Below are 57,671 nucleotides of genomic sequence, written 5' to 3'. Positions count from 1 at the left end.
TCTGTTCTCGAAGATACCACGATTCATGTGCCGGCGGATAGCCGCTATGAAATTTCGGGCAACAATATGGATGGTGTTATTGTGACAGTATATTCCGGGCAGGGCGATGCACCAGCGAACGGTGTTCTGAGCGGCGATACTCCAACAAACAATAGACCGGAAAACGACTCCTCGACAAGCGATACGCCGACAAACGAGGGGGCTCCAACCGGCAATCGTCCGAACGATAAACCGCAGATTGATACGCCGACGACCCATGCGCCGACTAGCGATACGCCAGCGGACACCGATCCGCCGGCGCTTGAGAAGCCGGCGGGTGCGGTTCCGGAGGACGGGATGCAGGAAGTTAAGAAGCCGGAGGTTTCGATACCAAAGGAGGGGAACAGATGAGAGCAGGAAACCGGTTGAAACATTGGAGCGTTCGGCTATTGTTTGCTTTCTACATGTACGCGCTGCTCAAAATAATTTTATTCAAGTTCGGCCGGGTGGATGTTGCGTTTCTATGGGAGCAGCTTCTGCGAACCGTGACTTATCCGGAATATATCGTTGCCAGACTGCAAGCTGGGAATCTGGTTCCCTTGAAGGAAATTGCCAGAGCGCTTGATGCGTTGACCGTACACAGCCTGACGAACCTGTTCGGGAATATTGCGATCTTTGTCCCGTTCGGCATGTACCTTAATGTCCTTGCGAATGCCGGAAAGCTGACATTGGCGGGGACGCTATGGCGCTCCTTGGCGGTAAGTTTCGGGCTGGAAAGCGCCCAAGTGTTATTTTCGCTCGGTACGTTCGACGTGGACGACCTTATTTTAAATTCCGTTGGAGGCATGCTCGGCTTCGTCGCCTACAGACTGGGATGCTGGCTGACGACGCCGGCAGCCGCCGTTCCGGGCGCTCCGCGCGCCGTTGTTCTGGCGAAGAAGTTCTGATACGATGTAGTTCAATCAACATATTTACTTGAGGTGGATTATGAAATCGATCACTATATTAATTGCGGATGACGAACCGGAAATTGCCGATTTGATAGAACTGCATCTGGTCAAAGAGGGCTATCGCTGTATTAAAGTTTCTGACGGGCTGGCAGCCGTACAGATCATTCGGACGCAGTCTGTCGATTTGGCGATTCTCGATATCATGATGCCGAATCTGAACGGCTACGAAGCGACGCAGCTAATCCGGGAAAGTCACCATTTGCCCATTATTTTTTTAAGCGCCAAAGCAACTGATCTTGATAAAATTACAGGACTGGTCAGAGGAGCGGACGATTATGTGACCAAACCGTTCAACCCGATGGAGCTGGTCGCTCGGGTAAATGCGCATTTGCGCCGTGCGCTGCAATTCAATCCATCGGCAGCTTCGAACACAGCCGTTCTGGAGGCGCGCGGTCTGGTCATCCATCCTGAACAACGAACCGTTTTTTTGTATAACAACCCGATTGAGCTAACCCCGAAGGAATTTGACATCTTGTACCTGTTGGCCAGCCATCCGAAGAAGGTCTTCAGCACAGAAAATATTTTCGAACATGTATGGGGGGAGGCCTACTACGAAGGCAGCAATACAGTTATGGTGCATATACGAACATTGCGGAAGAAGCTCGAAGAAGACAAGCATAAGAACAAATGGATCAAGACCGTCTGGGGAGTGGGATATACGTTCAATGGCTAATAAGATCCGAAGTTTCCGGTTTAAAATGATTCAGCTGTTTGCTTTAAGCACACTTTGTTCTGGTGCGATCACCTTTCTGATCTTTAAAGTGTTTCAGCTCTATTATCATACGACGAAGTATGAAGACCCGACGACTAAAATCCGTTATTTCATGAGAGAAATCGGGGACCTCAATTTTTTCTTGATTATTTTTATTCCTCTCTCCTTTTATTTTTTCTTTCTCCTCACGAAACGGTATTCCCTTTATTTTCACGAAATATCGCGTGGAATCAATCAACTGGCAAACGGCGACTTCAACAGCAAAATAAACATCCGGTCTAATGATGAGTTCGAAAATATTGCGCGGGATATCAATCTGGCTAGTGAAAAATTGAAGCAAGCGCTGGAGAGGGGAGACTTTGCAGAGAACAGTAAAGAACAATTGGTGTTGAATCTGGCACACGATTTGCGAACGCCGCTCACTTCCGTATTGGGCTACCTGGACTTTATTCTTCAGGACGATAATTTGACGAATGAACAGGTCAAGCACTATACAGGCATTGCTTTTTCCAAGTCGCAACGGCTGGAGAAGCTGATTGACGAGCTTTTCGAAATCGCCCGCATGAATTACGGCCAGCTAAAGATGAACAAACAACCGATCGATCTTAGCGAGCTTCTCATCCAATTAAACGAGGAATTATATCCTGCTTTAGAAAGAAGTAACCTGACAACCCGTTTGCATGTAACTCCGCATGTGACGATTTGGGGCGACGGTGAATTATTGGCGCGCGTATTTGAGAATCTCCTTACGAACGCTATCCGTTATGGCAAGGATGGCCAGTATATAGATATTCATTGCACAGTAGAAGCGGAGAATGCAGCAGTTCAAGTGATTAATTACGGTCATAGCATTCCCCCGGAGGAGCTGCCGTATATCTTCGATATGTTTTACACAGTCGATAAAGCGCGCACTGGGCGTGAAGGCAGCTCCGGCATTGGCCTGTTTATTGCCAAAAATATTGTGGAACAGCATCAGGGTACGATCTCGGCGCAAAGCGACCCCGTTCGTACGCTATTTGAAGTCCGTCTTCCGCAGGTCAGCGCACCAGAAGCACAAGGATAATTAGAATGCCGATTATTTAATAAAAATTTTATTTTTACCCCACTTATTCTTTAAACAGTCCTCCTTATTCTTAAGATGTCGATAGATGGAGGAATCTGAAAATGAATAAGTGGGTTTTTGTGTATTGCTGCCGGTACGGCAGAGGGGGTTGTTCTTTGCCAGGTTCGCGAATGGAGCATGTTGGAGGAAGCCGAAAATGATGAAAAGGCTCTTGAGTTATGGCGTAAGGTTTGACATTGCAATGAAGGTAAAGAAATGGATGCGCAGGGATGCGGCGGCTGCCTGGCTATTTCTCGCGCCGAGCGCTGCCGGATTCGCGCTGTTCTACCTGATTCCGTTTGCCATGGGAGTGTTCTATTCTTTTGTGAACAGTGCGATAGATCGGCATTTTGTTGGATTAGACAATTACCATGAATTGCTTGCGAGCGGATCCTTCCGTAAGGCGGCCTTTAATACGTTTTATTTTAGTGCAGTTAGCGTTCCGCTCAATCTCGCACTATCGTTAGGTCTTGCTTTGCTGCTGAATTCGAATCTCATGTTGCGCAAATGGCTGCGGACTGCTTATGTGCTGCCGCTTGTCGTTCCCGTCGCCTCCATTGTGTTCGTCTGGCAGATGATGTTCGATTGGAACGGATCTGTAAACGCTTGGCTGAACGGCTTCGGAGTCGAACGCATGGACTGGATGAATACCGAAATGGCCCGATATGTCATCATTGTCGTTTATTTATGGAAGAACATCGGCTATAACGTCATTTTATTCCTGGCGGGATTGCAGCAAATCCCGAAGGACTATTATGAAACCGCCCAAATGGAAGGGGCAGGCCGTTTGCAGCAGTTTACCGGCATCACCCTTGTTTATCTCCTGCCCACGATGTTTTTTGTCATCATTTTGTCGATCATGAACTCGTTTAAAGTATTCCGGGAAACGTATTTGATCGCAGGCGATTATCCTCATGACAGCATATACATGCTGCAGCACTATATGAACAACATGTTTACATCGTTGGATATTCAGAAGCTGACAGCAGCGGCAGTCTTGATGGTCGGCTGTATTCTTCTAATCGTCATAGGATTGTTTGCGCTTGAGCGCTGGTATCGGCAGTTCATGGAATAGAGGTGAAAACTATTGCGAATTTCCGAATTGTTACAAAAAATGGCGCTCACGGCCGTCATGGGCATGATTGCACTTATATTCTTATTTCCGATTGTGATTACGTTCACTAATTCGTTCACGACAGCACAGGAAATCGATATAAACTATGGCCCTCTCGGGCAGATGAATGAGCCGGCTGCCGGGAGAAAAAACCTGTTTGCGAATGTAAAATTGCTGCCGGATCAAGTAACCCTGGAGCAGTATGGCAAAGTGCTGGTGGGCAGCCCTAGATATTTGATGATGTTCTGGAATTCAGTATTCCTGGTCGTACCGATCATCGTTGGACAAACCTTAGTATCGGCATTTGCTGCGTACGCCTTCTCCAAGCTGCAATTTCGCGGCCGGGATCGTTGGTTTCTCGTCTATGTCATTACGATGCTTATGCCGTTTCAGGTCACACTCGTGCCGAATTACATTATGGCAGATCAGCTGGGACTGCTGAATAGTCCGCATGCCATTATATGGCCCGGCATTTTCTCGGCCTTCGGTGTATTTATGCTTCGACAGTTCATGCTGCATATTCCGTATGCCTACATAGAAGCGGCAAAGATGGATGGGGCCGGTCAATTGCGGATTTTCTTTACGATCATATTTCCCATGGTGAAGGCAGGTCTTGCTTCGCTTATTGTTCTTTTGTTTGTCGATTATTGGAATATGGTGGAGCAGCCGCTGATTTTTCTGAATGATCCGTTCAAACAGCCGCTTTCCGTGTATTTATCCAGGATAAATGATGAGCCGGGGATAGCTTTCGCTGCATCCGTGCTCTATATGACTCCCATGGTACTGTTATTCCTGTATGCAGAAACCTATTTCATTAAAGGCGTTCAATTGTCCGGCATCAAGGGATAATTTTTGAGAAAGTGTTGAGGAGGAGAAAGAGCTGCTATGGAGTTAGGAAACGAACCGGTTGATCGCAAACGTACCATTCAAATCGTCTTTATTGTTTTTATGAGCTTGTTGCTGTTTCTTACGTTTTTTAGCAATACCTTCCGATCCCTGACCTTGCCAAAAGTGAGAACGGAACCGCTAGTTAGCGGAAGTCTTTTATTTACGATCGAAGGCAGCGGCATGCTGCAGCCAGTTGCCGAAACGAGATTACTGAACCCTGCTGGCTGGGAGGTTACCAACATTCTCGTAAACGAAGGAGATCGTGTGGAAAAAGGGCAGAAGCTAATCGAGTATGACAGCACAACGGCCGAACGGGAATTGGAGAATGAGATCACCAGCTTGAAAAAGATGAACATTGAGCTGCAAAATCTTCAGGATCAGTTCATCCAGTCAGAAAAGGCAGGGGACGAGTTCGATATTCGGAGTGCACGGCGCGCGATTGAATCGCTAAAGCTTGACCTGGACACACAGGAGCGAAATATTGACGAGCTGAGAGACCGTCTGACAAGCGGAAAGGAACTGATCGCTCCGTTCGACGGCATCATAAAAAAACTGAGTGCGATTGAAGGGTTAGTGTCACTGGGAGAACCGGATGTTTGGATCGCCAACGACAGCCTCGGATACAGCTTGGATATTCCCGTGGATTCTGCACGGTTGACCCAGTTGGGTATAGCCATCGGAGCGGTAGTTGAGGTCGAGGTCAAGACGGGTCAGGAACAGCAGACCCGCATTATCGAAGGCACCATTACCGAAATGACGGATGCCGAGCCGAGAACCGGGAGCTCTTCCGATGCTGGAGAAGCAGCGGGCCAAGCTCAAATGATTTCTCAGAAGGTGATTCGCATCAAGGTCGTTGATTCTGAACTGAAAGGAGGTGAGCAAGCATCGATCAGTATCGAGAGTCGCTCCCGCCAGGAAGGACTGGTTGTTTCGAATGAGGCGATTCATCGCGACCAGGGCGGTCTGTTCGTCTATATGATGGAAGAACAGAGAGGAGCGCTGGGCAATGTTTTCGTCGCCCGTAAAGTACGCATTCAGCCCATTGAAAGGAATGACAACGAAATACTGATTCAGGCCGACAGCCTCTATGAGGGCGATCTTTTGATTGTGGAGAGCGGTGAGCCTTTGCAGGATGGCAACCACGTACGCCTGCAATAAGGCAGCAAGGATTTGAAAAATGACAGGAGGGATTCATTTCATGAAAAAGTGGCAGTCTATGTTGACTATGGGGATTTTCATCATGTTTATGACAGCATGTAATTCCGGGGACGGTAAGCAACCGGAAAACGCGGAACGTCCGGTGAATCAAGAGGGGAAAACGGTCGTTACATTGTCTGTCCAGCAAGAGAGCCCCTTTTACGACACAGTAGAAAGAAAGTTTGAGGACAAGTATCCGGACATTGATTTGCAAATTAGGGTTATTGAAGATTATGAACAATATCAAAATACGATAAATACAGAAATTTTATCGGGCAAAGGCCCGGATATCTTTGAAATAAGCGGTTTGCCTATCAAAGATTATGTGAATAAAAACCTTCTCCTGGATATGAAAGAGCTCATGGAACAAGACGAGACGCTAAATCATAGCGATTTGCAAACGAACATATTGGATGCGATAAAGTCAAATGGCAGTCTGCATGCCATGCCTTTCGGATTCAACCTGCGGGCGTTTGTCGGTGATGGAGATCTCCTTGAGAACACGAGTATCGATGACCAGAATTGGACTTGGAAGGAGTTCGAGCATATTGCTAAGGAGCTGGGAGCAAGCGGCGCGGAACGCCGATATGCGATGGCGGGGGAAGCGCCTGATTTTCGCATACAGGAAATGATAGTGGACCGGTACGCTGAGTTTGTTGATACCGCGGCGAAAAAGGCAATGTTCGACACGCCCCTTTTCGTAGATGCGATGCAGCAAATAAAAGACATGTACGATAATCAAGTCATGACTTCCGAAGCGGCGGATCTAGGCAAGCAAATGTTCTATTCTACCGTTCTGAGATCGCCGGCAGACTTTATCAATGATCTGCATTTATACTTTTCCAATCCGAAGCTGCTGCAAAAACCGGAACAAAACGGCGGAACGAGGATTGTTCTTTCATCCCAATTCGCTATTCAAGCCAAATCCCCAGTGAAGGAGGAGGCATGGAAGTTTATTTCTTTCATGCTATCCGAAGAAGGGCAATCTATTCAAGAGAGACAAGGATTCTCACTGCTGAAATCTGTGAATAAGAAGCAGCTGACCGACATTCAAGAACAAATAGGAAGCGGAACGTACAAAACGCCAGACGGGAAAGCGCCTAAAGTGTCAGATGAGGAATTCTCCATGTTCGAAGAGTTCATTCATACAGCGGATAATTATTCGGAAGCGGATGGTAAGGTAATTTTTATTGTTGGAGAAGAATCGATGGCCTTCTTTAGTGAACAAAAAACTGCTGAAGAAGCAGCTAAGCTGATCCAAAACAAAGTGACCACCTATTTAAACGAGTAGAGCTGACAGGCATTTTGGCATTTACATAGCAGACAAGAACAAGTATGCCTGGATTACGATAAAAACCAGCCCGGATGCTCTCTTCCATGGACAGAAATTGCAAGGAAGAAGAGCAGCCGGGGTTTTACTATTTGCAGCTTGATGAGATAGAATGATTAAACGATAGTAAAGAAATTCATTTCCAATATAAGTTGGAGGTATAGAAAATCAATGGACGCATCTTTGAAAGGAACACGAATGGCAGTTGTATGGCTCATTTTGCTAGTAATCATTACAGGGTGCAATACAAAAATGCCTGTATCTCCAAATGAAGATCATTCTATATCCAATCAGCCTCAACATACTGACTCCATCAAAGACGCTGTTAATGAAGAATCAGCAGCCGAAGCGGCGAACATACCAACAAACCCGCCGGTTGAAAACCCGCCAGTCGAGTATGATCCTGCCTGGCCGGATAGCACGGTGAAGTCTTCTCACGGGCATCTTGTGAATAGCTGTGTTCCTGATGAGCTGCACGATAAAGCAACTACATTGACAACCAGTGATGGGGTGTATCTGTCGGCGCTTGTGCTTGGCAGCGGAGATCAAGGAGTCCTGCTTGCACACGAGCAAGGCTATAGCATTTGCTCCTTTCTTGACATGGGAATTGAACTGGCTGACAGCGGATATCTGGTCGTTATTCCTGAATATCGTAATCACGGGGCCTCGCAAGATTTTCCAGAGGATAATCAGAATATCGATCGTGATGCAGATGCAGCCTTAAGCGAACTCAAACGGTTGGGTGCGCAAAGATTGTTTTTGGCGGGAGCATCATGCGGCGGCAGCACAGCAATTATTGCAGGCGTTCGTCAAGACCTGCCTATTGAGGGGCTCATTATTCTTTCTTCTCCTGCACAATGCGGGCCCCTGGATGCCATTCCAAGTGTCGAAAAGATTGAAGCGCCATCCTTGTTTGTTTTTTCGCCTGGTGATTATGGTGGCTCCATTGAAAAAGAAGTGCGCAAATTATATCAAGCATCCGGGGCAGCGGATAAAGAGCTAATTGTGGATGAGAGCGGTTATCACGGAACAGATATGTACCATAGGGGAGAGCAGGGGGACGCATTAAGATCCCGACTTATTGATTTTGTTAAAATGGTGTTTAATTAAAGTGAAATCCGAAATATGATTGTTATAGGAACTATGACTAGACCAAATGTATGAACGAAAGGAGCGGGCTATTTATTGACGAACCCCCCACCCTGAAAGGAAGTTTCATCATCCTTGATTGGGATTTGCTCCCTACGGGCTTTCTCCAATAGATCATTAGCGTCGTCTAAAGGCTTGTAGCCGATCAGTTCTTCCAAATACCCGATATCGTAATAATTATCCGTATTCGCTGATGTCCCATACAAGCTCAGGAAACTCAAAGAGTCGTCTGCTTCAATGCAGCAAACCGCCAATTGAACCATGTCCCTGCACGATATCCAAATATGTCCCGCCCTTTCGGAATGGGGGCGGTCGTCTTTTGGAAAGTTGCCGATGCGGATATTGAAGGAAGAAACTTTGTGTTTATCGGCATATAAACGCCCCAACAGTTCAATGTAGCATTTGCTTAACCCATAGAAACTGTCCGGACGATAAGGCTCTTCCGGGGAAACTTCCTCGCCGACTCTGTAAAAGCCGGTCGCGTGGTTGGAGCTGGCGAAGATGACTCTTCTCACCTTATTTTTTCGGGCTGCTTCATAAATATGGTACGCTGCCGCAACGTTGATGGGCAGCACTTTGCCGAGGAAGTCTTCTTCATCTTTGGCCCAGCCGAAGTGAAGGATCGTATCCACTCCGCGGGTTGCCTCCAGAACCTGGTCCGCATCCGTAACGTCCAATCTGATTATGCCCAGCCCCTGGTCTTCCTTGACATCTGTAGCCGTTACTTCATAATGTCCCTGGCTTCTCAGTCCTTCTGTCAAACAGCGGCCGATCGTTCCGTTAGCTCCGGTGATCAATAGTTTTTTGTTCATTTTCTTCACCTCATTCATTGGAGTGCTGCTTTGGCTATTATTACCCAGATTTTACTCATCTTGCCCGGTTTTTGCTTTTTTTTATCAACTAGGGGTGCTCACGTGCATCCAATAGGTGGAAGGAGAAATACATGATTGCATAAGCTGCATTCGACCTTTAAAGCGCTGTATAAAAGCCAAGGCCACCATAAGGTGGCCTCTTGAATGATATGATGTCGTTACAGAGTATCCTCTACAGCAGCTATGGAAATCGTTGACCGCCCTCACTCATGGTCATGGATTTGGCAGCAAATTGTTCTATCCTTCCCACCTGTTACACCGGACTTACGGCAACCTCCTCGTCATCCTCATCACTGTTGAACTTCTCGCGGTCGAATTCGCCTTCGGAATTCGCTACGAGCAGCGAGGTGACGGTCGTTCCCGTAGCATTGACAGCGGTGCGGCCCATATCAATGAGTGCTTCTACACCAGCTACGATGGCAATGCCTTCTAGTGGCAGGCCCATTGCGGTAAGCACGACTGTTGTCGAAATGACGGCAGGTCCGGGAACGCCGGCAACGCCGATGGATGAGATGATACTAACGAGTACGAGAATAATATAATCGGTTATGGTCAGATTAATATTGAAAATTTCGGCTGTGAACACAGCTACAATTGCCGGCCATACGCCGCCGCAGCCGTTAAAGTTGACAGAGGCGCCCAAAGGAGCAACGAAGCTTGCAATTCGTGGAGAGACATGAAGCCGTTTCGTAATCACCTCCAGGTTAACGGGCAGTGTGGCATAGCTGCTGCGGGTTGTGAATGCTACGACGAGCATCGGGTAAATTTTCTTGAAGAAGCGGATCGGATTCACCTTCGCCACCAAAAGCAAGAGTGCCCCGAATACAAGCACAAAGTGTAAAATGAGCGCGACATAGGAAGTGACGATTACACTGCCCAGTTCCTGCAGCGTATCCCAGCCGTAGCGTGCTGTGATGCCGGCGATTAGAGCGAACACCCCGTACGGTGTGAGCCGAATAACGTATTTCACAACCTGGTGCAGCACTTGGGTCAACGAATGGATCAAGTCTCGCACAGGCTTGACGGCATCAGCGTTTTTGGAGCCGACCTTAATAATGGCAACGGCCAGGAATAGCGCGAATATAAGCAGGGGCACGACCTTGCCATTCGCCGCTTCATTAATCGGATTGGAAGGAACCAGGTCCAGAATGACTTGCGAGAAGGTCGGTATTTCACGTGCTTGAAAGTTCTCCGGCGTTTCCTGCTGAATACCGGTTCCCGGGTTGAACAGCAGGGCGACAAGCAGGCCGATTATAGATGCCACCCCCGTAGTGGCAAGGAACCAGCCGAACGTCTTAAAGCCGATTTTGCGTAAAAAATCTAGACTTGTCAACGATGCGATACTGTTCAGAACGAGCACGAATACAAGCGGAATGACGAGCATGCGGATGAGGCTGACGTAAATACTGCCGAATGTGGTGACACCTCTTGTTTCCAAATCCAGGCTCTGGAAAAGAATACCCGCAAGCAAGCCGAGTCCCAAACCGATCAGTACACGGGCGCCAAAGCTGACCCGCTTGCGTGCCAGTACATACAAAACCGTAAAAACGATCACCGCAGTTACAAAACTGAACCAGTTTGTTTCAACGGCATGCAGTAAATTATTCTCAATATTGTTCATCGATACTTTTAAACCCCCTTAACCAATCGACATTATAGGAATTGATTCAACCTCAATTTACAGGTATTGTCTTAAATTGTCAATGCATTTTTTGGAAGGGCTAAGAACATAGCGGTGAGGAGCCTTATTCAACGGAGTTATTTTGATCTGTTTTTGTTGTTGACTAAACAGGTTTGTCGTAATAAACTCTATATACCAAAGGTTTGTCGAAGCAAACCTTTAAGGAGGGGGGTTAGGCAACCGTTGGAGCGGTACCGATTATTTGATGCAGAATTTAAGTTCGTGACGATTATATGGGATCATGAACCGGTCAACTCTACCGAGCTGTCTAAAATTTGCTTGAAAGAGCTGGGCTGGAAAAAATCGACGACCTACAATATGATACGCAAGCTGGTGGAGCGCCGGATTTTAAAAAATGAAAACGCGACGGTCACAGCGCTTGTAAAACGCGAGCAGGTTCAGAAATACGAGAGCGAGGTTTTATTGGAAAAAGCTTTTGGCGGCTCCCTTCCTGTATTTCTTGCGACTTTTCTTAAAGATAAAAAGCTGACCCCCAAAGAAGCGGAGCAACTCAAGAAAATGATTGAGGAGGCAACGAAATGACCAGCAGCCTTTTTATTGCTGTACTAAATATGAGCCTTACGGCAAGCTATGTGGCGCTCATCGTGATTGCGATTAGGTTTATACTTAAAAACCTGCGGGCGCCTGCGGTTTTTTCCTATGCTTTATGGCTGGTGGTTCTGTTTCGTCTTGTTCTTCCTTTTTCTTATGAAAGCTCGCTCAGTTTGCTTCCGGGGAAAACGGCTGCTATTCCTCATAATATTATGTATTCCGAAAGCCCGTCCATAAGTACTGGCATTCTGTTTCTGGACCACACCGTAAATCGCACCATTCAGTCAGCTGTACTCCCCGTGGATGAAACCGCAAGTGTCAACCCGATGGAGATTGTTGTGGAGGCGGGGGCGGCGATCTGGTTGCTGGGGATAGCTGTGTTGTTACTCTACGGTGTCATTTCTTATTTCCAGGTAAAGCAAAAGCTTACTTTTGCCACCCGCGTAAAAGATAACGTTTTCGAAACGGATCGAATTCAAACGCCTTTTGTCCTTGGGTTAATAAAACCTAAAATTTATTTGCCCACAGGTCTCACCCGTCAGGAGCAGCAATTCATATTCATGCATGAGCAAACGCATATTCGACGTTTCGATTATGTGATTAAACCATTGGCTTTTTTGACCTTGGTGCTGCACTGGTTCAATCCGCTTATGTGGCTTTCCTATTTTCTTATGATCAGGGATATGGAAATGTCCTGTGACGAAAAGGTTATGCAGCTGTCAAAGGAGGACTTGCGAATAGATTATTCGCGGACATTGTTGGCGCTTGCTTCGAAACAAAGCGGCTTGGCAAGCCCGTTGTCTTTTGGAGAAAGCAATGTCAAATCCCGGGTGAGAAATATTCTGCTTTTTAAACGTCCTGTCTTTTGGGTCAGTGTGGTCATTACGGTTATTGTAGCGGCATTGGCCATTAGCTTATTGGCGAACCCGGCCCAGGAAGCGCAAGTAGAAGGGGAACGCATCGTCAGCGTACAGGGAGTAGTTTCCAGCGAATATTCGGTTTACGAAGGTCATCTAATTCCATTTGCGGATTTTCCGATCGGGAGGCCGATCGACACCTTCATTGTAGAGGTTGAGAATTTGCTGTTCGAAGTGGAGCCCGCGGATTTCGAAAAGTATGGAGGAGGAAGAACGGTTGAAATTCAGTACCTGAATACGGACGTTACCTACTTGAACGAGGTCGAATCCATTGCCGCTGACGGCACCGTCATTCAATCTGACAAACCAAGACCTCTTTATCGCATTGTTTCGATTACGGGCGATCCGCATCCTCAATTTGATTAATTCGGATTTTCTCCATTTGAAAGACAAGGAAATGTGACGATCGCGGATCTTTGTACTGGCGGCACATTGTATCAAATTGACTTTATCCGGAAAAAGTGAAACAGTAGCATCCATGTCAAATAGGGGCTGTTCAGCAAGTCAGGGAAGACTGACGGGCTGGACAGCTCTTTCATTCCTTGTCCAAAGATATCTTCATAAGTCAGCTGATATATTGTATGGAGATAACAGCAGTCCGATCAGTTCCCTGCGGCTGCTAACTCCGGTTTTGGCGAATATTGATTTCAGGTGATCCTGCACCGTATAGGCAGAGATGGATAAGGTCTCGGACAATTGCTTGGTCGAATAGCCTTGTACCAGGAGCCGAAGGAGTTCGGTTTCGCGAGCGGACAGCCGATAAAAATCGAGCATTTGGTTCAACAGCTCCTGCGGCTGCGCTTGCTCACCTATTACAGCGAATTGGGCAGATTCCGCATGCATTTGAGTCGCTTGAATCGACAAGAGGAAGCCGTCGGGCGAGAACACGCACAGTCGGGCTTCATTCGTCTGGATAGGCGAATCCGGGTTGCCGGATTTTGCCTTTGAACAGACTGCGCGAATGGGCCGTGGCAGGACGGGAGGAGCCAGCTGCTCCATTTGACGCAGCCAATGCAGCAGCCGTTTGCCCGATGCATTGGCGGATAGCAGGTTACATTGTTCGTCCACGATCATGATCCCGGTTTCCAAGACAGAATTTGGGGCGGGAAGAGGCCAGTTGCAGGCAAATTGCTTCAGGGAGCGAGCCATGGCAGGCAAGACCTCGGAAAGCCGCCGGATGTCTTCACTAGAAAAGTGAGCGTGTCCTTCAGAACGAAATAAGGTTAGAAATCCCCAACACTTTCCTTCCCAGACCAAAGCCGCCCGCAGTTCATCTCCAAATCCGGCAGGCAACAGTATCTCCTTATAACGCGCACTGCGCTCCAGTTTCCCCTTGGTCGCGACACTTAAAACCGCTATCGGCGAGTCGGAAGTTGCCAATCTCATGTATTTATTGTAGTCGGTGGCCAGATATTCGTTTTTGAATAGGGCCGGATGGATGCGTTCTATTCGATCATCGGTAACCGCTCCCGTAGAAAGCAGGGAACGTGGATCAACCGTTGTAAAGCAGGCCGCTTCAAAGGGAAGCAGGCCGCGTAAAGTAATCAGAGCCTGTTGGCGAAAGAGGAATGAGTCGGGAACGGGATTTTTCAGGAAAAGGGTTTGCATAGGATGTCACCTCGCTTTAAAATCCCAGCTTTGTGGGATAGGAATAGGGTCATCTCTTTTCTATAATTGATAATGGTTATCGTTATCAAACATATTTTACATGAACATTTCGGAAAGGAAAAGGAAAGATGAAAATAAGAACCATTAGTTTACTAGCGAGTGCAATCGTATTTTTGAACGCTTGTAGTCATACGGAGCCAGGGGTGTCGGTATTGGCTCCCAAAGCGCCTGCGCTCATTCCGACATTGCTTGCAACCGAACATATTGACGGACTTGGGGGTGTGGAGGTGCGAACCTGGGACACGCTGGAGCAATTGCTGGTAGCGATTCAGGACGGAAGCTCCCCGTTGATTGTGGCGCCTTTGAATATCGGGGCCAACGTGTATGCGCGCGGCTTCCCGCTACAGCTCGTTCATGTCAATACGTGGGGATCGATGTATCTGGTCACCTTATCGACGGAAGTCCGGGACATTCACGATTTGAAAGGGGAGGCGGTTTACATTCCGGGCAAAGGAGGTCCGCCGGACGTATTGACGGACTTTATTCTGGGGGAGCAGCAATTGGCGGATGAAGTGGAGCGAGTGTATGCTGCGATTCCGGAAATCATGCAAATGCTGTCTAGCGGGAAGGCCCAGCATGCCGTCCTCCCGGAACCGTTTCTTAGCGGGCTTCGCGCGCAAACGTCCGAGATCCGGGAAGTGATTGATTTTGAGCTTGAGTGGCAACAACGTTTTGCCGCAAGCTTGCCGCAAGCCGGCTTGTTTGTTCAGCGGAAGTGGGCGGAGGAGCATCCTGAGCTGCTGAAGGCTTACCAGACGCAGTTTGCTGAAGCGATCGCCGATATAGCGGCTGATCCGGCGCCGGCCGTGCAGCTGTCAGCTGATGTTTTCGGATTGCCCGAGCCGCTGCTTCGCCAATCGCTCAGTCACATGCATTTGGGAATGCAAGAGGCTGTTGAAGCGAGAAGCCAGGTGGAGAACTATCTTCGCATTTTGCTGGAAGCCAATCCTGAATCCATCGGAGACCAATTACCAGATGAACAATTCTATTACACGTTGGAGTAGGTGGGTTCCGCTCTATAGTTGCGCAGCTGCGCTGGTTCTATGGGGCGGCGTCTCCGCCTTATATCCGTCAGTCATTCTCCCGTCTCCTTTAGAAACGGTACGAGCACTCACGAAGATGCTGGGAACCGGTCCGTTTTGGCAAACACTGGGCACGACATTTTTACGCCAAATGGCCGGATTCACGATTGCCTGCATAGTCGGATTTGGTCTGGGGTGCGGCGCAGGTCGTCATCCTTTGCTGTATCGGCTCATTCATCCGCTCGTGCAGCTTGTACAATCTGTTCCTCCGGTGTCCTGGATACTGCTGGTGATGCTTTGGTTTGGTGTTCGAGGCGGGGCGCAGGTGGCCGTCGAAGGGAAGACTTATTTTGAAATCATGGGAGGCCCCGGATATATAATAGATATATGTACAAAATACGGGTTTTGTGAATAAGTATATATTGGACTTAACCAAGAGTGGCCGATCTCTTGGTTCATCAGCTTTTTTATACATTTATTTTCTACATTCGAACTCTGTCGCCCTCCTGCAGCGGATGGCTGCTCTCAATAACGATTTGACTTTGATTGAATACGCCCTGTACGGCTGATTCCTTATCGTTAGCTTCTGTGACGGTTATGTACGTCTTGTTGACGTAAAAAGCATTGCCGAGCGGTCCGCTTCTTTCCGAGATGGTGTAAACATATTGTCCGGACGGATCCTCGCGGATGGCCAAATTCGATACGAGCAGCATTTCACTGCCCGATGCACTCTTCATATTAAGATCCACTTGTGCCTGCTCTCCTCCTTGTAAAGTATTGTCTTGCAGGGTGACCAGAACGGTTTTCACCGAAGGGTTAGCGGCCATACCGCTTCCTTGATGTTCTCCCTGATAATCATTGCCTTCGCTCGCGACACTCGAATTTTCAATTTCGACAATTTCACCTTCGACTTGATTAGCTGACGTTCCTTTAATTTCTACAACCAGTTTCTCACCGACCTTCAGCATGTCCGCTATATCCGTCGGGAGTTGAAGCTCAAACTCAAACCCCTGGCTTACGTTGTAAAGTTGGATATCCGGTCCACCGCCAGTACCGGATAAACCCTCTTTAGCATTTAATTTCTTAACGAGGCCGTCAACAGGAGCGACCATTTCACGATTACTCGCCAAACGTTCCTGCATCATTTGTATACGCTGCTCCTGTATCTCCAGATCCATTTTATAGCTCTCTATGGCCGCTTTGGCGCTTTGCATTTTGGACGGATCACCAGTCTTCGCAACTTCTATATATTCGTGTTGCAATTCCTCCATTCTCATCTTCATTTTCATCAGGTTTGCATTTTCCAGCTTCACCTGCCATTCCTCTTCACTGCTGTCGTAACTCACAAGGGTTTGTCCTTTGCTCACGAGATCTCCCTCTTGTACATGCACCTTCTCAACTTTCCAGCCTTCAAGCTGGGTCAAATCCACCACTTCTCTGGGCCTGACCACACCGCTGCCGGTGTAATGATATTCGATATGACCTGGTCTTGGCTGCACCGTGGCTACCTTGGGCAAGGTCATCGTAAGCAGAGTATTGCTGAACAGAGTAAATACAATCAGAAGACCCGCAAACAATGAAAATATAACTCGAAGATATTTCTTGCGGCTGGACAAGGCTTGTTCAGACTGTTGCAACTCCATTGTTAAATCTCCTCCGTGGTATTCTAAGACACCGTGCATCATATCATTTATTCTTTAATACCAGATAATTGAATCCCTCTGTGAAAGTAAGATTCCGCGTACAGGAACAACAGGATCATAGGGGACATATACAGCGCTGAGGCAGCGAATCCCACACCCCGTGCCTCCAGGTTGATTCTTAACAAATAAAGCGATAATGGCTGCTTGAATGAATCCTCCAGGAAAATCAGCGGTTGCTCCACCATGTTCCAATAATCCACAAACAACAAAACGATGAGAGCAGCCAAACCCGGCTGGATCTGGGGAAGGATGATCTTATGGAAAATTCTCAATTGGCCCGCTCCATCCATTTTGGCTGCCTCGATATAAGAGCTGGGAATATGAATCATGAATTGCCTAAGCATAAACACACCGAATGCACTGAAGATTCCCGGCAGAATGATCGCTGCTGCCGTGTTGAGCAGTCCAAGCCTGTCGGCAATCATATAATTGGGAACCAATGTGACTTGGAAAGGCATGAGCATGGCCATCAAATAAATGAAAAACAGCTTATCCCTGCCCCGAAATCGAAGCTTCGCAAATGCATAAGCTGCGTACGAAGCTACAATGGTTTGTCCGACAATGATCGGTGTAACCATAAATACGGAATTCCAGAACATCTTGAGGAAAACGGGAGTTTCTATCAAGATCGCAGCATATTGCTCAAACGACACCCAGTCGGGGATTAATTTCAAATTGACATATCCGCCCTTCTCTCCCGCTTCAAGATGGGGCATCTTACCAATGAGGTCATAGTTGTAACCTATTTCCTGCTCTGTCATCAAGGAGTTGGTGAAGGTTATGACAATCGGAAAGAGCATCATTGCAGCAATGACTAACATGATTAAAGACAACACGCATTTTTGTAAAAATAATTGTTTTTCTTTCTCCATGCCCATCTCCCCCTCACTTATTCCATGAAATTCCGGAAACGACGTTCAACCAAAAGCATAATCGTTACAATGATCAAAATGCCGCCAACCATTAACACGGCTGCAGAGGTCAGCTTCTGCATATCAAGCGAATAGAACATATTGTTCATATAATGCTGCAGCATATAAATTCGGTCGTATGGATAATCGCCTGCAAGAAGGTAAGTTTCACGAAAGACACGGAACGAATTAATAATGGACATGAGCAGAACCAGGAACATCGTCGGTGTCAAATAAACGAGCGTAATATGAGTGAATTTATGCCATTGTCCAGCTCCTTCGATATCAGCGGTTTCGTAATAGGATTGAGGAATATTCTGTAGTCCGGCAAGAAACAGAATAATATTAAAGCCAATGTTTTTCCATATATATAGGAGCGTTAGCACGCCCATGGACCATTCCGATTTCATCCAATCGATCCGATCGATTCCGATGCCTTGCAACCACATGTTCACGGTACCGTTCCAATCAAATAAAATTTGCCAAAATAAAACGATCGATGCCACCGGGACAACAAGCGGTAGTACAAAAGAAGTTTTCAGCCAGTTCCGTAAAAAGAGCTGTTGATTTAGCAATAAAGCAAATAACAAAGAGAGTATAATTAGGAATGGCACACTCACTCCGGTAAACACGAACGTATTCATCGCCGCTTTGCGAAAAGAGCCACTGTCGAGCAGTTCCCTGTAATTTTCGAAGCCGACAAAAGAGCCGTTGACCGTACTGTCCATCATGGAATAGAAAATTCCGACCGTGAAGGGGATCACATAAAACAAGGCAAAGCCGATTACGCTCGGTGCCAAGAATAATATAGCGATGGTCCATTCTGTCCGTAATCCTTTCCCGTTCATGCCCAGTATCCTCCTCCTTCCGGCATCACTCCTTCTTGTTTCATTCATTCAGATAGGTTGTCACCCTGTTTTGTATGAGTTTCGCTACATCTTCAGCCGATTTTTGACCAGCGAAAAAAGCTTCAGATTCTTCATAAATGATCTCTTGAATGAGAGTAAACTTATATTCAATAGGATGAACCGCCGCGGTAAGATACGATTCCAAACTTTGAAGATCCTTTTCTGTAATCGTAAATTCCCGTCCTTCATAGTCGTTCATCTTCCCGATTTGTAAAAGGTTTTGTGCTTGCTTTTGATAAACGTTTCTATTCAATGGGAAGCCAGTCTGGTTTCCGGTATCCATCAGGGTATCGGTCGATTGCCCTAACTCTTCGGACATAAGAAATTTGACAAAATCCCATGCTTCTTCCTTGACAGGGGAATGGGCATTTATACCGATCATATTTAACGCTTGGAAGTGCCCACCAGCTTTTTGTTCTTCCGCGTGAGGCATGATATAGAACTTCTCACCATAGGAACTGTTCTGCTTGCGAAGGTAATCGGAGATCGAAAGTAAAATTTCGTCCCGAAAATAAGTTGAGTCAGCGCCTCCGCCTTCGGTCGTGATGATTCCCTGATCTAACATCTGTTGCACTTGTTTCATCAAGCCGATGAATGCTGCTGAATCGAAATTAGCCTTTCGATTCGCTTCATCTACAAATTCACTGTATCGTCCTTGTACTAGGTTGTTCAACAGCCCGCCAGGAGTGGGCGCTTCGAATGCGTGCTTCTTATCCCCTTTGTTGATCATCTCTTTCGATACCTGGATAAATTGCTCCCAGGTCCAGCTTTGATCGTTGAAAGAAACACTGGTTTGTTCGATGTCTTCCTGTACTCCCGTAAAACCATTTAGGTAAAACTGTAAAGGAATAGCGTAAGTACCGTCATTCAATTTGAAGTTATCCAATATGTTTACAAAATATTGATCTTTATGGAAGTCCGGGTCATTTTCCATCAACTCGCCTACATTGACAAGCACCTTCTGATTCACATATTGTCCGATCGGCAGCTCATCCAGCTCAAGCACATCAGGACCTGATCCTGCCAGCATTTGCGTGTTCGTTGTTTTGACGAACTGTTCATGAATGGTCTCCCAGTTGTCCCAGTTGGCATCCATGCCACTGGCATGTTGAGAGGTAAGTTGGATTTCAATGTTAGGGTGTTTTGCTTCATACTTTCTCTTGGCTTCTTTAAAAAGATCGTTCTCGTAAAAGGTTGCAAAGGTAATGACTGTTTTCCCGTTTTCGGTTTTTGATGATGACGGCTCCGTATCTGTCTGGGTATCCGTTTGTTTCCCTGCATCGGTTCGTTTATCAGTCTGGTGTTGCGAACCTGCGGCTTTTTCATTTTCTGACGACTCCGCTTCTCCATCAGTGTTATTACTGCATGCCGCCAAAACGAACACCATCATACAGATTAGCGAGAATAATCCAATTTTTTTCATATGTACGTTACCTCTCCCTCACCTGATTTATCTATTTCTCTTTCGAGACTTTCTTGATCATAGCAGATAGATGTTAGAAGGATTTCACCAACTTGTAAAAAAGTTGTATCGAAAAAAACGCCCCAAAAAAAACGCCTCGCAATGTTTCACGAGACGGGGCCTTAGTCATTTAAATTCAATTATGAACGGGACTTGATCTATTATTACAGCAGGAACTGGAGATATTCGGTCTATGTTCTTGTCGTCCTACATCACCCGTTCTTTGAATAAATACTTTCTTTCTTTATTTATTACCTATGTCTGATTCCTCCATGACTATACTGAAAGAAATACTAAGTTTATCCCAAACCCAAGCCTGAAAAATTTTATCTATTTCTATTTTTAACGCTTTTTCATCCAGTTTCTCTTCGATACCTAACTTTTCAAACGTGAATGTTTCTGTCGCCTGTATGTCTTCGTATACAGCACTACTAAATGAAAAAGTTACTGTTTTGCTCATTGCTTTAACCCCCTTTTATCGGTGGTAAATTGGCTTGTATTGGATAAACTGCTCATCACTTTTCCTTTAATGTAAATCCTGGGCACACTGGCGAATGCATTCAGGTTTCATTCAGGATAATGTCCTTTAGCTCAATCAGAGTCTTGATTCGATAACTGGCCTGTGAGAAGTCATGTGATTGTGTGAAGTCGTTATGGACAATAGCACAGTCGATACCAGCTGCCACGGCTGAGTTCAACCCTCTGTTTGAATCCTCCACAACCAGGGTCTCTTCTTTCGCAGCTCCGAAGCGCTTTAGGCCAGTCAAGTATGGTTCCGGATGCGGCTTGGCGTGCCCGTAGTCTTCGCGAACGAGGACGAATTCCATGAATTGCTTAATCTGGCGCTTCTCATGAATAAGTTGAAAATCAGCACGTTTTGCAGTTGTTACGATGGCCATGCGGACGTACTTTGACAGTTCGGCTAGAGCTTCAACCACGCCTTCAATCTCTATAGCTTCTGTTCTTAGATATTCCTGATAATAGGCGTTGCGGACCTCACGCTGCCTGCTGATGGTCTGTTCATCAACACCTGCCGCCCTGGCTTGGGCCCAAGTTCCAAATGACTGGGTCATGTCGCGGAGGTATTGATCTTTATCCAGGGTAAATCCAATATCGGCCAGAGCGCGCTCTCCCGCTTTGTAATACCAGAATTCAGTATTAACCAGAACACCATCATGATCGAAGAGTATGTACTTTTTCATTGTTACGTCTCCTTTGCAGCAGCTGCGGCAGCCAGGCGCGTCATCACGCGTGCAGTAGCTGAGGCAGCCGCCGCGAGTTTTTACAATGGCCGTGTTAAACTTACCACACCCTAAGCCCTACTTCCGGTTGCGTACACTCTTCATTTCCGTCCTCTTCCGTACGCTGTTTGAGCACCAGCCTGCGATATACGGTGTTGGCCGTCATCAGTTCGTCGTGAGTTCCCTGCTCGGCGACCGTTCCTTGATCCAGGACATAGATCCGCTCGGCATTGCGGACAGTAGACAGACGATGGGCAATCACGATCGTGGTTCTGCCTTTACGCAGCCGGTCCAACTCCGTTTGAATCTCCCGCTCCGTCTCCATATCCAGCGAGGACGTTGCTTCATCAAGAATCAAGACTTCCGGATCGTACAACAGTGCCCTTGCTATAGCTATCCGCTGCCTCTGCCCTCCCGATAAGGTAATGCCCCGTTCTCCAACGACCGTATCGTAGCGCTCAGCCAGGCCCTCAATAAAATCATGAATCCTCATCGCTTTGCAAATTTCTATCATTTTCTCTTCTGTAACTCCGTCAATGCCCAGCAGCAGATTGGTACGGATCGACTCAGGGAACAAATAGGGCTCTTGGAAAACGATAGCCGCTTTCTTCGTCCAGTCCCCCCGGGAAATGGAGGATAAGGGCAGCCCGTTTACCAGAATCCGCCCTTCATCCGGTTCATAAAATCGCATCAGCAGGCTGGCTATCGTAGATTTTCCGCCACCGCTTGTCCCGACGAAAGCAGTTTTTGAACCAATGGGCACCTCCAGGGTAATCCGGTTCAGCACAGAATGTTCTCTACCTTCATATTTGAAAGATACCCCGTCCAATTGCAGTTGGTTAACGGGGTCAGATAAAGCGGTTTGACCCTCACGGATCGTTTCACTCTCCAGAATCATGCGTATTCTTTCGACTGAGGCCAATTTGCCGGATACGGACATCAAGTTATTATATACATAATACAAACTGTCGATAAGCCTTGAAGAGAATTGGAAGAGGACAACATAAAGGCCAATCGAGAGCTGCTCGTTTAAGACCTGCCATCCCCCGAACAGCAGGACAATTATGACCGCCCCCCACTTGATAGGATCGCTGATCAGCATCTGCCTGTTGATTAACTTGGCCTCTTTCATCACGCTGTTATAGTACGTCCGGAATAAGGACTGATATTGGCGGGCTTCCCATTGTTCCCGCCGGAAAGCCAGTACTTCCCGGGTAGCCGCCACCCCTTCTTCCAGATGGACCAGAAGATTAGCCTTATCCTTATTAACCTGCCCAGCTGCATGCTTTCTGGGGCGAGCGAATCGCTTGCCGAGTAGAATGTATACCATCCCAAAGCTGCCCACTACAGCAAGCAGTGCGGGACTGGCGCCACCAATAATGACAATTAGCATAATGGCTCCGGCAAGATGCTGTGCAAGCCGGGGAATATCTCCGCCAATCAGGCCGGAAACTTGGCCCAGATCATGGGTAAACCGGTAGACAAGGTCCGCTGTCCGCTTGTTATGAATTTCCTTGACAGGTAGCCGGCGAACACTCTGCATTAATTCGGCGGACATGACTTTGCGCAGCCTGGCCACCGTATGATGGATAATATGCGGCCCGAAAGTGAACAGCAGCGAATAGGCCAGGTAGGCGCAGGCAAGCTGCGTGAGGATTAGGGGAAACCGGTCCCGCTGCCCGTTGATCAGCACCTCGTCAATGATCGACTGCTGCAGCCAGATAGCGGAAAGATTGGCGGTCATCTCTGCGGCCATCAGAATGACCGCCAGGAGTACCCATCCTTTGTACCGGAGAAGGCAGCGGACAATCCATTGCATATTAGACAAGATTCTTCCCTCCAGATTCCGGTCCTGTCCCATTAGCCAGCCGGTAAAAGTGGCCTTGTTCGGCCATTAATTGCTCATAAGTCCCCTGCTCTAAGACTCTTCCATCCTTCATGACTGCAATTAGGTCGAAATTACGGATTGTTGATAACCGGTGAGCAACCGCCAGCAGCGTGCGCCCCTTCATCAAGCGGTCCAACGCCTCCTGGACAATCGCTTCGCTTTCATTGTCAAGTGCGGATGTCGCTTCGTCCAACAGAATGACCCGCGGATTTTTGATGAACATTCGCGCAATCGCGATCCGCTGCTTCTGCCCGCCAGACAGCCTGATTCCCCGTTCCCCCACGTAAGTGTCGTATCCTTCGGGCAATTCCATTATAAAATCATGGGCACATGCCGCCTTGGCAGCCTCCATCACGTCTTCATCGCTTGCATCAGGACGGCCGAAGCGGATGTTTTCTTTGACCGATGAACCGAACAAATACGTTTCCTGAAATACATAGCCGAAGGAATTTCGCAGAACATCGAAAGAAAGCCGCCGAACAGAAATCCCATCCAGCAAAATATCCCCTTGATCGGCGTCATAGAAGCGTCCGGCCAGCTTGATGACCGTCGATTTCCCGCTGCCGCTGGAGCCGACTAGCGCTACTTTCGCCCCTGAAGGAACGGTTAGGTTAAACGCTTCCAGAACCGGCCTGTCCGGTTGATAGCCGAATTTAACTTGGCTGAATTGCAACGACCCCTTAATAGCGGCCGCCTCCACAGGATGCTCCGGTTCAGCAACCGCAGGCTGCAAATTCATGAAAGTGTACAATTTTTCGGCCTGATACATCAGCACCCGCTGCTCTGTAATCTCGGTTACAACTGCAGTCATCCGGTGCATGGCGGTAAAATAATAAAGGATAAAAGCGACAAACTCCCCCGCTGTCAGGCTTTGCTGGCCGATTAAATAGTATCCGTAAAGAAAATGACAATGGCTCCGATATAATAGCTCAGTCTCCGGTTCGTACCTCTCCAATAAGCAAACCAGTAGGTGCGGATCATCCCCCGGTTATGCTCTTCCACCTTGTCTAGATAACGCTGCGAATCCCAGCTTTCCGCCCCGTAAGCGCGAACCTCGGTGAGCGAAGACACGCTGTCATACACTTTTCGATTCTCCTCGATCCTAAGGGCAGCTAATTTCTTTCCTTCCAGGGAGGCTTTCTTCTCCAATGCCGGGCCGAACAAATAATAAAGCAGAAAGCTGGGGAGGACAACCATACTCAGATGAAGGCTTGTTGACAGCATAACGGCAACGGAAAGGATAGAGAACAACAGTCCGTTAAGCAGCGAGGGAAAGCTTTGGCGGTAAAGATTCTGGATCGAGGCCACTTCGGTATTGAGAAAAGCGAGCGTTTCCCCGACAGGGTTGCGTTCATAATAAGCGAACCCGAGCTTGCGGATTTGTTTAAATATCGATAATTGCAAATCCCGGGATGCCCTTTCTTGGAGCTGCCTCTGAAACACATTGAAACCTGCCTGTCCGGCCAGCAGCGCAGCCAGAAGCGCAACGAAGAAGATAACCATCCCGAGGAACGAAGATTGGCTAGTGCCGGGAATGACCGAGTCAATAAAAAACTGAAAAAACTTGGGGATGGCCAATTCAACAGCCGAAACGAGAGCCAGGGAGAGAACGACCAGCGCAAGCAGGCCCAGGTATGGTTTAACGTAAGACAGCGTCCATAAGTAAACTGGAAGTAATCCCTTTTTATTGTCAGATCGGCTGCCTGAATCGGATTCGCTCTTACGTGCTGCGGGTGAATCCAAAGAAACAGCTCCCTCCTATCGTTTATTGAAAATTCATCAACGGTTCTCGCTTTCTTTAATGGACATGCTCACGATTGAGATATATGATGCATAATAGCACTTTGCAGGAAATCTGCAAAATCCTCGCCATACTGATTAAAATAGTTTTTCAGGCGCTCATCTGAAGTGTACCTATCTGCAATGCAGGCGAGCAACTTTGAATTACAAGTCATGAGCTGCTCTAGATTCTCCCTCCACTTTCCGATTAATCGCTGCACTTTAACAGAGGAAGGTGACTGATCCATATTGGAAGCAATATTTTTGAACACTTGTTCAACATTAGAAAAAAGCTTTAGTCTCTCATCTGGTGATAAATTTTCTAAGCTTTCATTATACTCCTTATAGGCCTCTGTGTCGCCATAAAAGAATCTCGCCTCGTTTGCATATTGTTCTTGTAATGGCAGCACGGATGAACGATTAAAAATAGGCAGTTCGCTGATATCTGTCCCTGAGACATACTCATCGATAGCATTCTTGATAGTTTCTAGTTTTATTATTCTTGTTTGTAGAGTATGACTTTGGTTTTTTAATATTTGTTTCTGTTCTTGCTTGGTCAGTTTTAAAATACCGGCAATTTCTTTCAAGGAAAAATCCAATTCTTTTAAAAACAAAATAGTTTGAAGTTTCTCCAAACTGCTTCGATCATATAGACGATACCCTTTTTCCGTTAGATGTGTCGGTTTAAATAAATCAATTCTATCGTAATAATGCAGGGTCCGAGTCGTAATGCCTGTAATCTGAACAATATCTTTAACCGCTAATAATGGTTTCTTCATCCCAAAATCCTTTTACTTCATCTAGTATTCGAGCAGCAGGTGTGATGGTGGCTTCAAAGATCGTTCTTCCTGTTTTTCTTAAGTAATATTGGATTAAATAATATCCGCAAGCGTAGCCAGCGCTATAAGGCATATGGACCGGTTTAAAGTTTTGAAGTTGTGCGATTTCGTCACCGTAAAGATACGGAGCCAAATTTTCAAACCCGGTTAATTGCAGCTGCTCTCTAAGCACAGGCTTTATTTTCCTGTTAAGTGTTTCTGCGTTTGTTTTCGTAACCCAAGGGCCGAGCAATTCTTCTCCAAACAGAAACGTTGCATAGTTCTCAGCTAAACCTTCACTTACAATAAACTCGCCCAAATTAACGGTGTGATCCCATTGAATAAATTGATATCGCACATTATGGTTGCACTCGTGGGCCAGCGCAGCCTTCATTCGAGGTAGTGTGTACTCGTTTGGTAAGATTGTACCCCAGATAAACCCGGGAATGCCCCCAAAGCCGCTATATCCTTCGTTTATGGTTAAGGCACGGTTATCCGGATTGCCTAGTTGAATGGTAAACAAATATTCGGATACGGGGAGTCTTATTTCATGTTCGATAAACAGACGTAAGCTTTTCCTTACGGCGTGCTCACACTCCAACCAAAAGGAATCGGACGAAATCAGCTCTATTTCAGGGGAAATCTGCTCGGTAATCTGATCTGGGGATCGATGCATCATGCTATTAAACGTAATCACGTCAAAACCATTCGGCTCTTTAGCTTTAAAAGGGATCTGTTGAATTTCCCATTGTTTCATAAAAGGAGCCATCATTTCGTTTCTGAATAATTCAAGCTTTTCCTCTGGGGAAGCTTGGGCAACTTTTTGATAAATTTGGTCCGCACGCAATGTTATTATGTTCATTTCTCTCCACCCCAAATAGTTTATAGAGAGAATTATGCACTATGACCTTACGTCATAGTCAAGACATTATTAAGGTTAGTCAGTCACTCCAGAAATAAAAAAATTTTAAGCGGGATTACGCTAACGGGCAGTTATGCGCAACTTCCAGGGAATGTAAACGTTTAATTAACGTAAGGAACGGCAATTAGAACCGAGCATGCACACCACAGCAATAGAAGCTATCCGCCGCAGAAAAAGTTGATACAGCAATCCAAAGACTTATTGAGCAACAAGGCAAGATAAACTTCAATAGCGTTTACACAGAGTTGGGCGTCTCTAAAGCCTACCTTTATAACCATTCGGAGATTCGCGAACGAATAAAAACGCTGTTCAAACAGCAAGAAGGCATGTCCTCTACTAAACAAACGAGGACCGCATCGCGCAAAGTGAAATTGGAGGGTTTTCTAAAAAAGGTGGTTGAACACTTGTCACCAGAAGAGTAAGGTACGATCGAAGCGTTTATTAGCGGGCTGCAAACGGACCGTGTCGAGGCGGTGAATGCGCTGTTACATGGCGATCTTCATTTCAAAAATATGCTTGTGAATGAGAATGGGATCGTTTCCGGCATCATTGATTGGGGCGATCTGAGCGTCGGCCATCCGGCTTGCGATTTGAGCGTTGCTTACAGTTTTTTACCACAGTACGCTCGCGGCGTGTTTTTCGAAACGTACGGAGTGGCGGACGAGGAAACGAAGCTGCTGGCGCGGCTGATAGCGGTATACATCCCTGCACTGATCTTGATGCAGGCGGTCGATGACGGGAATGAAGCGATTGCGACAGAGGCGAAATCCAATATCATGCGGGCACTGTCGGATTAGGCTCATATTTCGTTACAGCTAGGAGCTGATGGCTATCAGCACCATTTTGTCGTTTATAAGCCGCGATATGGTGCAATTTTCCTTCTCTGATGCCGCTTTATGTTGAGGAACACGAAAATCAACAGGGTAAGTCGTTACGCTAACGGATACGTTAGCACAATAAAAGCAGCGGCAGTCTAGGTATTTCGAGTTCCTAGTCCGTCACTGCTTTTTTACGAGTCAGTCTAATTCAGTTTGTCGGGTGATCGTGTCGTTTGAGCTTAGAGTAAGGAGAACCGCCAAGTCGGACTCAATTCAGGGCTTAGCGTATATTTTCGTTAAAATGTTGGCGGTACCCCCTGTAGAGCTATCCGATTCATCACATGAATGTCATAATTATAGTTATGTAAACTAATTTCCGTAATTCCTCCCCCTGGGTACAAAAAATAACGGCCTGCCGTTGACATATTTGCTATGCCACTCCTGAGACAGGCCGTTAATGGCTTATAATACGCGATTTCTATTTACTGCGAAGATTAATCTTCTTGTTGTTCCGCGATTTTCCCTGCCGCCTCCAGCAAGGACAGATCAGCCCAGCCGTAGCAGTAGTACAACAAATCATCAGCCTCGCTGCTGCGGGCAGCTTGAACGGCTTCCATAAATTCTTCCGGATGCAAATTCCACATCTGCACCCCGCTATAAATCACGGTTTCCGGCTGAGAGAGCTTTCTGACTTTTTCGTTCTCTACTTTGACGAATTCAATCGGGAACCCTTTCTCGCAAAATTGTTTGTAGCTTATGGAATAGTCCATACCAAAGAAGTCGAGAAATGCCTGGAAAGCTTCCTCCCTCTCCTCTTCCGTGTCGGCAAAGTAATGGATTAATCCTTGAACATCAGCACCGCCACCAAGCTTGTGATAAGGGAAATGCTTTAATCTAGAGGCGGATTTCGTTAACCGGCTGTAATCCTGTCCAAGCAGCCACGCATAAGAAGGCGGCCACAAATCCAGCCATAATTCAATCGAAGGATTAATCTGGCGGATGGAATGAACAAGCTTCTCTACCATTTCAGATACACTGGCTTGACGATAGGCTATAAAGGATTGGAAATCCGCACTAGCTTTCAATTGCTGAACAGCCTGAGCGTATTGTCCGGTCGACAAAAGCTTAGCGGCGGTGGACATAGTCAGCTTTAGCTGCCCGAGATCAATCCCGTTGCGAACCATTCCGTTAGTACAATTTGGACAAAAGCAGCTGAATAAATTCCTCGGCGAAACCTGCTTGCCTGCCCAGTCTGGAAAGCGGATGCGATCAATCATAAATTGACGCCTGCCATAGCGGTCGGCAATTTGGCTAATGTAATAGGTCCACATAGAGACAACATCCGGTCCATTCGGGCAAAGCCAATGCTCCACCGGCCGCTGCTCGAAGTCCACTACACCATTACGCGCTTTCGGATCATGAAATTTGCCGTTCAAAACATTTACCCAAGGGATGATTTCATACCCGGTACCCTCTGCCTCTTTGATTAGGTCGAGTAAAGGATCAGCGCCTTCTGTAATGGAGGAATCCACTTGCCAATAGAGCCTGTGCAGCTTCTCACCAGCTTGAGGCCCATCGAGCTTGACATGAAGCGTACCTTCTCCCATGACATGGCTGCGCACGGGATTATGAGGAAGAACACCGACAGGATAAGGATTTCTTTCAAATATGGTATTCACCTGCGGGAAAATATAGTGGACATCCTTCATGCCCGCAATCAGCTTAAGCACAGTTGAGCTTCCTTCATCCGTAATATCATGCGGATGCAAGTGTATGCCAGCCATAGCGCATTTCCTCCTGTCATACCTTTATCTTTCCTTGATTTTCCCTCGTTTCAAAGACCAATCGCAACAATTATGGGTTGAATTGCTTGAACAGAGTTTCAGCAATAACAAGATTATTCGGGTCAACTGAACCTTCGCGAATCACTCCGTCTTCTACATGATACTCGATTAATTGATCATAGCGTTTTTTCCAATTGACCTCGGAATCATCAGCGTAGAACAGGCTTTGCATTTCTTCAGGAGTTGTCGCAAAAATAACGTTTTGCTCGATAAATTGCTTTGCTTCCTCAGCTGTTCCGGATCCGCCGGTTTGTTCATTAGACCAGTCCGCAATAAATTGATAAGCTTCGTTCGGGTTAGAAGTCATATAATCCATGGTCTTGAACCAGACGTTTTGTATTTTTCGAATAGTTTCTTCATTATTATCTACAAACGATTTGGTTGCAGCTAGACCTGCCAGACTAACCGCACCAGCTCCAATTTCTTCACCAGCAATTAACGTTTCAAATCCTTCTTCTTCCAGTTTAGCGCGTTGTGGAAGGCCGCCCAGATAAAAATCGCCGGTTCCCGAAATAAATGCGGACACGCCCATATCCGGCTCCATATCAATAACATTCATATCTTCAATCGACAATCCGGCATTCGACAGCGCTTGTTCCAGGACCATATAAAAGGTTGCACCAGATGTCGTAACTACCGATTTGCCTTGAAGCTGTTTGCCTGTTTCAATCGCGGCTTCTTTAGGATCACCCAGTTCTTCCAGGAACTCCTCATACGTTTTGAAATCGCTGTCAGCTCTACTCATAATAGCGAAGCCTTTGAAAATGTTGTTAAAACTAACCATGCGCAAATCTTCGAATTGAGCCGCGAGGGTAACGGAAGGTGTATCACCGAAACCGCCAATATCTATAGAGCCGTTAACAAGTGCTGGCGCAACGTTGCCTTCTACAGCGAACATGGTGGACTTAAACTCAATTCCTTCTTCCTCAAAGAAACCCTGATTTTTAGCCAACGCCCATGGTGCATAATCATAATAGGGCATTAAACCGAAATTTACAGTTACTTTGGATTCGGCTGGTGCCGCTCCTCCTTCAGGCGTTTTCCCTTCCGGACTGGCATTGCCGCCGCAAGCGGCAAGGAATGTGACGAGCATTACAGCTGCAAGTATTGATGTTATCTTTTTCATAAAAGAACCCCTCTCGTTGAACGGATTATATATGGGTATCCATCCAGATGACCAGTTCCATACAGCGTTGACTCATCTGCTATGGTTAACCAACATTTTTGAACTTGCGGATTGACCGTGATACGGATTCACTGTTCTGCATTTTAATGTTTGTGTGATATTAGGAGTGGCGCTCAGACCAGCGTGTGAGTCTCTTTTCCGCCTTGCGAATCAACTGATCCGTCAACCAGGCCAGCGCACTAATAATGATAATGCTGACGAATATCATATCCGTTCTTAAATAACGCTGGGCAATGATCATATAGTACCCAATCCCTTCTTGTGCTCCCATAAATTCAGCGGCAACGACCAAACCGAAGGATGCAGCAGCACAGACCCGGACGCTGCCTACCAAGGAAGGTACGATAGCGGGAAGTACAACGGTGTGATAAATATAGGACCATTTCGCCCCAAGTGTTCTTGCTGCGTTAATATAAATTTTGGGAACGTTGCGCACAGATTCAACCGTATTGACCACTATAATTACAAAACAGCCGAATGTGACCAGCAGAATCTGGGGGAATGCTCCGATGCCAAGCCACAAGATCAGCATAGGAATGATCGCCAGCGGCGGAATAGGACGTAATACTTCGATGATGGGATCCATAAAAGCTTGTACATATCGGTTGGATGCAATTAACAAACCAACCAGGATTCCCAAGGCTGAACCTAGAAAGAAGCCGGCAAATTGTCTGCCAAGAGTAAAGCCTAGATGCCTGAACAGCTTCGAATAATCTTCCATAAATACTCCAAAAATCTGATCAGGTCCGGGCAAATATAATTTATTAACGAATCCGCCCAAGGTTAAAACAATCCACAAAGCAAGAAACAGGACAGCCGAGGAGATGCTGATGATTTTCCACTTCATCGACTATTCCCCTCCGTTCATAAGTTTTCTCAATTCATTGCGCAGCTCGTAAAATTCCCGGCTCTCCCGAAGCGCGGGAGTCCTTGGTCTGGCAAAGGGTAGTTCAATCACTTTCTTCAAGCGGCCGGGACGAGGACTTAATAAAATGATTCGATCAGATAGGTACATCGCTTCTTCGAGATCATGTGTAACGAAAATCACTGTCCGTTTTCGTTCTGACCAGATGCGCAGCAGCTCGTCCTGCATCGTTTCTCTGGTTACCACATCCAAAGCCCCGAAAGGTTCATCCATAAGGAGAATGTCAGGCTCAGCAGCGTATGCTCGGCCAATATCTATTCTTTTTCTCATGCCTCCAGATAATTCCCGCGGATAGGAATTTCTGAAATTTTCTAGGCCCAACAATTTCAACAGCTCACCTGCTTTCTTTTCCTGCTCAGCCCTCGGAACTTTCTTAACCTTCATTCCATATTTAATATTCTTCTCGACAGATAACCAGGGAAATGTAGCATCAGATTGAAAAACAACTGCACGGTCAGATCCGGGTCCTTCTACCGGACGTCCATTCAACAGCATCGAACCGGCTGTGTAATCGGTTAGACCGGCAATAATGCTTAATAGTGTCGACTTGCCGCACCCTGAAGTTCCTACTATGGACACAAATTCGCCTGCCTTCACATCCAAATCTATCCGGTCAAGAGCAGTAACTTCGCCTGCGTTTCCTTGAAACACTTTACTTAGTTGTTTGATCTCAAGCACGTTCAATGTAATCTCCCCATTCCGGTTAATTCAGCTTTATGTTCGGCAGAAAATTAATAGTTGGCCGTACATGATTCAAAGCCAGAATAGCCATACCATATAGCGGCGCTTTCTCCCTTAGCTCCGAAGTTGCAATTTGTACCCGGGTTTTTGAGAAAGTGTGACGATTTACATCTTCTCTCAGCTTGTCTATAAAGTAATCTGCCGAGAGTGAGATTCCGCCGGAAAGCACAATGATCTCGGGATTATTCACTGTAATAAAGTTAAGGATGGCTATGGCTAGATAATCCGTCATCTCATCAATAAATTGAGCAGCTTCCGCGTCACCTTTCATGGCACTGGCAAACACCTGCTCTGTCGTTTCCCATGGAGGTTCTTGGCCTCGCATTGCATAACTGTCTCTTACTGACATCATTAAACCGGATCCGGAGCAAACCGTCTCGAAGAAACCTTTATGATTCCATTTCTGACGGAGTTGTTCACGAGTGAAGAGCATATAGCCAATCTCACCCGAGGCATTGCCGGAGCCTCTAACGACCTGACCGTCAATAACATAGGCAGAACCGATGCCGGTTCCTATGGCGATTAGAGCCGCATTCTCAACATTTTGACAGCGGCCTTTCCATATTTCACCGATTAAGGCAGAACGGACATCATTTTCAACAACAACCGGTACGCCTAATTCCGATTCCATCTGCGCGCCCAGATTTAAATTTTCCCATTGAGGCAGATTAGGCGATCCCTCCACAACTATGCCGTTCTCATAATCTACAATTCCTGGGGTAGCGATCCCGATAACCATTAAATTATTGATATCTCTGCCTTCAGAGGCGATCAATTCGCGAATCGATTCAGCTAGTAAAGCAATAAATTCTTGGTTAGTCTCAGCACGGTATGTGGGGATCACTCTCTGGACCATCAGCTCTGCATTGACATCAAATAGTGAGAAAGCAATTTTGGTCCCCCCAAGATCTACACTGACGCCATAGCCCAGTCCTGAATTATACTGAAGAAGAATGCCTTTGCGTCCGATTGGGGAATTGTCTGCCCCTATCTCAAAAACGGCCTCTTCCTCAATCAGACTGTTGACTATTTCAGAAACAGTCGCTCTTGTAATATTCGTCTTCTTGGAAATTTGGGCTCTGGACAATGGCCCAAATTCACGGATCACATTTAATACCAGTGCTTTATTCATTTCCCTCAACGTACTCGGTAAGTTTGATTTCAATGGTCTTCCTCCCATAACAAGCAAATGCTATAGTTTGTTTAGAAAACAAACTATATGTCCAAAAATAAAACGCATACAAACTATTATTTGTTTGTATTATAAACAAACAAAGTATGGCTGTCAATTACTTTCCTCACCTTGTCTACTGCTGCAGCTGCAATCGTCATCACTATTTATTATGAAGTTCCCACCTTATATGAGCATGTTAAAAAGAAGCAGCCAATGCTCCAGCTGCTCCTAACGCAACAAAGTTGAAAACTTATTTCCCTCGTCATCTCCCTTCTTGCAAGCAGAGCCTATCCATTTACTTCCTCTATAGGGCCGCTGTATAGCTCTATAACATTTTGCATTTGCTTTAGTAGACGGTCAGCGGGATTATTGCATTACATCAAGTATTTTCCCGTGATCGACTGCTCAGTATGGATAATCTGCCCAGGCGTCCCTTCGAACACTACCCGGCCGCCTCGACTGCCTCCGTCCGGTCCCATATCGATGATCCAATCAGCCTGACTGATAACATCGATGTTGTGCTCGATAACGATTACTGTATTGCCAGCATCCACAAGGCGGTTCATGATCTCTAGAAGATGCCCAATATCTGACATGTGGAGGCCTGTAGTCGGCTCGTCCATTACGTAGATACTGCCCTGCTTATGCAGCTCGCTTGCCAGCTTGATGCGCTGACATTCGCCGCCCGAGAGTGTGCTGAGCGGCTGGCCAAGGGTAATATAATTGAGCCCTACATCACTCATCGCCTTGAGCTTGCGCACGACCTCCTTAAGCTGGAAATAATCCAATGCCTGCTCCACCGTCATCTCCAGCACTTCGGCAATGGACTTGCCATTCAGCTTGTATGCGAGCACTTCTTCTTTGAACCGCTTGCCACCACATACCTCACATGGCAGCTTCACCTTTCGAGGAATGCAAGGTCCGTATACACTACGCCGAGGCCCTGGCAGTTCTCGCAGGCTCCCTTGGAATTGAAGCTGAACAAGCCTGGACTGACCTTGTTCGCAGAAGCGAATGCTTTGCGCACATCATCCATGATGCCAGTGTAGGTTGCCGGATTCGAGCGCGTGGATACACCTACCGCCGATTGGTCGATAACGATTGCATCCGGGTGCTGGCTGAGGAATACTTCGTTAATCAGCGTACTTTTACCTGAACCGGCAACACCTGTAACGACTGTCAGCACTCCGGTTGGAATATCTACATTTATGTTCTGAAGGTTGTGCAATGCTGCCTCCTTGATTGATAGCTTCCCGGATGGCTGCCGGCAATTTTGCTTCAACTGGAGCGGGCGCTTCAGATGAGTTCCTGTCAACGTATCTGCCTCCAACAGTCCCTGGAAGCTTCCTTCATATACGATGGTACCACCGCGGCTGCCAGCGTGCGGTCCGACATCGACGATATGATCCGCCACCTTGATCACATCGGGATCGTGCTCGACAACGATGACGGTATTGCCCTTGTCACGCAGCTTCTGCAGCAATTCATTCAGCCGGTGTACGTCTCTAGGATGCAAGCCTACGCTAGGCTCGTCAAAGATATACGTGACGTCCACCAGACTTCCGCTCAAGTGCTTCACCATCTTGACGCGCTGCGACTCGCCGCCGGATAATGTGTCGGTCTCACGGTCCAGCGTCAAATAGTCAAGTCCGATGTCCACCAGATGCTGCAGCCGCTCTGTTAGCGACTTGACGACCGGTGCAGCGGCCGCATCCTCAATCTCCCGAATCACGCGGATGAGCTGCCCGACCTCCATGGCCGACATCTCTGCAATGTTAAGACCGTTGATCCTGCAGCTGAGTGCGGCCTGATTGAGTCTCGCACCGCGGCAGCCAGGACATGGACCCTCGGAAATGTACGGAGCAACAGCTTTTTGTGTGCGCTCGGATTTTGTCTTCACATCCTGCTTGATGTACTTGTTGGTAAATTTTTCGATGACGCCCTCTACTGTAATATTCGTTGCCTTGCCGGCGAAGTCCATCTTTACTTTCCTCGCCTTGCCATACAGCAGCTGCTCCAGATCCTCATCTGAATAATCGCTTAATTTCTTATCGGGATCAAAGGACCCAGACTGTACGAGCAAGTTCCAATCCCAGCTATTCACCGAATAGTCCGGAAGCATGATAGCTCCTTCATTCAACGATTTTGACATATCCACTGCCTTGCTCATGGCTACGCCAAGCTTGCGGCCGATCCCGTTGCACTCGGGACACATCCCCTGCGGGTCGTTAAACGAGAATACATTCGCCTGGCCAACATAAGGCTGACCCGCCCGGGAAAAAAGAAGGCGCAATATGGGAGAAATATCGGTAATCGTACCCAATGTTGAGTGGGAACCGCCGCCCAGCCGCTTCTGATCCACAATAACAGCCATGCTCAAATTTTCGATTGCATCTGCATCCGGCTGCGGATACCGTGGCAGAAAATTGCGCACGAACATGCTGAAGTTTTCATTCAACAATCGTGTAGACTCTGCCGCGATCGTATCAAAGACGATCGACGACTTTCCGGATCCGGATACTCCGGTAAAAATCGTGATCTTCCGCTTGGGGATACGCAAGGATACGTTCTGGAGATTATTTTCTCTGGCTGCCGAGATGACGATATATTCCTGATTAGATTCGTTCATGATTACATCCTTCCGCTCAAGATTTAACTACCTCACTTCGTACCGAACTCCTGCCGCTAATCGAATATGATAAGGCGGGTTCACGACCAGCACCTCGCCTTCAACAATGCTATCCCAATATTCGTTCGGCTGATGGCGAAACCGAAAGCGATGTCCTACGATAGGCTTGAAATCATTTGCGGTTATTCACTTGGCAAGCATCTCCGAATCAGTTATGGCAGACCACAGCTTTTCGAGCGTCGTTTTGTATTGGAAATCCAAATTTAGTTTCAAACTCATTCCTCTTCCTCCTCCAATAGCTCGTTCAAACGCATCATATTCGTACTCCAGTACTTGTTGTAAAAAGCTGCCCAATCCTGAACCTCTCGAAGAGGAGCAGCGTTAAGCTTGAATCGCGTTTCTCTCCCGACTTTCCGATCATGAACCAAATCAGCTTCTTTAAGTACGGTCAAATGCTTGGAGACCGCTGTCCGGCCCATAGTAAATTGCGCCGTTAGCTCATGCAGCGGCAGCTCCTCTTTCTCTGCTAACAGATGAATAAGCTTACGCCTGGTTGGGTCTGCAATCGCGGTAAACACATCCCGCAACTCGTTGTTATCACTCACAACACCCACTCCTAACATCATTACCGAGGGACAGGCGTGAAATTCGCCACCAAAACTAACTGGATTATTTTCGTACCCTTGTTTCCATCAGTCCTCTTGCACAACAAACGTCCAATAGGACACTATTTAGTGTCGAATTGAATTATATGACACCATTTGGTGTCTTGTCAACAATACTCTACCATAACGATTGGTGTGAGATACGGAGAAAGATATTCGCTTTGACAAATTTACTCAGTATGCCGTTTTTTTAAAGTTTTATTGGTATATTTAACAGTAAAGGAAAATAGATTAAAGCGATTTTGGAATTACAAGAGAGCTTATTATGTAGAGGGGGATCTCGATGAACAAAGCAGCCATGCAAAGAGAGATCGAACAACAACTAGAGAGAAAAGCAGCTTCTGATCACAAACTTCATAATGTTTATTTGTTAGTTCATTCCGATAAGCACGACATCCACTGGCCAATGGCTGCAGGGGCCATAGATGAGGTGCCCGCACACCCTAATCAGCCCTATCATACGGCCAGCGTGGGCAAAACTTTTACTTCTGTAATCCTAGCCATGTTAGTAGAAAAAGGAGCCGCCAAGTTTGACGACCCGATCGCCAATTATTTGCCGCCGGATCTAGTTAGAGGTCTTCATGTTTTTAAAGGACAAGACTACACCTCCAGCATCCAAATCAAGCATTTGTTAAGCAACACATCGGGGATTCCCGATTATTTTGAAGATAAGCCTAAACAGGGTAAAGCGTTAATGGAGGAAATTCTTGAGAATCCCTCACGCTTTTGGACACCTCAGGAAACCATTCATTGGTCTAAAGAGCACTTGTCCCCCCACTTTCCTCCCGGGAAAAAGGTTCGTTATACGGATACAGGATACAATCTCCTAGGACTCATTATTGAAGCTATCACCTCTAAGCCTTTTTATGAAGTGCTTCATGATTACCTGTTTACCCCGCTTAAGATGGACCACACTTATTTGTCCCACTACTCTGAGCCTGCTGTAAAAACAGACCATCCCGTAGCGAATATCTATATGGACGAGTTGAAAATAAACGTCGAGGAATACCGCAGCTTTAGCAGCTTCTACTCCGGCGGGCAAACGGTAAGCACATTGGAAGATCAGCTTCTCTTCATGAAGGCCCTGGTCAGCCATCAGATTATTCAGAAGGAAACGTTGGAAACTATGAAGCAATGGAAGCGAATGTGGCTAGGAATGGATTATGGATATGGATTGATGAGAACGCGGTTGATTCCTTTCACTGACAAGTATACGGGATGGGGGCATTTTGGAGCGAGCGGCACCTCTATGCTATACTTCCCCAGCCTGGATGTGTACATTATCGGGGGGTTCAACCAAACCGCTTATCGGTCCAAGAGCATGACCTTTATTTTTACCCATGTTCTGCGTAAGCTGGCCAAGCATTTTCCTAACTGAAGCTCCTGACTGAAGCTAGAGCTGCGCACTTACATTTAAATGAAACCCACTATGGTCTATCATCCACAACTCAGCATGAAAATAACCAAGGTTGGCGGGGTTCGAGGGATTCGAGGGCTGTTCGGGCTTGTTGCCTGCGCTTTGTTCGAAATGTCATACAAATGCATGGGGTTGACGGGCGAATACTGGAGATTTGTATGAAACGTCGTACAAATTCAACGGTTGAAATCCGGGGACAAAGGCGAGCGCTTCGCTTCTCCTGTCTCCCTCTTCCCCTCACTTCTGCACAGTTATGATCGCAAGCACTTATTCCTGTTTGAGCCCATTTTATAAAGCAATATCTTGACTAAAAGCGGGATGGCTGCGATCTCTTTCCGATATAATCATCCTCATCCCATCGGGAATCGGCCAGTTAATCCCGATTGTTTGATCATTCCATAGAATACCGCCTTCATCTTCAGGGTGATAATAGTCAGTTAACTTGTATGAAAATTCCGCTGTTTCAGAAAGAACCAAAAAACCATGGGCAAAACCTTTTGGAACATAGAGCATATTTTTCTTTTCGCCGGATAAAACGACGCCAAACCACTTGCCATAAGTGTTAGATCCTGCACGAATATCAACAACTACATCAAAAACTTCCCCGCTAATGACACGTACCAGCTTTCCCTGCTGGAAGGTTTTTTGAAAATGCAAACCTCTAAGAACACCCTTTTTTGACATCGAGTAATTATCTTGCACAAATTCCATATCAAGACCAGCCTCTTTAAAGTCCTTTACATTGTAGGATACTAAGTTATAGCCTCTTTCATCAGTAAAGATTTCAGGCTCAATTATGTACATCCCTTCAATGTCTAAACATTTTTCGAACTTGAACTGTCCCATGTTCTGCCCTCCCTAATAGACTTTGCGCTATTTTGTGCATGACTTTGTCCCGGGCTTCGCCCAGTTATTCATTTCCGGTAAGTCCCAAAAGGTGATTCCCTCATTGTTGCATATAATCTATTATTTAACAACTTTCGGTCACTCCGCACTTCCCCAAACTATTGATTACAGCCCGCTGCCAGCAATCGACACTATTTTCGTAAAAAACGCAAAGTAAATACGCCGTTCTGTATAGTGCTCGTGAAGCTCCAGCACACCTTTCCGCTATTGCTTCATTGGTCCCATTGACGACAATTTTCCCTATGCAAATAGGGTGATAGCTCCTATAGAGAAATTACCAGACTATGGTATAATTAGCCTTGCAGGAACTTTTATTTCATATTATTTACATTTGTGTGTAATTTTCTTTCCGGTTCACTTCATGCGTTTTGCTTCTTCGGCGGAAAGGATTACCCGTACCAAAGGAAGGAGGGAAACGGCGGCAGGTTGAATCTTCATGCGCTTAATCCTAGCTTTTCTAACAATGAATATTGTAAAATCCCGCAAATGGAAGTCATAGTTTAAATAACATCAGTATTTTGCGGGTAGCCCCGGAGACATATAAACTCTTATATGAAAAAGGAGCGATAACGATCCATGACCGGTATATCTCTCAAAGCAAGAGCAAAGCTGTGTGGACTTATCACCGCCCTATTCTTTCTCAGCACGATTATTTCATTTTATGTAAGCGCTCTACCGATCGCAAATGCCGAGACCAGTCAACCTGTTCTATTTGAAGATTTTGAAGACTTAACCGGATTAGGGATTCACGGAGTGCAAGTCGTTCCAAACTCGGTCAAAATTAGTACGGTCAGCAGACCTGACCCGGTTGTCCATGGATCGAGTGCGGTCAAGCTCGAGTACGATTTTACCGGTACAACAGGAACATCGGCTGCCTATTTGAGATTTCTGAATGCTCAAGGGGCTGCCGGGCGGCCAATCGACGGGGAGCCGGTCCGGATCGGATTTTGGCTTCATGGAGATGATAGCAAGCGCTGGGTTCGTGCGCACATTCTGGACAGCACGAACGCCCAACAGGTGTTCGATATTACACCCAATGGCGGGTTGAACTGGACAGGATGGAAATATGTAACCTTCTCTATTCCAAGCAGCACGAAGTTCCCGATTCGCCTTCAGCAAATTTATGCGGCAGAGCTGAACCAGGCTAACAAAAATGCTGGTGAGCTTATTTTCGATGATCTTACTGTTTTTTATGAAAACACAAACGTCTACGAATTTAAGATAGCCGGGCTCACACCCTTGCAAGTAGGACAGACCAGACAATCCGAAGTTTATGCCACCTATAACGGCAGCACAGCCCCGGAGAGAGTTCATCAGGGAGTCACCTTCACAAGCTCAGACAACCAGGTTGCCTCCGTAGACTCGAACGGTCTGGTTACCGCTATAAATCCCGGTACAGCCACGATAACCGCCTCCATGAACAATGCGCCTACAGCGACCTATGAGCTGACGGTTAGCGCTAATGAAATCCTGCCTACAGAGCTATTCTTATACGGAACTTCACCATTGGAAGAAGGGACATCGGAAAGAGTGCAGCTTTTTGCCCGCTATCCGGGAACGACTGCCCTCCTGCCCATTATGAGCGCGAACTATACCAGCAGCAACCCTGAGGTCGCTGAAGTCAACGAGCAAGGAGTGGTCACTGCAAAGTCAGCCGGGATGACTACGATAACGGTATCTTTCGAAGGATTGACGGAGTCCTATTCGCTGGAGGTCATTGAACCTGTTCCAGTCGTCCTGAGTATCGAGCTTTCCGGGCTCTCCCCGATGACTGTCGGGCAAACCAGACAAGCCAAAGTAGAAGCCGCCTACAATTTGTACCCGGATCCTGTTGACGTGACGGCTCAGTCTGTTTTTACAAGTTCGAAGCCTGAAGTGGCCACTGTAGACTCCAATGGCTTGGTGACAGCGCATGGACTGGGCACGACCCTTATCCAGGCTGCCTTTGAGGGCAGAACTTCAAGTCATCTGCTTGTCGTTACCGATGCTATTTTTGATGCTCCCAAGAGGGAAATGCGCGCTGCCTGGATCGCCACGGTGGACAATATCGACTGGCCGGCACGAGTCGCTAACCCGGACGAGGTTGATCTCGAAGAACTCGCCCTGCAGCAAAAAGCAGATTTTGTTCAGATTCTTGACGACCTGCAAGCGCTGGGCATGAACGCGATCATCATGCAAATCAAGCCTACTGCGGATTCCTTTTACCCCTCGCAGTACGGACCGTGGTCAGAATGGCTGACAGGCATTCAGGGCAGAGATCCAGGCTATGATCCTCTTGCCTTCATGATTGAAGAGGCCCATAAGCGGAATCTGGAGTTCCATGCCTGGTTTAATCCATACCGCATCAGCATACACGATGATATAGACCGGCTCGTTGCCGACCACCCGCTGCGCAACCACGAGGACTGGATTATCCCTTATGGAGGCAGGCTGCTGATTGATCCGGGCATACCAGATGCCCAGCAATTTATTATCGACGGTGTGATGGAGGTTGTCTCCAACTACGACATCGATGCGGTTCACTTCGATGATTATTTCTACCCTTCCCCTATTGCCGGAGCAACGTTTGATGATCGGCATACCTATGAGACATACGGCCAAGACAGGTTCAGCAGAATAGAGGACTGGCGCCGAGACAATGTAAACACCTTCATCAGCAATCTGTCCGCTGAAATTAAAAACGAGAAGCCTTACGTAAAGTTTGGCATCAGCCCATTGGGGATTTGGCGCAACAAGGCCTCGGATCCGACGGGGTCGGATACGAATGGCCTGCAAAACTACGATTCCTTGTATGCTGATACAAGAAAGTGGATTGAAGAAGGCTGGATTGATTACATTACTCCGCAGAATTACTGGCATTTCGGCAATCCTCCAGCAGCCTACGAGATCGTCATCGACTGGTGGAACAGAGAAATTAAAGAACGGGCTGTAAATACTCATTTATATATCGGGCAAGCAGCGTACCGAGTTGGGGTCCCGACGGAAAATCCGGCCTGGATGAATCCCGATGAGCTTCCGACCCAGTTGAATTACAACCGAAATTATGATGAGGTCCAAGGAAGCATGTTCTACAACACGACCAGTCTGCGAAACAACCGACTAGGATTCGCCGACAGGTTAAGAAATGAGTTTTACAATACCCCTGCCCTCATCCCGGTTATGCCATGGCTGCCGAAAATGGTCCATGAGCCTCCAGTCTTAACCAGTATACAAAAGGGTGAACAAGGGATTGAATTAACTTGGGAAGACAGTCAGGCCAATGATTCCGCATACTATGTAATCTACCGGTTCGCGGGCAGCCAAACCCAATCCCTGGAGGATCCGTCCACGATTGCGGCCATTATTCGCAAGCCTGCTTCCGGAGGGCAGCTCACGTTTACCGACACAGCTGTGGAGGAAGGAACAACCTATACGTATGCAGTAACTTCCGTTGACCGCCTTCATAACGAAAGTGCAGCCAGCAACAGCGAGACTATTAGTCATCATACATTGCAAAGTATTGAGCTTAGCGGCTTATCCGCTTTACGTGTTGGTGAATCCTTGCCCGCTCAGGTTATAGGAACGTACAGTGACGGGTCTGTAGAGACGATTTCCGGCAATATCGAATTCACCAGCTCCAACCCTTCCGTAGCTTCGGTGGATGAGAATGGAATGGTAACGGCATTGTCCGCAGGTACTTCTACTATCTCCGCGACCTATCAATCGTTGACCGACTCCTACACGCTCGTTGTGACCGAGAATGAGCCTGCCCTTGTCCCGCCGCAGCATTTGAGGGCGGAAGAGATTACGCCTACAGCGGTACAGCTGGCCTGGGATCCGGTTGCGCCTGACGACCTTCAGAACATAGCCTATCATGTTTACCTTAACGGGGATAAATTAACAACCGTAACCGATTCCGTGTACCGGGTCGAAGGCTTGACTCCGGCAACCGTCTATTCGTTCTATATAACGGCTGCAAATGACACAAGTGAGTCCGGGCCTAGTGAGATTCTGACAATTACTACGCTAAGCGCAGTTATCGAACTCTCCTTTCTGCAGCAGCAGGTGGACCGCTATATTGCTTCTGGAGAACTGCGCAGACCGCTCTCCAATCAGTTAAGCAACCGCTTGGAGACAGCGGAGCGAATGTTTAGCAGGAATCAGATGAAGCAGGCGATCCATCACCTTGAGAAGTTTGTGGAAAGGCTTAATCATCACTCCATGAGCAGCCATATCGATGCAGCTGCGAAGGAAGATTTGAACCGGTTGGCTGAGGAATTGCTTGATTCATGGAATGCAGGCTAATTGAAAGCTTGATGCTTCCTCCAATCCAAACAGCTCTCTCGTGCAGAACATGCCGAGAGAGCTGTTGTCATATCCCTATAAGATTATCCGCTTAACTGCCTTCGCTTAATGATGAAACGGCTGCCGGCCTAATGCTGCTATCCTTTTCCATCCTTTTCCGGTAGTCGTTTGGCGATAAACCGACGACTTTTTTGAACACCTTGCTAAAATACTTGTCGTCCGGGAAACCGACCATGCCAGCCACTTCGGAGATTTTCAGATCCGGACTGCGGAGCAATTCCTTAGCTTTAGAAATGCGGATGTCTGTTACGAAATCACTGTAATTCACCTTGAACTCCTGCTTGAAGCGGCGGGATATATATTCCCTGCTTAAATAAAACCGGTTAGCGATTTCCTGCAGCGATACATCCTCGTCAAAATGGCGGCGAATATACTGCTCAATCTCGTAAATGACGTTCTGCTTTCGTTGGCGCTCTTCTGCCAGCTGCTTGGATAAGGTCAGCAGCTGTCCGGTCAGTTCCTTTTTCCATCGATCCAAGGACAGCTTGCCCTGCTCGTTCAATGGAAGGGCTGTGAAGGTCTTTCCTCCGCCGCTTTCTGCAGGATCCGGGCAAGACAGCGGCTCGAGCCAAGTTTTTCTCAATATATTATACTCCTGCATCCACTGTTCAACTTGCTTTAACCGAATCGAAGGCAGACTGCCGACCGCCCGGAACCATTCGCCCACAGCCTGTTCAATCTGTTCCTCGCGCCCGGACAACAGGGCGAAACGGATGGTTTCCTCGTAATCGGTAAAATGTAGGGAGGCCCCTTCTTCATCCTCTGCAGCGTTAGAATAGCAATGAATCCACGTATGCCGCTTTAGCAGATCGCGCCGCTTAAGTGCTTCAGCCGCCTCGCGGTAAGAGGAGGGAAGTCCGTGCGGAAAGGCTTTGGCCGTTCCAAGCCCGAATTCGAATTGGCCGCCCAATGCTTTGCAGAATGCTTCGTTCAAGGTATGCAGCAAGGACGGGGCGGCATCGAGTCTTTTCCAGAGCAGCAGGACAATTTCATAGCGGTTGTTCCAGTAACGGAAGGCAACTCCGCTCTGCTCTTTTCTTAAATATTCGTTGCAGATGTTAATAAGGGAGAAGAACAGCAGCTCCAAATGGGAGGAAAATTTGCTGCGCACCCCCTTCTCCATCGTGTCCAAGCTCAGAATTGCCGATCTGCAGCTTATTCCCGTTTCCTGCGGCAGACCATATTCTAAGCACAGCTGATCCTCCAAAGAGAAGTAGTAGTCCGGCTCATCCAGCAAATGGGAAAACAGCTTATCGCGGTAAACCGGCTTAATCTGATTCATCTCAATGGCCATCTCGATCGTATGCTGCTTGTTCAATGCCTTCTCTTGATCTTCCTTGCGCCGCTGGCTAACAGCCTTACTAACCGCAGCCTGCAGGTCGTCCGGGTCAATCGGCTTGAGGATGTAATCCAAGCCCCCATACTTAACAGCGCCGCGCACAAATTCAAAGTCGTCATGGCCGCTGACCACGATCACCTTCGTTTGGCCGTAAGTCTCTTGAATCCATTCCATCAGCTCAACCCCGCTTTGGCCGGGCATCATCATATCCGTAAAGACAATTTCCGGCTGCTCTTTCTCCATAATAGCCATGGCCGATTGCGCATCATGGGCCTCCAGGATCTTCTCGATCGCCAGCTCCTCCCAGTCGACCAAGAGGCGGATCGCCTCCCTGACGTGCTGTTCATCATCAACGATCAGTACCTTCATCGTCACCCGTCCTTTCGTTAACCGGAATCCATAGCTGCACCCGAAACCCGCCTTGCGGCCCGGTATCCACTTCCATGCTTGTGCTCTCCTCAAAATACAGCCGCAGCCTCGACCAGACATTGACAAGTCCTATGCTGTCCTCCTCTATATCTGCTGGCTTCCCTGGCTGCCGGACAAGACGGCTTGAAGCAGCGGGATAAGCGGTTTCGTGCGTGTAAGCCATGTGCTCACCCGCTGCCTCATCCCTCTGCCATTCCCCCTCTCTATGCTGTAAATGCAATTTATCCGGTGATTGCTGCTGCGTTACAATACGGTGGAGCCTTTTTCTCAAGCGCTCCAGCCTGACCTCTTCAATCCCCTTGCCGTTGTCCAGCACCTCCACATACAGCATCCTGCCCCGGCTCTCCTCGATGATCTTGCCGGTTATGCTGAAATGCGGTTCGGGCTCTGCCGGATCGAAGCCGTGCTTGAAGTAATTTTCGGCAAGCGGCTGCAGGATCATCTTCGGCACCTGCACGGAGAGCGCCTCATCGTCAATGTCAATCGTACAGCCTAGCTGCTGCCCGAATCTTTGCTTCTGCAGTTTAAAATAAGCCTCTATATGGTTGATTTCCGCCGATAGCGGGACTATCGTATTTTTTGTATGCATGCTGTATCTCATCATTTTTCCCAAAGCGGAAATGAGGGAATAGATTTGTTTATCGCCTCGCTGCAAAGCCAGCGTTCCAATCGACTGCATCGCGTTGTTGATAAAATGAGGATTGATTTGCGATTGAAGCGCTTTCAGCTCGATCGTTTTATTGGCCAATTCAAGCCGGTATTCCCGCAAAATAAGCTCGTTGATCGTTCGCATCATGGCGGAAAATCGTTGTCCCAGTATAGCGAGCTCATCATTGCCCTTCACTTCGATTTCGACCTCCAGATTGCCCGTTTTGATCCGGTTGATATAACGAATCAGGCGCTTGATCGGGGCCGTTACCCGGAAGGAAATATAGACCGTAGCGATGATTACGACTAGCAGAAAAGCGATGAAAACAGTTGTATGAAATGCCGCCAGCTGGCGTGCGCCCTTGTATAGAGCTTCTTCAGGAATTCGCTTGACCAGTACCCAGTCTAGATACGAGTTTTTGACACTTTCGTAAATCGTTATTCCGGCAAACCCCTCTTCCTTGGCAATATAGCTGCCGTTTTCCGCAGGCTGGGCCAGCAGCTTTTCTACCCAGTCCTCCTTCATCTCCGTACCTATTTCTTCGGCATAAGGGCTGTAAACTACTCCCCCGTTGCGATCCAGGATGTATAGATCTTCTTCCGGCGCTGTATACAGCTGTTCACTTATTGAAAAAATCCGGTCCGGTTTAAAATCTATAGACAAGGTTCCCAATATATCAGTAGACGGCGCATCAAGAATGACCCGGTGCAGAGACAGCACATTCGTGCGGGAGACATAAGGAAAATTGTCAAATCCGTAGTCTGTTCGGGGATGGGTGCTCTCCACCGTGATAACAGGGTAAGCGTTAAGCTCGGGAGCCTTGTCTTTAGCATTGCGGTTCCGTCGAAAGTTCTCGGCAATAACCGAATATTCTTCTCCGCGTTTCTGCAGGTAAAAGTATACCTGATGATTTTCCGGCACCGAATGGGCAACCGATTGGAGGAAGCGGAAGATTTCTTTCTCATCCAGGAAACTCGCATAATCATCCGTGGTCTTGGGATAAATAAGCATATCTCTAATTGTCTGATCGCTGTCCAGAGAGAAGGAAGCTTTACGAATCGTCTCCAAATAGTTTATCAGATTCGTCTTGCCCTGGAACAATAATTGGGCATTCGTCTTAACGCTTTCCTCGGCGACCGTCTCCTTCGTGTAAAAGTAGGTAAGGATGATGGAAGCCGTAATCGGAACGATCGTGGCTGCGAGTAAAAAAACGATTAACTTGTTCCGCAAACTGTGCTGAATCCATTTCATTCGTGATCCCCCCGATATTTGCGGTTTTGGCTCAATTGTAACAAGCCATGTCAATATAATCCACCCTATCGGTCACCAATTTCCATGGTTCCAATGTTTTCAGCACGATATAGTTGAAGTTAACAAGCAGCCAATCCAAAAGGAGTGATCACCAGTGAACAAAACCAGCCAATGGCTGCAGCAGATCGTGTTCGTCGGTCCGGCACTAGTTTTTTTCAGTCTGATCGTGCTGATTCCTTTCGCCATGAGCATGTATTACTCCTTCACGGAATGGAACGGGGTAACAAGCCAAGTGAGATGGGTCGGGCTCGACAACTTCAGGCGCATTCTGCTGGAAGACAAGGAATTCCGGGATTCCTTCTGGTTTACGATCCGCTTCACCCTGGCGGCAGTCCTGCTCACCAACCTGGTCGGCTTCGGACTGGCCCTGCTCCTGACCCAGAAGCTGAAGGCGCGCAATCCGCTGCGGACGATCTTTTTCCTGCCGAATGTTATCGGCGGTCTGCTGCTCGGTTTTATTTGGCAGTTTATTTTCGTACGCGGATTCTCGACGATTGGAGAGCTGACACAGATCGGATTTTTTCAGCTTCCCTGGCTGGGAGACTCCCTCACCGGATTTTGGGCTCTCGTTATTGTCAGCGTCTGGCATGGGGCCGGGTATCTGATGGTTATCTACATTGCCGGGCTCAGCAATGTGCCCAAGGACTTGGTGGAAGCCGCCAGAATTGACGGGGCTACCCGCTGGCAGCTGCTGCGCGCTGTCCTTGTTCCGCTCATTATGCCGTCAGTTACCGTCTGTTTATTCCTTGCCATCTCCTGGGCGTTCAAGATGTTCGACCTTAACCTGTCGCTGACAGGCGGAGGTCCTTACGGCTCTACCCGTTCGGTGGCGCTTAACATCTACGAAGAAGCCTTCCGCAACAACCGCTACGGTCTCGGAACGGCCAAAGCCTTTCTGTTCTTTATCGCGGTATCGCTCATTACTCTGCTGCAGGTCACATACACGAAGAAGAAAGAGGTGGAGGCATAATGGATATGCAAAATCGTTATTTCCCCCGCCTGCTGCTGTTAGAGATCGTGGCTGTTCTCTTGGCGCTATTATTTTTGGTCCCGTTTTATTTTGTCATTGCCAATTCAATGAAAACATTCGGAGAAATATTAGCCAATACAGCCAGTTTGCCAAGCTCCTTCTTCGTGGACAATTACGTTCGCGTCTGGGAAATTATGAGATACCCGCGGGCGTTCCTGAACTCGTTGTCCATTACTGTGCTCAGCAATATCGGTCTTGTAATCATCAGCTCAATGGCTGCTTACCGGATGGTTCGCCGCCCCAGCAAATTTAATACCCTGTTGTTCTCGGCTTTTGTCGCTTCGATGGTCATTCCGTTCCAGTCGATTATGATTCCGCTCGTCAAAGTGGCCAATGAGGCAGGCTTGATGGAAAGCCGCTGGGGGCTGGTTATCTGTTACTTCGGCTTTGGGGTTTCGCTAAATCTGTTTTTGTATCATGGCTTTATCAAATCGGTGCCGAAGGAAATAGAGGAATCGGCAAGGGTGGACGGCTGCAATGCTTACAGCGTTTTCTGGAGAATCGTCTTCCCGCTCTTGAAGCCTATGACGGTTACCATTATCATTTTGAACAGCTTGTGGATTTGGAATGACTTTCTCCTTCCCTCGCTGATCCTGACAAGTCCGGACTTAAGAACGATCCCGCTATCTACGTACTCGTTCTTCGGCCAATACACGAAGCAGTGGGATATGGCGCTGGCTGCACTGGTGCTGGGCGTTGCGCCGCTAGTTATCTTTTTCTTTGGTCTGCAAAAGCATATCATCGAAGGCATAACGACCGGCTCCGTCAAAGGCTAGCCGTACTGTATTAATCTAGATCTGCTTTTGCCGTCTTGCTTCGACTTCTAACGCCTGCTATGGTCCTTATTTGAGCAAAATCAGGGTGATAAAAATTGTAACGCTTGCCATCGTTCTTATTGTGCTTCATCGCCGGCCCCCATAGAGGTTTTTGCAAAATACCGACATAAGTACACATACATTAAGGAGGGTACAAAAATATGAAAAAGAAGATTTGGCTCAGCTTGATGCTTTCAGCGGCAATGGCTGTCACGGCAGCCTGCGGCAGCAGCACCGACACTCCCCCTGCAGCAGGAGGAGACCAGAACGGGGATCACGCAGGCAATCAAGTCACACTGAAAATTTTCCAGTTTAAAGTTGAAATTGCCGAGCAGCTGACGCAGCTTGCCCAGGAATATGAGAAGGAAAATCCGGGGGTTAAAATCCAGATCGATACCGTTGGCGGCGGCTCCGATTATGGCGCTGCTCTGAAAGCACGGTTCAGCTCCTCTGATACACCGGATATTTTCAATAATGGCGGCAACGCCGACTTGGAGCTGTGGCTGGAGCACTTGGAGGATTTGTCCGATCAGCCCTGGGTTAAAGATTTGGCTTCGGGAGCCGGGGACGCGATGACCAAGGATGGCAAAATATATGGTCAGCCTCTGAACCTGGAGGGTTACGGGTATATTTATAACAAAGACCTGTTCGCCCAAGCCGGGATAACCGAGCTCCCCCGTACAATTAGCGAGCTGAGGGAAGTCGCCCAGAAGCTTCAGGACAATGGAATTACGCCGTTTGTTAACGGCTATGCGGAATGGTGGGTACTGGGGAATCATTTCGTCAACCTTCCATTTGCTTATCAGGAAGACCCGGATGCCTTCATTGCAAGCCTGAACGAAGGCTCTGCCCAAATTCCCGGCAACGAAAAATTCAGCCAATGGCTTGATCTGTTCGACCTTACCTTGGAATATGGCAATAACAACCCGCTGCAGACCGACTACAAATCTCAAGTGACAGAATTTGCTCTTGGCCATGCCGCTATGGTACAGCAGGGCAACTGGACGCAGCTGCAAATTTCGGAGACGAATCCGGACATCAACATCGGATTCCTGCCCATGCCGATCAGCGATGATGCGGAAGCTAACGATAAGCTTCCTGTCGGTGTTCCTAACAACTGGGTTATTAACAAGAACTCTCAGGTAAAAGAGGAAGCGAAGAAATTTTTAAATTGGATGGTGACTTCGGACACCGGTAAACGTTATATTACGGAGGAATTCAAGTTTATTCCCGCCTTTACGACGATTGAAGCGGATGAAAGCCTGCTTGGTCCATTGGCGGCAGACATCATCCGGTACACCAGTGAAGGCAAGACGCTATCCTGGAACTGGTTCAAGTTCCCGGGCGGCGAAGCATCCAGTAAAAAGTTTGGTGATGCCATGCAGAGCTACGTAGCTGGAAGAACCGACAGGGTGCAATTGCTTGAAAGCTTTCAGAGCAGCTGGGACAGCCTGAAATAAAAGGGCTGGCTTCTCTCCAAAAAAACTCCTCAGGCGACATGAGACCTGGGGAGTTTTCATGTTGAATACTCATGAAAACCGTTCTATTTGCTGAGCATTCCGTGCTATAAATTATCTTTGGTCATCTATGGTGGCATTATTGTTGTTCGCCGATAAATCAGATAGCGGGTCGTACGGAGGCCCCGTTTGAGTTCCCGCCAACAGAGCAATATCCACAAAGTTAGCAGGTGTCCCCCACGAGTTGCCTGAGAATACAAATACTGCGCGATCTACTACCCAGCCCCGTGTATTATACACTACATTATTCAATATGTTACCGGTTGTATTAGGGTTTAGATAAGCGGGCTGTCTTAGTGAGTGAAAGGTATTGCCTTCAATTAACAAATTGGCTGCATTGTTAGCTTGTGTTATTATTGCTCGGTTTACGACCCAGCCGCTTGACGGTGGTGCTTGCGGCGGCCCAAAAATAATGTTGTTTACGATTCGATGATCACTCCCGCCAATCTGGATGAATTCAACCGGATAAGGGATATTACTAGTCATCGTGAGTCCATCCACCGTAATCCCGCTTCCTGTTACTAATAAAGGCCTAACATTGGCTTGCAGCATAATTAGGCTTCCTGGGTAACCCAACAAGGTTATCCCTTGTTTGTTGAGTGTAATTTGCGAGGTTATTGGATAGGTTCCCTCTAAAATATGAAGGGTACCCGTTGGAGCAACTGCTGTGACACCCTCTTGGATAGTACCGAATGGATGTTCCTGGCTTCCATCTCCATCAACTGCACCTGATCTAACATATATGTTAAATGGGTCAACTGTTATTTGGGCCACAGCATTAATTCCTCTATTTGTCACTTGCAGAGCCGTAATATTCGTTGCCGTAACTCTTGTAATGATTATTCTGTATGTGTGGGTTCCAGGAGGAGGGGTGTCGATCCATGTAATATTCGGTGTGTAGGTATCTGAAGTTGTGGTGTTGGTCGAATAAGTTCGGGTCCGGTTAATCGATGCAGTTGTCAACGTAGCAGGACTGGTACCGAGCCTCGTCAATTGATAACTTACGTTTAAAGTATGCGTGGTCACACTGCCCGTTTGAAAGAACAATCTTAAAGTCGAATCTATTTTTATTTGTTGATCTGCTGTTGTAGTTAAAGGCGGAAGGTCCATTGTGATGCTTGCGGTAGTAAGCAAGTTGACTGTATCGTTTGCTTGATTGGTAAAGAAAGCTGATCCTCTTCCAGCTTCTCCGGGGATTCCTTGTATTCCCTGTGGACCTTGCGGTCCTGCTTCTCCTTGTGGACCTTGCGGTCCCGCTTCTCCTTGAGGGCCTTGCGGTCCTTGTGGTCCTTGTGGTCCTTGCGGGCCTGTCTCTCCTAGCTGACCTTGCGGGCCGATGTCTCCTCGAGGGCCTTGCGGTCCTGCGGCACCTGCCAGCCCGGCCGCGCCAATTACTCCTGCAAGTCCCTGCGGCCCAGCCTCTCCAATTGCTCCCGCCAGTCCTTGCAGGAGTTGCTGTCCTGTTGGCGGGGGGTATGAAATTCTCACATTTTTTTTCATGAGTCGCAGACGCCTTCTTTTTTTTCTTGCTTTAGAATGCCGCTCAATAACGATCTTTTTTCTGCATCTTTTTTTCTTTTCACATTGACCAACAACGTCACCTCCCTATGAGATAGTTCAGTGTACGTGAGCGGTTTAAGTTAGGCATGGACTAATAGGTGGTAATGGCTGGACTATAATCTAATTTTTGTAATATTGGGCGGCTTCCTTTACTCTACATACCTAAGGCTAATTACAGCAAATTCCCTTTAATCATAGTCCATTGAACCTGGAAATTATGATCGAGCAGCACCAAGTCCGCGTCAAAGCCCGGTTGGATTTTGCCTTTTCCAGCGAGCTGCAGAATAGCAGCCGGGGCAGTTGAAGCCATCGTCACAGCATCCACCAGCGATAGCCCGTTATTCACCGTATGGCGCAATGCTTCATTCATCGTTACCGTGCTGGATGCCAGGGTCCCGTCGGACAGCCGTGCGACCCCGCCCTCGACTGTAACCTGATGACCGCCGAATAAATATTTTCCATCGCCCAGACCCATCGCCTGCAAGGCATCGGTAATCAACACTATCTTCTCAGGCCCTTCAGCCGGTGCATCATCCTTAGAATTGCCGGATGCAGATGAACCTGATCCACAATTGCCTGCAGACTCACGTGATCCTCCTCGAAGGCGGCAACAACGAGTCCCGGTTCCCGGTGATGGATCGGCCGCATTCCGTTAAAACAGTGGGTCACATGACTGGCCCCAGCCGCAAAAGCAGCCTTGGCTTCCTCATAGGTGGCATCGGAGTGGGCCACGGCAATGATGACGCCCTGCTCCTTCAAATAGTCGATCAGCTCCATTCCTCCTGGCAGTTCGGGTGCGATGGTTACCATTCGAACTAGCCCTTCCGCTTCTTGGAAAATAGCCTGCATTTCGTTTAAATCGGGATGTCTCAAATATTTTTCATTTTGCATGCCTTTTCTCTTCGGATTGAGATAAGGTCCCTCCAGATGAATTCCGGCAATCCGGGCGCCCTCCTCCTGTCCCTTCACCCGCTTAACACTGCGAATCATATTTAGAAGCGAGTCTATATCGGATGAGACCGAAGTCGCCAGAAAAGAGGTGCAGCCAGTGGCCGCACAGGCGCGGGATACTTCTTGAATGCTTCTCTCTGTTCCGTCCATCATATCGTAACCATTGGCGCCATGAATGTGAACATCGATCATTCCGGGGATCAGCCAATTCCCATTTCCGTCTAATGTATCACAGTCTGCTTCACGCAGTTCCCCTCTCCACTCCTCGATTTTTACAATCTTCCCATCCTCAATTCGAACCGCCGCCGAAGGCAGAATGCTGCCGGGCAGCACCAGCTTGACATTAGTCAAAATTCGGGTTGTCATGACTTTGTCTCCTCCTCGCATGGCCTGTCTCCCTATCATGATGCGCTATTTTTCTTTAGTAATCAAGCAAGAAGGTCATACAAAAAACACCCGACACATTAACCCGGGTGTTTCATCTATTCAAAGCCAATCCTGCTAAATCCTTAAATCTTTACTCGCTGCAGCCTTAAAGCATTGAGTACAACGGATACCGAGCTGAATGCCATCGCAGCGCCTGCCACCCACGGGGCCAGCAAACCGATTGCCGCAATGGGGATGCCAGCTGAATTATAAGCGAGTGCCCAGAACAGGTTCTGCCTAATATTGGCCATAGTCTTACGACTCATATAGATAGCGTCCGCAATACTGTTCAAATCACCGCGCATAAGCGTAACATCTGCGGCTTCTATCGCAACATCGGTTCCCGTGCCAATCGCCATCCCGATATCCGCCATTGCTAATGCCGGAGCATCGTTGATGCCATCTCCAACCATCGCTACCTTCTTCCCTTCGGCTTGCAGTTTTCCGACCTCTTCTGCCTTGCCTTCAGGAAGCACTTCCGCTAATATCCGCTCGATCCCGACCTGTGCAGCAATCGCCTCAGCAGTGCGCTTATTATCCCCTGTAATCATGATGACCTCAAGTCCCAGCCGCTTCAAGCGGTCGATCGCGGTTTTTGATGTCTCTTTAACGGTATCCGCGACAGCTACCAGGCCGGAGTATTGACGGTCTACAGCAATCAGCATCGCGGTTTTCCCCTCCTGCTCAAGCTCTGCCATAGGCCCAAAGGCCTGCTCCGCATGAATATCATACTTGGCCATCAGTCGGCGTGTGCCGGCAAGAATTTCCTTGTCTTCCACAACCGCACGAATTCCATAGCCGGGAATGGCTTCAAATTCGCTCGGATCGGGAAGCTCAATCCCTTGTTTTCTAATGCCAGCTACTATGGCCTCTGCTAACGGATGCTCGGAATTTTTTTCCGCGGCACCAACAAGGCGCAGCAGCTCGGCTTCCTCAATGCCTACCGCAATGACATCGGTCAATTCAGGCTCGCCCTTGGTGATGGTGCCGGTTTTGTCCAAAATTATGGTCTCGATCTTATGGGTAGATTCCAGATGCTCGCCGCCCTTAAACAGGACGCCGCGCTCAGCGGCACGACCGGATCCGGCCATAATAGAAGTTGGCGTAGCCAAGCCGAGCGCACATGGGCAAGCAATGACCAGAACCGCTATCGACTTCTCAAGCGCGCCGCCAAAATCACCAGGGGTCACCAGGAAATACCAAACGGCAAATGCAATGACTGCAATGACGACCACAATGGGCACGAAGATGCCGGATATTCGGTCAGCTACTCGCTGAATCGGCGCTTTGGAGCCCTGCGCCTCTTCAACAACCTTAATAATTTGGGCCAGTGCCGTATCCCTGCCAACCTTCGTGGCTTTTACTATTAACCGCCCATTCTTATTCACGGTAGCCCCGATTACATGGTCGCCTGGTCGCTTTTCTATCGGAAGACTCTCACCAGTAAGCATCGATTCATCAACAGCGGACTCCCCTTCTATTACTTCACCATCCGCTGGAATCTTTTCTCCCGGCTTCACAAGCAGGAGATCTCCGGTGACCACTTCTTCAACCGGGATCGCCATTTCCTTGCCGTCCCGAACGACAAGCGCTGTTTTTGCCTGCAACCCCATCAGCTTCTTAATAGCCTCTGAGGTGCGGCCCTTTGCCTTCGCTTCGAGCCATTTCCCCAACACGACTAATGTGATCAGGACTGCGCTTGTTTCAAAATATAACTCCGGATGTCCGTGCCCTGCATGAGCTGAATTGACATACTGCAGGGAAAGAAAGATACTGTAAAAATACGCTGCCGATGTTCCCAGTGCTACAAGAACATCCATATTGGCTGATTTGTTACGGAGAGCTTTAAAGGCACCCACATAAAATGGCTTCCCGATATAAAATTGTACCGGTGTGGCCAGGACGAGTTGAAACCACGGGTTCATAAACAAATCCGGCATCCATATCCAGCTTGTAAATGAAAAATGGCTCACCATTGACCACAATAAAGGCAAGGAAAGAACGGCGGAAATAAAAAAATTCCGCCGATACCGTGCAATGTCCTTTTGCCGATGGTCCTCCATCTGGCCCTGTTCTGCCTTCGGCTCAGCCGCGTATCCCAGCTTTGCAATGCGCTGCTGCATATCGGATACCGCAATTTCGGCGGAGTTATATTCCACATGGGCTGTTTCCATGGCAAAATTAACAGTAGCCTGTATAACGCCCGGCATTTTATTGAGCGTTTTTTCGATTCGATTGGCGCAAGCAGCGCAAGTCATGCCGGTTAGCTGTAAGTCTGCCTGATCTTTTACGGTACCGTAGCCTAGCTTCCGGATTCTTTCTTCCAGCTGGGACATATCCGTCTGCTCCGGATCGTAGGTTAAGGTCGCCCGTTCCAGCGCGAAATTCACATTCGCTTCTTTTACGCCATCCATTTTGTTCAAGCCTTTTTCTATTCGATTCGCACAAGCGGCACAGGTCATGCCTGTGATCTGCATGGAAGTCTGCTTTAGAGAAGCTTGCTTTGACATCATGAACCACCTCCCTGCCTGCGCTTAAGATTTGTATAGGTACGGATTAACAAAATGTCCGGATTATTCTACCTCATATCCTTGTTCTTCAATAGCTTCCTTAATGGACGAAACGGATACCTGGTCTTCAGCAAAAGAAATATCGACAGTTTTTTTATCCAAATGCACCTTAGCGGCGACGCCCATCTGCTTCAATGCACTTTCGATGGAATTGACACAATGGCCGCAAGACATGCCGTTTACAGTTAAAGTTAGGTTTTTCATACAATCACTCCTATTCGTTTTAGTAATCACAATATTAGGATACCCCCCTATAGTATATTTGTCAATGATCAAATACCAAATGAAATTCGGAGTATCCCGCGCGATCCCTATTTTCGGTCCTCCCGTAATGAACATCTCAATGGCCGAACAACCCTTTGTCAATAAGCTGAATCAACATTTCAGCCATTTCCTTCGGGGTTTTATCCATGTTATTCGACAACCAGGATTTCACCACATGTATGCTTCCATTAATGATAAAGGTGCTTACATATTCAGAAAGGTCCTTATCCAGATGACCAATGGCCGTCCAGTTTTTCATGAAATATTGATGAGCGACAACGGTTGCTTTGCCCTGAAAGGTCGACTCTGCTTTCTCGTTAAGAAGCGTTTGGCAAATATCCCGTTTGGCAGCGAAATATTCCAACAAATTTTCAATGAGCCGCAAACCATCTACTTGATTTCCATAGTCAAACTGGTTCAAGTACCCTTTCATGTCTTCAATTGTTTCATCTTCGATTCTGCTAAGAAGATCATATTGATTGTAATAATGGGCATAAAAAGTAGATCGATTCACATCGGCCCGTTCACAAATTTCCTTCACCGTAATTGATGACATTGGCTTTTCCTTCAACAGCTGCATGAAACTGTCTTTAACCACCATCTGGGTATACTTCTTACGTCTGTCTATCGATCCTGCCACCGGACTCCCTCTTTTCCAACACAAATCAAGATAATGTTGTTCAAATTACGTTTCCTCCCAAACTGTTTGTTGATTGGCCAACACGGTGTCCATATAATGATAAAGTGTGCAGGATATTTTGGCAAGAGAGGATGAATGGTTATAGGCATAGCAGCAACAATCACCAAGCATAGAAAGATCATTGTAACTGCATTCTTAGTTCTTACCGTCATTTGTACATTTGCGCAGTTTATGGTGTCTGTGAACTATGACATGAAAGACTATTTGCCGGAAGAAGCCCAATCCACAAGAGCCATGGAGCTAATGGAGCAGGAATTTGAAGGCAGCGTGCCTACGAACCGGGTTATGATCCAAAATGTGACGCTGCAGGAAGCTCTGGCCTTCAAAGAACAGCTCGCAGCTATTGAAGGTGTTTCTGATGTAACCTGGTTGGATGACGTTGTCGATCTGAAGGCTCCGCTTGAAATGGCGGATCAGGAGACAGTCGAGACTTACTATAAAGAAAACCATGCTCTTTTTATGTTTAGTATTCAGAGCGGCGAAGAGGTAGCCATTACCGATGCCATCTATGACCTTATCGGAGAGGAAAATGCGTTGGCAGGCGAATCAGTGGATACTGCCACCCAGCAAAAGATGACCGGGAGCGAAACCATGTATGCTGCAGCTTTGCTGGTCCCGATTATCGTCATCATATTG

The 57,671-nt window shown here is 47.5% G+C and carries 46 protein-coding genes and 5 pseudogenes (2 of these 51 only partly in view); 21 read left to right on the top strand and 30 right to left on the bottom strand.

The features are described from left to right. The 9 genes and pseudogenes from PSHG_RS26310 to PSHG_RS01200 all read left to right on the top strand — a co-directional run. Positions 1 to 99: pseudogene (locus PSHG_RS26310) on the top strand (M15 family metallopeptidase) (its annotated part extends 792 nt beyond the left edge of the window); the annotation flags it as partial. 287 nt (positions 100 to 386) lie between these two features. Next, positions 387 to 926, top strand: coding sequence for a VanZ family protein (locus PSHG_RS01235; protein WP_010268275.1), 540 nt, complete (start codon positions 387 to 389; stop codon positions 924 to 926). 40 nt (positions 927 to 966) lie between these two features. Next, positions 967 to 1,662, top strand: coding sequence for a response regulator transcription factor (locus PSHG_RS01230; RefSeq protein ID WP_010268270.1), 696 nt, complete (start codon positions 967 to 969; stop codon positions 1,660 to 1,662). Further along, the gene (locus PSHG_RS01225) at positions 1,655 to 2,764 is read left to right on the top strand and encodes a sensor histidine kinase (protein WP_010268266.1); all 1,110 of its coding nucleotides are present in this window, start codon (positions 1,655 to 1,657) and stop codon (positions 2,762 to 2,764) included. Before PSHG_RS01230 ends, PSHG_RS01225 begins: the two co-directional genes overlap by 8 nt. A gap of 241 nt (positions 2,765 to 3,005) precedes the next feature. Continuing rightward, positions 3,006 to 3,878 carry a carbohydrate ABC transporter permease gene (locus tag PSHG_RS01220; protein WP_026021118.1) on the top strand — a complete coding sequence of 291 codons (873 nt, stop codon included), beginning with the start codon at positions 3,006 to 3,008 and terminating at the stop codon, positions 3,876 to 3,878. 39 nt (positions 3,879 to 3,917) lie between these two features. Beyond that, positions 3,918 to 4,766 carry a carbohydrate ABC transporter permease gene (locus PSHG_RS01215; protein ID WP_392392006.1) on the top strand — a complete coding sequence of 283 codons (849 nt, stop codon included), beginning with the start codon at positions 3,918 to 3,920 and terminating at the stop codon, positions 4,764 to 4,766. Between the two features lie 36 nt (positions 4,767 to 4,802). Beyond that, a complete protein-coding gene (locus PSHG_RS01210; protein ID WP_010268253.1) occupies positions 4,803 to 5,963 on the top strand; it encodes an efflux RND transporter periplasmic adaptor subunit in 1,161 nt (386 codons plus the stop codon). Positions 5,964 to 6,003: 40 nt separating this feature from the next. Beyond that, the gene (locus PSHG_RS01205) at positions 6,004 to 7,293 is read left to right on the top strand and encodes an ABC transporter substrate-binding protein (protein ID WP_010268250.1); all 1,290 of its coding nucleotides are present in this window, start codon (positions 6,004 to 6,006) and stop codon (positions 7,291 to 7,293) included. Positions 7,294 to 7,503: 210 nt separating this feature from the next. Further along, positions 7,504 to 8,442: an alpha/beta hydrolase gene (locus tag PSHG_RS01200; protein WP_010268248.1), complete on the top strand. Its 939-nt coding sequence runs from the start codon at positions 7,504 to 7,506 to the stop codon at positions 8,440 to 8,442. Positions 8,443 to 8,510: 68 nt separating this feature from the next. On the opposite strand, the gene PSHG_RS01195 is transcribed toward PSHG_RS01200, so the two are convergent. Together PSHG_RS01195 and PSHG_RS01190 are read right to left on the bottom strand one after the other, a co-directional pair. Next, positions 8,511 to 9,293, bottom strand: coding sequence for an NAD-dependent epimerase/dehydratase family protein (locus PSHG_RS01195; RefSeq protein ID WP_010268245.1), 783 nt, complete (start codon positions 9,291 to 9,293; stop codon positions 8,511 to 8,513). 313 nt (positions 9,294 to 9,606) lie between these two features. Beyond that, complete coding sequence (locus PSHG_RS01190; protein ID WP_010268241.1) at positions 9,607 to 10,974, bottom strand: dicarboxylate/amino acid:cation symporter; 1,368 nt, start codon at positions 10,972 to 10,974, stop codon at positions 9,607 to 9,609. Positions 10,975 to 11,217: 243 nt separating this feature from the next. On the opposite strand from PSHG_RS01190, the gene PSHG_RS01185 reads away from it, so the two are divergent. Together PSHG_RS01185 and PSHG_RS26305 are read left to right on the top strand one after the other, a co-directional pair. Then, a complete protein-coding gene (locus tag PSHG_RS01185; RefSeq protein WP_010268240.1) occupies positions 11,218 to 11,577 on the top strand; it encodes a BlaI/MecI/CopY family transcriptional regulator in 360 nt (119 codons plus the stop codon). After that, positions 11,574 to 12,869 (top strand): peptidase M56 BlaR1, encoded by a 1,296-nt coding sequence (locus PSHG_RS26305; protein WP_010268239.1) that lies wholly within the window; start codon positions 11,574 to 11,576, stop codon positions 12,867 to 12,869. Before PSHG_RS01185 ends, PSHG_RS26305 begins: the two co-directional genes overlap by 4 nt. A gap of 192 nt (positions 12,870 to 13,061) precedes the next feature. On the opposite strand, the gene PSHG_RS01175 is transcribed toward PSHG_RS26305, so the two are convergent. Further along, entirely contained in the window at positions 13,062 to 14,111 is a 1,050-nt protein-coding gene (locus PSHG_RS01175; RefSeq protein WP_010268238.1) for a helix-turn-helix transcriptional regulator, read from the bottom strand. 128 nt (positions 14,112 to 14,239) lie between these two features. Between PSHG_RS01175 and PSHG_RS01170 the strand changes: the two genes are divergently transcribed. Further along, positions 14,240 to 15,175 carry an ABC transporter substrate-binding protein gene (locus PSHG_RS01170; RefSeq protein WP_148497602.1) on the top strand — a complete coding sequence of 312 codons (936 nt, stop codon included), beginning with the start codon at positions 14,240 to 14,242 and terminating at the stop codon, positions 15,173 to 15,175. Continuing rightward, a complete protein-coding gene (locus PSHG_RS26300) occupies positions 15,147 to 15,608 on the top strand; it encodes an ABC transporter permease (RefSeq protein ID WP_148497600.1) in 462 nt (153 codons plus the stop codon). Before PSHG_RS01170 ends, PSHG_RS26300 begins: the two co-directional genes overlap by 29 nt. Before the next feature lie 67 nt (positions 15,609 to 15,675). On the opposite strand, the gene PSHG_RS01160 is transcribed toward PSHG_RS26300, so the two are convergent. The 11 genes from PSHG_RS01160 to PSHG_RS01115 all read right to left on the bottom strand — a co-directional run bounded on the left by PSHG_RS01160 (position 15,676) and on the right by PSHG_RS01115 (position 26,765). Next, positions 15,676 to 16,836 (bottom strand): efflux RND transporter periplasmic adaptor subunit, encoded by a 1,161-nt coding sequence (locus tag PSHG_RS01160; RefSeq protein ID WP_010268231.1) that lies wholly within the window; start codon positions 16,834 to 16,836, stop codon positions 15,676 to 15,678. Positions 16,837 to 16,883: 47 nt separating this feature from the next. Further along, positions 16,884 to 17,717 (bottom strand): carbohydrate ABC transporter permease, encoded by an 834-nt coding sequence (locus PSHG_RS01155; RefSeq protein ID WP_392392005.1) that lies wholly within the window; start codon positions 17,715 to 17,717, stop codon positions 16,884 to 16,886. A 68-nt stretch (positions 17,718 to 17,785) separates the two neighbouring features. After that, positions 17,786 to 18,655, bottom strand: coding sequence for a carbohydrate ABC transporter permease (locus PSHG_RS01150; RefSeq protein ID WP_010268228.1), 870 nt, complete (start codon positions 18,653 to 18,655; stop codon positions 17,786 to 17,788). A 40-nt stretch (positions 18,656 to 18,695) separates the two neighbouring features. After that, positions 18,696 to 20,138 (bottom strand): ABC transporter substrate-binding protein, encoded by a 1,443-nt coding sequence (locus tag PSHG_RS01145; protein WP_010268226.1) that lies wholly within the window; start codon positions 20,136 to 20,138, stop codon positions 18,696 to 18,698. A 283-nt stretch (positions 20,139 to 20,421) separates the two neighbouring features. Next, positions 20,422 to 20,637, bottom strand: coding sequence for a hypothetical protein (locus tag PSHG_RS01140; protein WP_010268223.1), 216 nt, complete (start codon positions 20,635 to 20,637; stop codon positions 20,422 to 20,424). Between the two features lie 100 nt (positions 20,638 to 20,737). After that, positions 20,738 to 21,379, bottom strand: a complete 642-nt coding sequence (locus tag PSHG_RS01135) for an HAD family hydrolase (protein ID WP_010268220.1) — start codon at positions 21,377 to 21,379, stop codon at positions 20,738 to 20,740. A 100-nt stretch (positions 21,380 to 21,479) separates the two neighbouring features. Then, positions 21,480 to 23,237 (bottom strand): ABC transporter ATP-binding protein, encoded by a 1,758-nt coding sequence (locus PSHG_RS26295; RefSeq protein ID WP_235782019.1) that lies wholly within the window; start codon positions 23,235 to 23,237, stop codon positions 21,480 to 21,482. 1 nt (position 23,238) lies between these two features. Then, complete coding sequence (locus PSHG_RS26290; RefSeq protein ID WP_148497596.1) at positions 23,239 to 24,261, bottom strand: ABC transporter ATP-binding protein; 1,023 nt, start codon at positions 24,259 to 24,261, stop codon at positions 23,239 to 23,241. Further along, complete coding sequence (locus tag PSHG_RS26285) at positions 24,189 to 25,049, bottom strand: ABC transporter transmembrane domain-containing protein (protein WP_010268215.1); 861 nt, start codon at positions 25,047 to 25,049, stop codon at positions 24,189 to 24,191. Before PSHG_RS26285 ends, PSHG_RS26290 begins: the two co-directional genes overlap by 73 nt. Before the next feature lie 68 nt (positions 25,050 to 25,117). Then, positions 25,118 to 25,864 (bottom strand): MerR family transcriptional regulator, encoded by a 747-nt coding sequence (locus tag PSHG_RS01120; RefSeq protein ID WP_010268214.1) that lies wholly within the window; start codon positions 25,862 to 25,864, stop codon positions 25,118 to 25,120. Beyond that, positions 25,839 to 26,765: a DUF2268 domain-containing protein gene (locus PSHG_RS01115; RefSeq protein WP_010268213.1), complete on the bottom strand. Its 927-nt coding sequence runs from the start codon at positions 26,763 to 26,765 to the stop codon at positions 25,839 to 25,841. The genes PSHG_RS01120 and PSHG_RS01115 overlap by 26 nt, the downstream gene beginning before the upstream one ends. Before the next feature lie 239 nt (positions 26,766 to 27,004). On the opposite strand from PSHG_RS01115, the pseudogene PSHG_RS31360 reads away from it, so the two are divergent. Together PSHG_RS31360 and PSHG_RS26280 are read left to right on the top strand one after the other, a co-directional pair. Then, positions 27,005 to 27,247, top strand: a pseudogene (locus PSHG_RS31360) (DUF6262 family protein); the annotation flags it as partial. A gap of 51 nt (positions 27,248 to 27,298) precedes the next feature. Further along, positions 27,299 to 27,622: a phosphotransferase gene (locus PSHG_RS26280; protein ID WP_010268212.1), complete on the top strand. Its 324-nt coding sequence runs from the start codon at positions 27,299 to 27,301 to the stop codon at positions 27,620 to 27,622. 515 nt (positions 27,623 to 28,137) lie between these two features. Here the strand turns inward: PSHG_RS26280 and PSHG_RS01105 are convergent. The 8 genes and pseudogenes from PSHG_RS01105 to PSHG_RS01070 all read right to left on the bottom strand — a co-directional run bounded on the left by PSHG_RS01105 (position 28,138) and on the right by PSHG_RS01070 (position 36,765). After that, positions 28,138 to 29,427: a hypothetical protein gene (locus tag PSHG_RS01105; protein WP_010268211.1), complete on the bottom strand. Its 1,290-nt coding sequence runs from the start codon at positions 29,425 to 29,427 to the stop codon at positions 28,138 to 28,140. Between the two features lie 70 nt (positions 29,428 to 29,497). Then, complete coding sequence (locus tag PSHG_RS01100) at positions 29,498 to 30,613, bottom strand: ABC transporter substrate-binding protein (RefSeq protein ID WP_010268208.1); 1,116 nt, start codon at positions 30,611 to 30,613, stop codon at positions 29,498 to 29,500. A gap of 160 nt (positions 30,614 to 30,773) precedes the next feature. After that, positions 30,774 to 31,520: an ABC transporter permease gene (locus tag PSHG_RS01095; protein ID WP_010268206.1), complete on the bottom strand. Its 747-nt coding sequence runs from the start codon at positions 31,518 to 31,520 to the stop codon at positions 30,774 to 30,776. 3 nt (positions 31,521 to 31,523) lie between these two features. Beyond that, the gene (locus tag PSHG_RS01090) at positions 31,524 to 32,276 is read right to left on the bottom strand and encodes an ABC transporter ATP-binding protein (protein WP_010268203.1); all 753 of its coding nucleotides are present in this window, start codon (positions 32,274 to 32,276) and stop codon (positions 31,524 to 31,526) included. Positions 32,277 to 32,301: 25 nt separating this feature from the next. Continuing rightward, a complete protein-coding gene (locus PSHG_RS01085) occupies positions 32,302 to 33,504 on the bottom strand; it encodes an ROK family transcriptional regulator (RefSeq protein WP_010268200.1) in 1,203 nt (400 codons plus the stop codon). 383 nt (positions 33,505 to 33,887) lie between these two features. Continuing rightward, a pseudogene (locus PSHG_RS26275) lies at positions 33,888 to 36,142 on the bottom strand (ATP-binding cassette domain-containing protein). 72 nt (positions 36,143 to 36,214) lie between these two features. Then, positions 36,215 to 36,421: pseudogene (locus PSHG_RS29795) on the bottom strand (SRPBCC family protein); the annotation flags it as partial. Continuing rightward, complete coding sequence (locus PSHG_RS01070; protein ID WP_392392004.1) at positions 36,418 to 36,765, bottom strand: ArsR/SmtB family transcription factor; 348 nt, start codon at positions 36,763 to 36,765, stop codon at positions 36,418 to 36,420. The gene PSHG_RS01070 and the pseudogene PSHG_RS29795, both read right to left, overlap by 4 nt. Positions 36,766 to 37,090: 325 nt before the next feature. Here PSHG_RS01070 and PSHG_RS01065 point away from each other — a divergent pair, with 325 nt between their 5' ends. Next, positions 37,091 to 38,185, top strand: a complete 1,095-nt coding sequence (locus PSHG_RS01065; protein WP_010268190.1) for a serine hydrolase domain-containing protein — start codon at positions 37,091 to 37,093, stop codon at positions 38,183 to 38,185. A 327-nt stretch (positions 38,186 to 38,512) separates the two neighbouring features. Here PSHG_RS01065 and rfbC read toward each other — a convergent pair whose 3' ends face one another. After that, positions 38,513 to 39,070 (bottom strand): dTDP-4-dehydrorhamnose 3,5-epimerase, encoded by a 558-nt coding sequence (gene rfbC / locus PSHG_RS26265; protein ID WP_010268185.1) that lies wholly within the window; start codon positions 39,068 to 39,070, stop codon positions 38,513 to 38,515. Between the two features lie 636 nt (positions 39,071 to 39,706). On the opposite strand from rfbC, the gene PSHG_RS26260 reads away from it, so the two are divergent. After that, the gene (locus PSHG_RS26260) at positions 39,707 to 43,414 is read left to right on the top strand and encodes a family 10 glycosylhydrolase (RefSeq protein ID WP_010268180.1); all 3,708 of its coding nucleotides are present in this window, start codon (positions 39,707 to 39,709) and stop codon (positions 43,412 to 43,414) included. Between the two features lie 91 nt (positions 43,415 to 43,505). Here the strand turns inward: PSHG_RS26260 and PSHG_RS01045 are convergent, their stop codons facing one another. Both PSHG_RS01045 and PSHG_RS26255 read right to left on the bottom strand, forming a co-directional pair. Beyond that, the gene (locus PSHG_RS01045) at positions 43,506 to 45,182 is read right to left on the bottom strand and encodes a response regulator transcription factor (protein ID WP_010268176.1); all 1,677 of its coding nucleotides are present in this window, start codon (positions 45,180 to 45,182) and stop codon (positions 43,506 to 43,508) included. Further along, a complete protein-coding gene (locus PSHG_RS26255; protein WP_010268173.1) occupies positions 45,163 to 47,142 on the bottom strand; it encodes a cache domain-containing sensor histidine kinase in 1,980 nt (659 codons plus the stop codon). The genes PSHG_RS01045 and PSHG_RS26255 overlap by 20 nt, the downstream gene beginning before the upstream one ends. A gap of 154 nt (positions 47,143 to 47,296) precedes the next feature. Here PSHG_RS26255 and PSHG_RS01035 point away from each other — a divergent pair, with 154 nt between their 5' ends. The 3 genes from PSHG_RS01035 (at position 47,297) to PSHG_RS01020 (ending at position 50,507) form a co-directional block, all read left to right on the top strand. After that, positions 47,297 to 48,172 (top strand): carbohydrate ABC transporter permease, encoded by an 876-nt coding sequence (locus PSHG_RS01035; protein ID WP_010268170.1) that lies wholly within the window; start codon positions 47,297 to 47,299, stop codon positions 48,170 to 48,172. After that, positions 48,172 to 49,008, top strand: a complete 837-nt coding sequence (locus tag PSHG_RS01030) for a carbohydrate ABC transporter permease (protein ID WP_010268167.1) — start codon at positions 48,172 to 48,174, stop codon at positions 49,006 to 49,008. The genes PSHG_RS01035 and PSHG_RS01030 overlap by 1 nt, the downstream gene beginning before the upstream one ends. A gap of 200 nt (positions 49,009 to 49,208) precedes the next feature. Beyond that, a complete protein-coding gene (locus PSHG_RS01020; RefSeq protein WP_010268165.1) occupies positions 49,209 to 50,507 on the top strand; it encodes an ABC transporter substrate-binding protein in 1,299 nt (432 codons plus the stop codon). Between the two features lie 111 nt (positions 50,508 to 50,618). Here PSHG_RS01020 and PSHG_RS31355 read toward each other — a convergent pair whose 3' ends face one another. The 5 genes and pseudogenes from PSHG_RS31355 to PSHG_RS00990 form a co-directional block, all read right to left on the bottom strand. Continuing rightward, the gene (locus PSHG_RS31355; protein ID WP_010268162.1) at positions 50,619 to 52,064 is read right to left on the bottom strand and encodes a collagen-like domain-containing protein; all 1,446 of its coding nucleotides are present in this window, start codon (positions 52,062 to 52,064) and stop codon (positions 50,619 to 50,621) included. A gap of 232 nt (positions 52,065 to 52,296) precedes the next feature. Further along, positions 52,297 to 53,441, bottom strand: a pseudogene (gene nagA, locus PSHG_RS26245) (N-acetylglucosamine-6-phosphate deacetylase). A 143-nt stretch (positions 53,442 to 53,584) separates the two neighbouring features. Next, positions 53,585 to 56,011, bottom strand: coding sequence for a heavy metal translocating P-type ATPase (locus tag PSHG_RS01000; RefSeq protein WP_010268159.1), 2,427 nt, complete (start codon positions 56,009 to 56,011; stop codon positions 53,585 to 53,587). A 63-nt stretch (positions 56,012 to 56,074) separates the two neighbouring features. After that, positions 56,075 to 56,275 carry a copper ion binding protein gene (locus PSHG_RS00995; protein WP_010268158.1) on the bottom strand — a complete coding sequence of 67 codons (201 nt, stop codon included), beginning with the start codon at positions 56,273 to 56,275 and terminating at the stop codon, positions 56,075 to 56,077. A gap of 136 nt (positions 56,276 to 56,411) precedes the next feature. Beyond that, positions 56,412 to 56,975, bottom strand: a complete 564-nt coding sequence (locus PSHG_RS00990; RefSeq protein ID WP_026021114.1) for a TetR/AcrR family transcriptional regulator — start codon at positions 56,973 to 56,975, stop codon at positions 56,412 to 56,414. 135 nt (positions 56,976 to 57,110) lie between these two features. On the opposite strand from PSHG_RS00990, the gene PSHG_RS00985 reads away from it, so the two are divergent. Then, positions 57,111 to 57,671, top strand: the 5' end (the start) of a protein-coding gene (locus PSHG_RS00985; RefSeq protein WP_010268150.1) for an efflux RND transporter permease subunit. It continues 1,500 nt past the right edge of the window; only the first 561 of its 2,061 coding nucleotides appear in the window; its start codon is at positions 57,111 to 57,113; its stop codon lies off the right edge, out of view.

Source organism: Paenibacillus senegalensis JC66, from assembly GCF_000285515.1.
Classification (GTDB): domain Bacteria; phylum Bacillota; class Bacilli; order Paenibacillales; family NBRC-103111; genus Paenibacillus_L; species Paenibacillus_L senegalensis.
This window is presented reverse-complemented; position numbering and strand designations above follow the sequence as displayed.

Coding starts and splice junctions, on each gene's coding strand:
- PSHG_RS01045 (WP_010268176.1), bottom strand. CDS start 45,182: ATGAAGGTACTGATCGTTGATGATGAACAGCACGTCAGGGAGGCGATC.
- PSHG_RS31355 (WP_010268162.1), bottom strand. CDS start 52,064: ATGAAAAAAAATGTGAGAATTTCATACCCCCCGCCAACAGGACAGCAA.
- PSHG_RS01190 (WP_010268241.1), bottom strand. CDS start 10,974: ATGAACAATATTGAGAATAATTTACTGCATGCCGTTGAAACAAACTGG.
- PSHG_RS01160 (WP_010268231.1), bottom strand. CDS start 16,836: ATGGAGTTGCAACAGTCTGAACAAGCCTTGTCCAGCCGCAAGAAATAT.
- PSHG_RS01065 (WP_010268190.1), top strand. CDS start 37,091: ATGAACAAAGCAGCCATGCAAAGAGAGATCGAACAACAACTAGAGAGA.
- PSHG_RS01020 (WP_010268165.1), top strand. CDS start 49,209: ATGAAAAAGAAGATTTGGCTCAGCTTGATGCTTTCAGCGGCAATGGCT.
- PSHG_RS01220 (WP_026021118.1), top strand. CDS start 3,006: ATGAAGGTAAAGAAATGGATGCGCAGGGATGCGGCGGCTGCCTGGCTA.
- PSHG_RS26295 (WP_235782019.1), bottom strand. CDS start 23,237: ATGCAATGGATTGTCCGCTGCCTTCTCCGGTACAAAGGATGGGTACTC.
- rfbC (WP_010268185.1), bottom strand. CDS start 39,070: ATGGGACAGTTCAAGTTCGAAAAATGTTTAGACATTGAAGGGATGTAC.
- PSHG_RS01235 (WP_010268275.1), top strand. CDS start 387: ATGAGAGCAGGAAACCGGTTGAAACATTGGAGCGTTCGGCTATTGTTT.
- PSHG_RS01095 (WP_010268206.1), bottom strand. CDS start 31,520: ATGAAGTGGAAAATCATCAGCATCTCCTCGGCTGTCCTGTTTCTTGCT.
- PSHG_RS01140 (WP_010268223.1), bottom strand. CDS start 20,637: ATGAGCAAAACAGTAACTTTTTCATTTAGTAGTGCTGTATACGAAGAC.
- PSHG_RS01155 (WP_392392005.1), bottom strand. CDS start 17,717: ATGTTAGTCATTGCTGCAATGATGCTCTTTCCGATTGTCATAACCTTC.
- PSHG_RS01215 (WP_392392006.1), top strand. CDS start 3,918: ATGGCGCTCACGGCCGTCATGGGCATGATTGCACTTATATTCTTATTT.
- PSHG_RS01175 (WP_010268238.1), bottom strand. CDS start 14,111: ATGCAAACCCTTTTCCTGAAAAATCCCGTTCCCGACTCATTCCTCTTT.
- PSHG_RS26255 (WP_010268173.1), bottom strand. CDS start 47,142: ATGAAATGGATTCAGCACAGTTTGCGGAACAAGTTAATCGTTTTTTTA.
- PSHG_RS01205 (WP_010268250.1), top strand. CDS start 6,004: ATGAAAAAGTGGCAGTCTATGTTGACTATGGGGATTTTCATCATGTTT.
- PSHG_RS26305 (WP_010268239.1), top strand. CDS start 11,574: ATGACCAGCAGCCTTTTTATTGCTGTACTAAATATGAGCCTTACGGCA.
- PSHG_RS01230 (WP_010268270.1), top strand. CDS start 967: ATGAAATCGATCACTATATTAATTGCGGATGACGAACCGGAAATTGCC.
- PSHG_RS01115 (WP_010268213.1), bottom strand. CDS start 26,765: ATGAACATAATAACATTGCGTGCGGACCAAATTTATCAAAAAGTTGCC.
- PSHG_RS01145 (WP_010268226.1), bottom strand. CDS start 20,138: ATGAAAAAAATTGGATTATTCTCGCTAATCTGTATGATGGTGTTCGTT.
- PSHG_RS01135 (WP_010268220.1), bottom strand. CDS start 21,379: ATGAAAAAGTACATACTCTTCGATCATGATGGTGTTCTGGTTAATACT.
- PSHG_RS01120 (WP_010268214.1), bottom strand. CDS start 25,864: ATGAAGAAACCATTATTAGCGGTTAAAGATATTGTTCAGATTACAGGC.
- PSHG_RS01070 (WP_392392004.1), bottom strand. CDS start 36,765: ATGTTAGGAGTGGGTGTTGTGAGTGATAACAACGAGTTGCGGGATGTG.
- PSHG_RS01210 (WP_010268253.1), top strand. CDS start 4,803: ATGGAGTTAGGAAACGAACCGGTTGATCGCAAACGTACCATTCAAATC.
- PSHG_RS01200 (WP_010268248.1), top strand. CDS start 7,504: ATGGACGCATCTTTGAAAGGAACACGAATGGCAGTTGTATGGCTCATT.
- PSHG_RS01170 (WP_148497602.1), top strand. CDS start 14,240: ATGAAAATAAGAACCATTAGTTTACTAGCGAGTGCAATCGTATTTTTG.
- PSHG_RS01100 (WP_010268208.1), bottom strand. CDS start 30,613: ATGAAAAAGATAACATCAATACTTGCAGCTGTAATGCTCGTCACATTC.
- PSHG_RS00995 (WP_010268158.1), bottom strand. CDS start 56,275: ATGAAAAACCTAACTTTAACTGTAAACGGCATGTCTTGCGGCCATTGT.
- PSHG_RS01195 (WP_010268245.1), bottom strand. CDS start 9,293: ATGAACAAAAAACTATTGATCACCGGAGCTAACGGAACGATCGGCCGC.
- PSHG_RS26300 (WP_148497600.1), top strand. CDS start 15,147: ATGAACAATTCTATTACACGTTGGAGTAGGTGGGTTCCGCTCTATAGT.
- PSHG_RS01000 (WP_010268159.1), bottom strand. CDS start 56,011: ATGTCAAAGCAAGCTTCTCTAAAGCAGACTTCCATGCAGATCACAGGC.
- PSHG_RS26260 (WP_010268180.1), top strand. CDS start 39,707: ATGACCGGTATATCTCTCAAAGCAAGAGCAAAGCTGTGTGGACTTATC.
- PSHG_RS01150 (WP_010268228.1), bottom strand. CDS start 18,655: ATGAACGGGAAAGGATTACGGACAGAATGGACCATCGCTATATTATTC.
- PSHG_RS01105 (WP_010268211.1), bottom strand. CDS start 29,427: ATGGCTGGCATACACTTGCATCCGCATGATATTACGGATGAAGGAAGC.
- PSHG_RS01225 (WP_010268266.1), top strand. CDS start 1,655: ATGGCTAATAAGATCCGAAGTTTCCGGTTTAAAATGATTCAGCTGTTT.
- PSHG_RS01030 (WP_010268167.1), top strand. CDS start 48,172: ATGGATATGCAAAATCGTTATTTCCCCCGCCTGCTGCTGTTAGAGATC.